The organism is Xenorhabdus sp. BG5 (assembly GCF_015163665.1).
In the GTDB taxonomy this organism is placed as follows: Bacteria; Pseudomonadota; Gammaproteobacteria; order Enterobacterales; family Enterobacteriaceae; genus Xenorhabdus.
Genome location: NZ_JADEUG010000028.1, coordinates 1 through 49441 on the forward strand (window position 1 = coordinate 1; position 49441 = coordinate 49441).

The following is a 49441-nucleotide window of genomic DNA, read 5'->3' on the forward strand; positions in this document are numbered from 1 at the left end:
AGGCCGTGCGGGTGAGAACGTGGGTGTTCTGCTGCGTGGTACTAAGCGTGATGACGTTGAGCGTGGTCAGGTTCTGGCGAAGCCAGGCTCTATCCACCCACACACTCAGTTCGAATCTGAAGTGTATATCCTGAGCAAAGATGAAGGTGGCCGTCATACTCCATTCTTCAAAGGTTACCGTCCACAGTTCTACTTCCGTACCACTGACGTAACCGGTACTATCGAACTGCCAGAAGGCGTAGAGATGGTAATGCCAGGTGACAACATCAACATGGTAGTTAACCTGATTGCCCCAATCGCAATGGACGAAGGTCTGCGTTTTGCAATCCGTGAAGGTGGCCGTACTGTAGGCGCTGGTGTTGTTGCTAAAGTGATCGCATAATTTTTTTAATGTGTTCATTTTGGAAGGGCATCGATAGATGCCCTTTTTATACGTTGTCTTAAGAAGAACCTATCTCATCAATAGTTGTTCATTGTTGGCCAATTAAGGCAGATAAATTGCTATTTGATTGCTATTCTTAATTATTGGTGAGATAGGCTCTGATACAACGGATAGGCTTAAATATCATTAAGATATAAAAGTCCTGCTGAATTAAGGTGCCGAGTCAGATACAATTACAATTATCTTTGGGTTCGGTCTGATTTGTTTTGCTCTTGCGAGGCAAGCTGGCTATCTATTTACATCATAGTTACTTACATATAGTTACAGGTTGGTTTATGAGTGCGAATAGCGATGCTCAAGAAAGCGGGCGTGGTCTTGATATAGCAAAATGGCTATTGGTGGCGGTGCTACTGGTGGTTGCTATTGTGGGTAATTACTATTACCGAGAGTATAACCTGCCTCTGCGCGCGATAGCCGTGGTTGCTATTGTTGCCCTTGCAGGAGCAGTTGCATTGTGGACTGTAAAAGGTAAAGCTGCATTAGCCTTTGCCCGTGAAGCCCGCATTGAAATGCGTAAAGTCATTTGGCCAACTCGCCAGGAAGCACTGCATACGACTTTGATTGTTGCAGCTGTGACGGCTGTCATGTCTCTTATTTTGTGGGGTCTTGATGGTATTCTGGTGCGTTTAGTTTCATTTATTACAGGCCTGAGGTTTTAAAAATGTCTGAATCCCCAAAAAAGCGTTGGTATGTCATCCAGGCATTTTCTGGGTTTGAAGGTCGCGTCGCTCAATCTCTGCGTGAACATATCAAATTACAAGAGATGGAAGATTTTTTTGGCGAAGTGATGGTGCCGACAGAAGAAGTTGTTGAGATCCGCAGTGGTCAGCGCCGTAAAAGCGAGCGTAAATTCTTCCCTGGCTATGTCCTGGTACAAATGGTAATGAACGATGCAACTTGGCATTTGGTTCGTAGTGTACCTCGCGTAATGGGTTTTATCGGTGGCACCTCTGACCGCCCGGCACCAATCAGCGATAAAGAAGTTGATGCGATCATGAATCGCCTTCAACAGGTTGGTGATAAACCACGGCCAAAAACTCTGTTCGAACCAGGCGAAATGGTTCGAGTCAGCGATGGTCCGTTTGCAGACTTCAATGGTGTGGTGGAAGAAGTCGATTACGAGAAGAGCCGTTTGAAAGTCTCGGTTTCTATCTTTGGTCGTGCTACACCCGTTGAGCTGGATTTCAGCCAGGTAGAGAAAGTCTAACTTGGTGATTAAGTAAGCGCTTATGCTTGCAAAGGGTGTGAAATTAGCATACAATTTCGCGCCTTTTGTTTTTTTATCCAGGCATCATTTTTAGATGATACTTAGATAACATTAGGTTAGTTAAAGTTTTTAATGACCTGGTCTTTAATAGACGGGGTTCAAATTGTCAGGGGAGCCTCATTTTGTTGAGGCGATAAGACCCGCATAGAGGAAAAAATAAATGGCTAAGAAAGTACAAGCCTACGTTAAGCTGCAAGTTGCAGCGGGTATGGCTAACCCAAGCCCACCAGTTGGTCCAGCTCTGGGTCAGCAAGGTGTTAACATCATGGAATTCTGTAAAGCGTTCAATGCTAAAACTGAAAGCATTGAGAAAGGCTTGCCAATTCCAGTTGTTATTACTGTTTACGCAGACCGTTCTTTCACTTTCGTTACCAAAACCCCACCAGCGGCTGTTCTGTTGAAAAAAGCAGCAGGCATCAAATCTGGTTCTGGCAAACCGAACAAAGATAAAGTTGGTAAAGTAACCAGCGCTCAGATTCGTGAAATTGCTGAAACTAAAGCTGCGGACATGACTGGTGCTGACGTTGACGCGATGATGCGTTCAATCGAAGGTACTGCTCGTTCCATGGGCCTGGTAGTGGAGGGTTAATCAATGGCTAAACTGACCAAGCGCATGCGCACTATCCGTGAAAAAGTTGATGCAACTAAACAATATGACATCAACGAAGCTGTTACTCTGCTGAAAGAACTGGCTACTGCTAAATTCGTAGAAAGCGTTGACGTAGCTGTTAATCTTGGCATCGATGCTCGTAAATCTGACCAGAACGTTCGTGGTGCAACTGTACTGCCACACGGTACTGGCCGTTCAGTACGTGTTGCTGTATTTACTCAGGGTGCAAACGCTGAAGCGGCTAAAGCTGCTGGCGCTGAACTGGTAGGTATGGAAGATCTGGCTGAACAGATTAAGAAAGGCGTGATGGACTTCGACGTTGTTATCGCATCTCCAGATGCAATGCGCGTTGTTGGCCAACTGGGTCAAATCTTGGGCCCACGTGGTCTGATGCCAAACCCGAAAGTAGGTACTGTAACTCCTAACGTTGCTGAAGCTGTACAGAATGCTAAAGCAGGTCAGGTTCGTTACCGTAACGACAAGAACGGTATCATCCACACCACTATCGGTAAAGTTGACTTCGACGCTGACAAACTGAAAGAAAACCTGGAAGCTCTGCTGGTTGCGCTGAAAAAAGCGAAACCATCTTCTGCTAAAGGCATTTACGTTAAGAAAGTTAGCCTGTCTACTACCATGGGTGCAGGTGTTGCGATCGACCAATCTAGTCTGAACGCATCAGCTTAATGATTTAAGCTGAGAATAACGCTTTACCTTAGCGTCAGATTTGTCTAAAATCTGACGCTTCAAATTTGCCTGATCAGTGTGTTTTATAACACACAGCCTTCGAAAAATAAGGCTGTATCGGCAAATAACAAGTTTTCGGTTGGAGCTTGGCCTAATCCAAGCCCCGTCCAAGACCGCAGGCGTAAGTAATTACTTAATATCCTGCGTAGACGGTGACAGAGCCAAATGAAATTTATTTTCTGGATTCTGCTCACCGTGTTTCAGCGCTCAGGCACATTTGGTGTTTTGAGTGAAGTGAGTCCCGGGTTTGCCCGGTTAATCCAGGAGCAAGAAGCTAATGGCACTAAATCTTCAAGACAAACAAGCGATTGTTGCTGAAGTCAGCGAAGTAGCCAAAGGCGCGCTGTCTGCGGTTGTTGCGGATTCTCGCGGCGTTACCGTAGATAAAATGACTGAACTGCGTAAAGCAGGTCGCGAAGCTGGCGTTTATATGCGTGTTGTTCGTAACACTCTGATGCGCCGTGCTGTTGAAGGTACTGAATTTGAGTGCCTGAAAGAAGCGTTTGTTGGTCCAACCTTGATTGCTTTTTCTAACGAACATCCGGGCGCAGCTGCTCGTCTGTTCAAAGATTTCGCGAAAGCGAACCCAGCATTCGAGATTAAAGCAGCAGCCTTTGAAGGTGAGTTTATCCCAGCGAGCAATATCGATCGTCTGGCAACACTCCCAACTTACGAAGAAGCAATCGCACGCCTGATGTCAACCATGAAAGAAGCCGCTGCAGGCAAACTGGTTCGTACTCTGGCTGCGCTACGCGATCAGAAAGAAGCTGCTTAATTGCTTATTTCCTTCGTTGCTTTTTAACGTATAAATTTTTTCTGAATTTTAGGAACACTTGTTATGTCTATCACTAAAGAACAAATTCTGGACGCAGTTGCAGAAATGTCTGTAATGGACGTTGTTGAACTGATCAGCATGATGGAAGAAAAATTCGGCGTTTCTGCTGCTGCAGCTGTAGCTGTAGTTGGTGGTGCTGCTGAAGCGGTTGAAGAAAAAACTGAATTCGACGTCATCCTGACTGGCGCTGGCGCTAACAAAGTTGCTGTAATCAAAGCAGTACGTGGCGCAACTGGCCTAGGTCTGAAAGAAGCGAAAGACCTGGTTGAAAGCGCACCAGCAGCTCTGAAAGAAGGCATCAGCAAAGAAGACGCTGAAGCTCTGAAAAAATCTCTGGAAGAAGCAGGTGCTTCTGTTGAGATCAAGTAAGATCTGTTTGAAGTTCGCAGCCTGATTTTTTAAGGCTGGCGGCTGGCGGTTTTTTAATCGCCAGCCTTTTTGCGCTGTAAGGGCATTGTCTGAAAACCAGATTTGCCTGAAAGGCATTAATAGGGAGTTAGTAGCATTTCACACTGTTTGGCTGCTAATAAACCCAAAATACTTCTTCCTATTGACGACTTAATATACTGCGTTCTCAGCTACGATCCACTCGAGTAGCTCGGTAGTAAAGGTAACGCAATGAAATGATTTAAGAGTAATAGTAATGGGTATTACGGAAAATATTCTGTTTTCTGTTCGAAAAAATAGTGTTGCAGAGTGCTGTCCTTAAGGGCGGACAGAGTGGGTCACTTATCAGCGAGCTGAGGAACCCTATGGTTTACTCCTATACCGAGAAAAAACGTATTCGTAAGGATTTTGGTAAACGTCCACAAGTTTTGGATGTTCCATACCTTCTTTCTATCCAACTTGACTCGTTCCAGAAGTTTATCGAGCAAGATCCTGAAGGCCAAAATGGACTGGAAGCGGCCTTCCGTTCAGTGTTCCCAATTCAGAGCTACAGCGGCAATTCAGAGCTGCAATATGTAAGCTACCGTCTTGGCGAACCTGTTTTTGATGTCAAAGAGTGTCAGATCCGTGGAGTGACTTTCTCCGCACCTCTGCGCGTTAAGTTGCGTCTGGTGATTTATGAGCGCGAAGCGCCAGAAGGCACAGTTAAGGACATCAAAGAACAAGAAGTCTACATGGGTGAAATTCCACTCATGACTGATAACGGAACTTTCGTTATCAACGGTACTGAGCGCGTTATCGTATCTCAGTTGCATCGTAGCCCAGGCGTTTTCTTTGACAGCGATAAGGGTAAAACCCATTCATCCGGTAAGGTACTGTATAATGCACGTATCATTCCTTACCGCGGTTCGTGGTTAGATTTCGAATTTGATCCAAAAGATAACCTGTTTGTGCGTATCGACCGCCGCCGTAAGTTGCCGGCTTCGATTATTCTACGCGCGATGGATTATTCCTCTGAAGACATCTTGAATCTGTTCTTCAAAAAAACCGTTTTCGAAATTCGCGACAATAAATTGCAGATGATGCTGGTTCCAGAGCGTCTGCGTGGCGAGACTGCTTCATTTGATATCGAAGCAAACGGCAAGGTTTATGTTGAAAAAGGCCGTCGTATCACAGCTCGTCATATCCGCCAGTTAGAAAAAGAGCAGGTAGACCGTATTGAGGTGCCTGTTGAATATATCGCGGGTAAAGTTGTAGCAAAAGATTACATTGACCAGAACACAGGTGAAATCATCTGTGCCGCTAACATGGAACTCTCTTTAGATCTGCTGGCCCGTTTAAGCCAGGCTGGTTACAAATCTATCGAGACCCTGTTTACCAATGATCTGGATCACGGTGCTTATATTTCCGAAACCCTGCGTGTTGACCCAACCAATGATCGCCTGAGCGCACTGGTTGAAATCTATCGCATGATGCGTCCGGGTGAACCACCAACACGTGAAGCCGCAGAAAACCTGTTTGAGAATCTGTTCTTCTCTGAAGATCGTTATGATCTGTCTGCGGTTGGTCGTATGAAGTTCAACCGTTCGCTGGATCGTGAAGAGGTTGAAGGTTCCGGTATCCTGAGCAAAGAAGACATCATTGACGTGATGAAGAAGCTCATTGATATCCGTAACGGTAAAGGTGAAGTCGACGATATCGACCACTTGGGCAACCGTCGTATCCGTTCTGTTGGTGAAATGGCTGAAAACCAGTTCCGCGTCGGCCTGGTTCGTGTAGAACGTGCAGTGAAAGAGCGTTTGTCTCTGGGCGATCTGGATACCCTGATGCCACAGGATATGATCAACGCCAAACCAATTTCTGCGGCGGTGAAAGAGTTCTTTGGTTCGAGCCAGTTATCTCAGTTCATGGACCAGAACAACCCACTGTCTGAAATCACCCATAAACGTCGTATTTCTGCGTTGGGTCCAGGCGGTCTGACCCGTGAACGCGCAGGCTTTGAAGTTCGAGACGTACACCCAACTCACTACGGCCGTGTATGTCCAATCGAAACTCCTGAAGGTCCAAACATCGGTTTGATTAACTCATTGTCCGTTTATGCGCGTACCAATGAGTATGGTTTCCTGGAAACACCTTACCGCTTAGTGCGTGATGGCGTAGTGACTGATGAAATCCACTACCTGTCTGCAATCGAAGAAGGTAACTACGTTATTGCTCAGGCGAACACCGTATTGGATGAAGAAGGCCATTTCGTTGAAGAATTGGTTACTTGCCGTCATTACGATGAATCCAGCTTGTTCAACCGTGATCAGGTTCAGTACATGGACGTTTCGACACAACAGATCGTGTCCGTCGGTGCTTCTCTGATCCCATTCCTTGAACACGATGACGCCAACCGTGCATTGATGGGTGCGAACATGCAACGTCAGGCGGTTCCAACACTGCGCGCTGATAAGCCGCTGGTCGGAACAGGTATGGAGCGTGCGGTAGCGGTTGACTCCGGTGTAACCTCTGTGGCTAAACGCGGCGGTGTGGTTCAGTACGTTGACGCATCCCGTATCGTTATCAAGGTTAACGAAGATGAAATGTACGCGGGTGAAGCGGGCATTGATATCTATAACCTGACCAAGTATACCCGTTCAAACCAAAACACCTGTATCAACCAGACACCATGTGTTTCTTTGGGTGAACTGGTTGAACGCGGTGACGTGCTGGCTGATGGTCCATCCACTGACTTGGGTGAACTGGCACTGGGTCAGAACATGCGTGTGGCGTTCATGCCGTGGAATGGTTATAACTTCGAGGACTCCATCCTCGTCTCTGAGCGTGTTGTTCAGGAAGACCGTTTCACCACTATTCACATTCAAGAACTGGCTTGTGTGTCTCGTGACACTAAACTGGGGCCTGAAGAGATTACGGCTGACATCCCTAACGTGGGTGAAGCAGCGCTGTCTAAACTGGACGAATCCGGTATCGTTTATATCGGTGCGGAAGTGAAAGGCGGCGACATTCTGGTTGGTAAAGTGACACCGAAAGGTGAAACTCAGCTGACTCCAGAAGAAAAACTGTTGCGTGCGATCTTCGGTGAGAAAGCGTCTGATGTGAAAGATTCCTCACTGCGCGTACCAAACGGTGTTTCTGGTACTGTTATCGACGTACAAGTCTTTACCCGTGATGGCGTAGAGAAAGACAAGCGTGCGTTGGAAATCGAAGAGATGCAGTTGCGTGAGGCTAAGAAAGACCTGACCGAAGAACTGCAAATTTTCGAAGCTGGCCTGTTTGCGCGTATCCACTCTGTATTGGTTGCCGGTGGTATTGAAGCGGAAAAACTCAGCAAACTTCCTCGTGCGCGTTGGTTGGAGCTGGGCCTGGCTGATGAAGAAAAACAAAATCAGCTGGAGCAGTTGGCAGAACAGTATGATGAACTGAAAGTAGAGTTCGAGAAAAAACTGGATGCTAAACGCCGTAAGATCACTCAGGGCGACGATCTGGCACCAGGCGTGCTGAAAATTGTCAAAGTGTATCTGGCTGTGAAACGTCAGATACAGCCTGGTGACAAGATGGCAGGTCGTCACGGTAACAAAGGTGTTATCTCCAAGATCAACCCGATCGAAGACATGCCTTACGATGAAAACGGCACACCAGTGGACATCGTCCTGAACCCGCTGGGTGTACCGTCACGTATGAACATCGGTCAGATTCTGGAAACTCACTTAGGCATGGCGGCGAAAGGCATTGGTGACAAGATCAATGCAATGCTGAAACAGCAGCAAGAAGTTGCCAAACTGCGTGAATTTATCCAGAAAGCTTATGATCTGGGTGATGATACCCGTCAGAAAGTTGACTTGAACACCTTCACCGATGAAGAAGTGATGCGCCTGGCAGAAAACTTGAAAAAAGGTATGCCGATCGCAACACCGGTCTTTGACGGTGCAAAAGAGACTGAAATCAAAGAGTTGTTGAAACTGGGTGGCTTGCCGACTTCTGGTCAGATCACGCTGTTCGACGGCCGTACAGGTGAACAATTCGAGCGTCAGGTAACCGTTGGTTACATGTACATGCTGAAATTGAACCACTTGGTTGATGACAAGATGCACGCCCGTTCTACCGGCTCTTACAGTCTGGTAACTCAGCAACCGCTGGGTGGTAAGGCACAGTTCGGTGGACAGCGTTTCGGTGAGATGGAAGTGTGGGCATTGGAAGCATACGGTGCGGCGTACACCCTGCAAGAAATGCTCACCGTTAAATCCGACGATGTTAACGGTCGAACCAAGATGTATAAAAACATCGTGGATGGTAACCACCAGATGGAACCTGGCATGCCGGAATCTTTCAACGTATTGCTGAAAGAAATCCGTTCGTTGGGTATCAACATCGAGCTGGAAGACGAATAAATCGTTTTCCCGCTGGTACTGCCCGATATAAGAATGTCGGGCGGCTTACCGGCCAGTGGTTATACTGGTTATAGAGGTGAGTGGCATGGGCCACTCACCTAACAGGTCTAACTCCGACAGGAGCCATTTCGTGAAAGACTTATTGAAGTTTCTGAAAGCGCAAACCAAGACCGAAGAGTTTGATGCGATCAAAATTGCTCTGGCCTCTCCAGATATGATCCGTTCGTGGTCATTCGGGGAAGTAAAAAAGCCGGAAACTATTAACTACCGTACGTTCAAGCCTGAGCGTGACGGTCTTTTCTGTGCGCGTATTTTCGGGCCAGTAAAAGATTACGAATGCTTGTGTGGTAAATACAAGCGTTTGAAACACCGTGGTGTGATTTGTGAAAAATGTGGCGTTGAAGTAACCCAGACTAAAGTTCGTCGTGATCGTATGGGTCACATTGAGCTGGCCTCTCCAACCGCTCACATCTGGTTCCTGAAATCTCTGCCATCCCGCATCGGTTTACTGCTGGATATGCCTCTGCGCGATATTGAACGCGTGCTGTACTTCGAATCCTATGTGGTTGTTGAAGGGGGTATGACCAGCCTTGAGCGTGGGCAAATCCTGACTGAAGAACAGTATCTGGATGCACTGGAAGAGTTCGGTGATGAATTTGACGCAAAAATGGGTGCAGAAGCCATCCAGGCTTTGCTGAAAAGCATCGATCTGGAAAACGAATGTGAAACCTTGCGCGAAGAGCTGAACGAAACCAACTCTGAAACCAAGCGTAAGAAGCTGACCAAGCGTATTAAACTGCTGGAAGCGTTCATTCAGTCTGGCAACAAACCAGAGTGGATGGTTCTGACCGTTCTGCCCGTTCTGCCACCGGATTTGCGTCCACTGGTTCCATTGGATGGTGGTCGTTTCGCAACTTCAGACCTGAACGATCTGTATCGTCGCGTTATTAACCGTAACAACCGTTTGAAACGCCTGTTGGATCTGGCTGCGCCAGATATCATCGTACGTAACGAAAAACGTATGTTGCAGGAAGCGGTTGATGCGCTGCTGGACAACGGCCGTCGCGGTCGTGCGATTACCGGTTCCAATAAGCGTCCTCTGAAATCCCTGGCAGACATGATCAAGGGTAAACAGGGTCGTTTCCGTCAGAACTTGCTGGGTAAACGTGTTGACTACTCAGGCCGTTCTGTTATTACCGTAGGTCCATACCTGCGTCTGCATCAGTGTGGTCTGCCTAAGAAAATGGCACTGGAGCTGTTTAAGCCATTTATTTACGGCAAACTGGAACTGCGTGGCTTGGCGACGACGATCAAAGCCGCCAAGAAAATGGTTGAGCGTGAAGAAGCTGTGGTATGGGATATCCTGGATGAAGTTATCCGTGAGCACCCAGTTTTGCTGAACCGTGCACCAACCCTCCACCGTTTGGGTATTCAGGCATTTGAACCCGTTCTGATCGAAGGTAAAGCTATTCAGTTGCACCCACTCGTGTGTGCGGCCTATAACGCCGACTTCGACGGTGACCAGATGGCTGTTCACGTACCGTTGACACTGGAAGCTCAGTTGGAAGCGCGTGCGTTGATGATGTCTACCAACAACATCCTGTCTCCAGCGAGCGGTGAACCCATCATCGTTCCATCTCAGGACGTTGTATTGGGTCTGTACTACATGACCCGTGACTGTGTTAACGCGAAAGGCGAAGGCATGGTTCTGACCGGTCCTAAAGAAGCAGAGCGCGTATACCGCGCAGGTCTGGCTTCTCTGCATGCCCGTGTCAAAGTTCGTATCACTGAAGAAGTGAAAGATGGTGAAGGTAATGTCACTATCAATACGGGATTGGTTGATACGACCATTGGTCGTGCCATCCTGTGGATGATTGTACCGCGTGGCTTGCCATACTCATTGATTAACCAGCCACTGGGTAAAAAAGCTATCTCCAAGATGCTAAATACCTGTTACCGCATACTGGGTTTGAAGCCAACCGTTATTTTGGCTGACCAGACCATGTATACCGGTTTTGCTTACGCTGCTCGTTCAGGGGTATCCGTAGGTATTGATGACATGGTTATTCCTGAGAAGAAAGAAGGCATCATCGCGGAAGCGGAAGCGGAAGTGGCCGAAATTCAGGAACAGTTCCAGTCAGGTCTGGTAACTGCTGGCGAACGTTATAACAAAGTTATCGATATCTGGGCTGCGGCGAACGAACGTGTTGCTAAGGCGATGATGGAAAACCTGTCTTCTGAAACAGTGATTAACCGTAACGGTGAAGAAGAACAACAGGTTTCTTTCAACAACATCTTTATGATGGCCGACTCCGGTGCGCGTGGTTCTGCGGCTCAGATCCGTCAGTTGGCGGGGATGCGTGGTCTGATGGCAACACCAGATGGTTCCATCATCGAAACCCCAATTACCGCGAACTTCCGTGAAGGTCTGAACGTACTCCAGTACTTCATCTCAACTCACGGTGCTCGTAAAGGTCTTGCGGATACCGCATTGAAAACGGCGAACTCCGGTTACCTGACCCGTCGTCTGGTTGACGTTGCCCAAGACTTGGTCGTAACTGAAGATGACTGTGGTACTCACGACGGTATCCTGATGACCCCAGTTATCGAAGGTGGAGATGTTAAAGAACCACTGCGTGAGCGTGTATTGGGACGTGTGGCGGCGGAAGACATCCTGAAGCCGGGCACAGCGGACATTCTGGTTCCACGTAACACGCTGCTGAACGAAAAATGGTGTGATCTGTTAGAAGAGAACTCTGTTGACAGCGTGAAAGTACGCTCCGTAGTAAGTTGTGAAACTGACTTTGGTGTTTGTGCGAACTGTTACGGCCGTGACCTTGCTCGTGGTCACCTGATCAACAAAGGTGAAGCGATCGGTGTTATCGCAGCACAGTCAATCGGTGAACCAGGTACACAGTTGACGATGCGTACGTTCCACATCGGTGGTGCGGCATCTCGTGCGGCAGCAGAATCCAGCATTCAGGTACGTAACAAAGGTCATCTGAAACTGTTCAATGCGAAATTCGTTACGAACTCCGCAAATAAACTGGTTATTACTTCTCGTAATACCGAATTGCGTCTGATCGACGATTTCGGTCGTACCAAAGAGAGCTATAAAGTCCCTTACGGCTCGGTATTGACGAAAGGCGATGGTGAGACAGTTGCTGGCGGTGAAACCGTTGCAAACTGGGACCCACACACCATGCCAATCGTGAGTGAAGTATCCGGTATTATCCAGTTCTACGACATGGTTGATGGTCAAACCATTACCCGTCAGACGGATGAGCTGACCGGCCTGTCTTCACTGGTGGTTCTGGATAGTGCAGAGCGTACCGGTAGTGGTAAAGACCTGCGTCCAGCACTGAAAATCGTAGACGCCCAGGGTAACGACGTTCTGATCCCAGGTACAGATATGCCTGCTCAGTACTTCCTGCCGGGTAAAGCGATTGTTCAGCTGGAAGATGGTATGTCCATCTCTGCGGGTGATACATTGGCGCGTATTCCTCAGGAATCTGGCGGTACTAAAGATATCACCGGGGGTCTGCCACGCGTTGCGGACCTGTTCGAAGCTCGTCGTCCGAAAGAGCCTGCTATCTTGGCAGAAATCAGCGGTATCGTTTCCTTCGGTAAAGAAACCAAAGGCAAGCGCCGTCTGGTCATTACTCCGCTGGATGGTGGTGAACCTTACGAAGAGATGATCCCTAAATGGCGTCAGCTCAACGTGTTCGAAGGTGAGGTTGTTGAACGTGGTGACGTGATCTCCGATGGCCCAGAATCTCCACATGACATTCTGCGCCTGCGTGGTGTTCATGCTGTTGCTCGTTATATCACTAACGAAGTACAGGAAGTTTACCGTTTGCAAGGCGTTAAGATTAACGATAAACACATTGAAGTTATCGTTCGTCAGATGCTGCGTAAAGCAACTATTGCGAATGCGGGTAGTTCCGAATTCCTTGAAGGCGAGCAGGTTGAATACGCACGCGTTAAGGTTTCGAACCGCAAACTGGAGCAGGATGGCAAAGTACCAGCTATCTTCCAGCGTGACCTGTTGGGTATCACCAAGGCATCATTGGCTACAGAATCCTTCATTTCTGCGGCGTCGTTCCAGGAAACAACCCGCGTTCTGACTGAGGCAGCTGTTGCAGGTAAACGTGATGAACTGCGTGGCTTGAAAGAGAACGTCATCGTTGGTCGCCTGATCCCGGCGGGTACAGGTTATGCTTACCACCAGGATCGCATCCGTCGTCGTCAAGCAAACGAAGTGATTGAAGCGCCACAATTTAGCGTTGACGAAGCCACTGCAAACCTTGCTGAATTGTTGAATGCAGGTTTTGGTGGCAGCAGCGATAACGAGTAATCGTGATGCGTAGCATACCCTATATAGTATAGCTAATCGTGAAATGCCCTCTCTTGGTAGAGGGCATTTTTTATTGGATGGAAAATTAAAATGAGACGAATTATTTATGTTATTACAATGGGTTTTTTAGCATTTTTGATATGTTTTTCGAATCCGGCTTTATCGCAATACCACGATTTTCCACATTATCATTACATGGAAGTGACTAAAGAGAGTGAAATCTATTCTTGGGTAGGTGAACATATCATTAAGGTTGGTTTATTCAAGAAAGGGCAAATCCTTAAAGTTGCTGAAGAAGAAGGGGAAGAAAGCGGTAACTATGCACTGCATTTCGGAAATGGGATAGGGTATATAGCCAAAGGAAATTTAAAAGAAATTCAGAAAACTGCGTTCCCCAGTGATCCCTTTAGCACCAATCCCCTTCACAAAAAAGCCGCCCAAAATTTGATGATAACTAAGGTGACTCAAATCTATAGCGCGCCTGATACGGATAGCCAACCAATTGCAATTTTGAGGGAAAATCTCCGCTATCCGGTTTTAGACAAATTACAAGATCCTTTCCACCAAACTTGGTACGAAATTAATTTGGGTGATCGATTAGGCTACATTAGTGATCGGAATGCTGAACTGGATAATGGCATTCCTTTGTTAACTTATCACCATGTTCTTAAAGACACTAAACATTTTCGACATACCTCAACGACGACGTCCTTGACTGCATTTTGTGAGCAGATGGCTTATTTGAAGCGAGCAGGTTATACCACAATTTCATTATATGAATTGGAAGGTTACCTAAGTGGCTCAATTAACTTGCCGGCAAAAGTGGTCGGTTTAACCTTTGATGATGGGCTGAAATCCGTTTATCGTTATGCTTATCCCATTTTGAAAGAAAATGGTCAGAAAGCTACACTCTTTATTATTTCATCCAGAATTAAACGCCACCCGCAGAAATGGGATCCAGATACCCTGCAATTCTTGAGTTTCCCAGAATTGTATGCCATGCAAGATGTATTTGATATTCAGTCTCATACCCATTTCTTGCATCGTTTTAGCAAGAAGAATCAACAACCCATACTATTAAGTCGGTCATATCATAATATCTTGTATGATTTCAAACGTTCCAGACAGGTATTATCGCAATTAAATCCCCATATGTTTTATCTCTCTTATCCTTTTGGTAGATATAATTTAAAGGCAATGAAAGCAGCTAAACAAGCTGGATTTCATTTGGCCGTTACCACGGTAAAGGGAAAAGTTAAATTGGGAGATAATCCCTTTTCTTTGAAACGGTTATATATATTGCGCACCGATCCGATTGAAAAAATGGCAAAAATGATTGCTAATAAATCTACTTAACGCCTTTACGATCGCTTAATAATTGAATATAGGATGTAAAATCATGTAATTGCTAAATAGCAAGAGAATATTTTAATATGATATTTTTCATTGAGGATAGAAGTGATGGATTTCTTGGGATTAATATTGGAAATTTTTTATAGGATCATAAAGTGCACTATTAAGTTTTTTGCATGGATATTTAAGATTACCATGAAGGAAAGAGTGGTTTCATTACTTTCCATAGGGATTTTATTTTGCATTATATTTTCATTCATAATACCTCGGTTTATTTTTGGTATTTTGCTGTTACTCATGTTTATCTATTTGGTTTATAAATTTCGTGGAAAAATAAATAATTATCTGAATAAGAAAGGGATTATGGGTTACTTTAAGTAAATATGATGTTGATAATACTATGTAATGAAAATTTATCCAATAAGGATAATAAATGTATCTTTTAAGAGCCTATTCCTTTAGGCTCTTAAGGTTAATATCTCGCTATAATGATTTGATGAATCAATTTATCTTTTGTTTTTTATCGCCTTGATAAAAGTTTCCCGTGCTGTTGAAGAACCAAGTCGTTCTGCTTCATCTAACAGTTTCAATGCCTTATCAACATCACCATTGTTAATGGCTCTTTTGATAGCGTCATTGAAATACTGTTCGGTATCGTTCAGTACAGGTTTAACTACTGGGGCATCAGCCGGGGTTGTTCTTATCGGCGATGCAGATACTGTTTGTGTGGAACCAACTGTGACGGGTTTAGGTGAAGGAGAAGAAAATACCTGGCCTATCAGGATATTGCCTGCATTGCTTTCTGATTGCACTTTCAGCGTCAGTATACCTGTTGCTGTATGGCGAGCGATCGGATCTGGAATATCCGGCACAGAATTACCGACACCTTTGGCATAAGCCTTAGCAGGATCAACCATTTGTGTTGAAGCTTGTACATCAGAACGAGTGGTGTAAATCAGCAAATAGATGCGTTGTTGTCCCAATGCCGGTGTCAGCTTTAACACACCTTCAAGCCTATCGGTGGACATAATACTGGGTTGTTGATAGCGGAAGTAGTGGCTTGGATAGAAAGCCGCAGGGTGGAGTTGTTCATCAAAGACTAAAACATTCGGTGAATATACCTGCTTATCTTTTATCAGACTGTTCAGAGTGATTTCCAATGAACCCTGATTGGCCGGTAAAGCAAATGTGGCTACCGCACCCTGAATATGACCATCATTGAGTTGCTGTGATGTGCTATCAAGAATAATAGTCTGTGTGCTATGAGTATTAATGGGCTGCCACTGTAATTTCTGCAAGGTTGGCAAAGACAGCGTTGGGGCAGAGTTGATTGTCTCTATGCCAGATTTAGCTGTGTCAGACAGTGCAGCATCTGATGTAGCATAACCCGCCGGAATTAAGTTGCAGAGCAAGGCACTGAGACAAAGTGAGAGTAATTGCTTTTTCATTACCACCAGGCCTCAAATTGGGCGCCAAATGTAAACTCATCGCTGTTCCCACGACTGAATTGACGTGCTGCTGTATCTTTGGCGGCAATGCCATCGTTATAACCCCATTTTTCATTCCATTTGGAGTAAGAAGTAAATAAACGGATAGCCGGACGTGACCAGATGCTATCACCCGCTTGCCACTGTTGAGCCAAAGTAATCTTGAACTGATCGTTATTTGCTTTGGTTCGTTGTGACTTCACATGGTCATAACCTACTTCCATTAAGGTACTCATTATTGGCGTCCACTTATACATTGGGCGGACACCCACGGTGTACCATGTGTTGCCATTGTTATTGTCGAGGTCAATGTTTTGATACATGGCAGCATACATGAGATCCCATTTCTTGCTGATACTAATAGCACCATGATTCAGAACGCGCAGCATATGCCCGTCATTATTCACATTAGCACCTTCGGCACGCCCATTACCGCTGGAAGTCATAGCGTCAGTTGCGTACTGTAAGACAAATTTGTTGAAACCACCTAACAAGCTTTGGGTATGTTCGGCAGTCAGCATCACACCATCTTTAGATGCTTGTTTTTCAATATGATATCCTTTACGTGTATTTGCACGCCCATAATCAATACCAAATTCTAGTGTACCACCAGCATTGACCGGTAAATTAGCTAACCGTATATCAAAAATATCATTTGAAGTATCTGAGGCATCCTTGCGTTTATTATCAATCCACCCATATGAACCGCCTTCTTCTGTATTACGGGTTACAGCGAAGGAAAGCTTACCAAAACCAAGGTCAATATTTTCCAATCCTGCGCCAGGACCGGAAATATCCCAGTAATAGAAGTCAATCATATGTACATCGTGACGCTGGTAGAAACGTTTACCCGCCCACAGTGTTGAACCAGGCAGCCAATCAATAATATTGGTTGCTTTCACGTTGACTTCACGAAAACCAGGTTTGGTATCTTCCCAGTCTTTTTGCTGACTGACGGAATAGGCTAAATTGGTATCAAAATAAAAACTTTTATTCCCTTCTTTCCATAACTCTTGCCCTAACTTAAGTTCGGCGTAGGTTTCACATTCGTTGCCGAGACGGTATTTACTTGGTGCTCCAGTGACTTTGGCACATTTCTGCTCACCACCATTACCAGTCCAGCCAATGCCTGAACGGGCATAGCCGTGGAAGTCAACAGCAATAGCTTGCGTGGATAATAAACCAGTCGTTAGCATAGCCAATGAGAGAGACAATATACGCATAATGATTCTCCTGTTATTTTTTTATGGCCGCGGATCTAGATTCCGGGTTCTTTATGTAAACGCTGACATGCAGTTCCATCTTCACGGAAAAGATGACATCGGTGGGGAGCGAGTCCGATAGAGAAATCTGCTCCTTCTTTAACGAGAACAATATCAGGTTGGCGGTAAACTAAATTTTGATGAATGGCAGGTATGCGGATGTGAATCTGAGTTTCGTTCCCCAGTTGTTCCACGATCTGTACTGTCCCCTCTAACGTAACATCGGCTATATCATTAGGCAAAAGATGTTCGGGGCGAATTCCCAAAGATACATTACTCCCGACAGTTAGCCCTTTGCTTTCAACTGGCAACCAAACTGGTTGACCGTTAGGCAGGATGATCTGTACCTGATCAACAGCAATCGCTGAGACTTTGACTGGCAGGAAATTCATTTTCGGTGAACCAATGAAACCTGCGACAAAGCGATTGGCAGGATAGTGATAAATTTCAAGTGGTTTACCAACCTGAGCAATATTGCCCCCATCCAGAACCACAATTTTATCTGCCAGAGTCATGGCTTCGGTTTGGTCATGAGTGACATAGACCATTGTACGTTGTAGTCGTTTGTGTAGACGTGAAATTTCAATTCTCATCTGTACACGCAAAGCCGCATCCAGATTGGAAAGTGGTTCATCCAGCAGAAAGATATTGGGTTCAGCAACGAGTGTTCTGCCAATGGCGACTCGCTGGCGTTGGCCGCCGGACAGTGCCTTAGGACGGCGTTCCAGTAGATGGGCAAGCTGGAGGGTTTCTGCAACTTGTTGCACTCGTTTGTGGATATCACTTTTTTTGATCCCCGCCAGCTTCATGCCGAATGACATATTGTCTGCAACAGAGAGATGGGGATATAGGGCATAAGATTGAAAAACCATGCCGACACTGCGTTTGGCGGGTGGAACATCATTCATTCGCTTTCCGTCTATCAGCAAATCACCGGATGTAATGTCTTCCAATCCCGCGATCATCCTTAGTAGTGTCGATTTCCCACATCCTGACGGACCGACAAAAACGACGAATTCCCCTTCCTGAATATCAAGATTAAGATCTTTGGAGATGACTGTTTCACCATATGATTTAGATACATTGCGGAATGTGATGCTAGACATTTGTTCCCTCCCTCGGATTTACCGCCTCAGTTTTCTGTTCGTTTCTTATGAGTCTTCGTTTTCTATGTTTTCTATTTATCGCAGCGATAAACTTAATGGAAAACTGATGGCTGGATTGTGTATAAAATACCAAGCGCGAAAATCCTCCATTCCATAATTTTTGATGGTGGAGGAGTCAGGAGGACGAGCTTAATGTGATTGAGAAAGAAAGAAGAAAATTGTCAAGTAAGATGTGATTTAAATCGCAAAAAAGGGCATTGTCTTGGTATTAAGGTTCTGATTTCAATTGTTTTTGTAAGCAAGTTCACACTCATACAGTATGAGGCGTAGAACAGGGGAGGATGAGTCTTTTTTACATTGATTGCACACTGGTGCCATTTTATCACGATGTAACAAAGATAATTATCTTGAACTAACAAATGAAAAAGGCGGAATGATGACCAAGAAAATTTTAAAAGTAGGGACTCGTACCCTGATGCTTTCCGTTCTAACAACATGTGTATTGTCTGCTTCAGCTTTTGCAAAGCCGGAAGAAGGAAAGTTGGTTATTTGGATCAATGGTGATAAAGGTTATAACGGACTGGCACAGGTTGGTGAGAAATTTGCAAAAGAAACGGGAATTTCTGTCACTGTCGAGCATCCTGACAAGCTGGAAGAGAAATATACCCAGATTGCAGCCAGTGGGGATGGGCCGGATATTATTTTCTGGGCACATGATCGCTTTGGTGGCTATGCCCAATCAGGATTGGTTGCTGAAATCACGCCTGATAAATCATTTATTGATAAGCTATTTCCCTTTACATGGGATGCCGTTCGTTATGACGGAAAATTGGTAGGATACCCTGTCGCAGTTGAAGCTCTTTCTCTTATCTACAATAAAGACTTGATTAAATCTCCGCCCAAAACATGGGAAGAAATCCCTGCCTTGGATAATGAGCTGAAAAAGCAAAATAAAAGCGCAATCATGTTCAATTTGCAGGAGCCGTATTTTACTTGGCCGCTGATTGCTGCTGATGGTGGATATGCCTACAAGGCAGAAAACGGGACTTATAATGTTAAAGACAGCGGAGTAAATAATGCGGGTTCTAAAGCGGGGCTGAAATTTCTGGTTGATTTAGTCAAAAATAAACATCTCAATGCCGATATCGATTATTCCATCGCCGAAGCTGCCTTTAATAAGGGCAAAGCAGCAATGACGATTAATGGTCCCTGGTCATGGGCGAATGTCGATAAAAGTAAGATCAATTACGGTGTTGCGCTATTACCAACTTTTAAAGGGAAGCCCTCTAAACCTTTTGTTGGCATTTTAACGGCGGGAATTAATGCGGCCAGTCCTAACAAAGAGTTAGCGAAAGAATTTTTGGAAAATTACCTACTTACCAATGAAGGGTTGGCAACGATGGATAAAGATAAACCGCTGGGAGCGGTGGCCTTGAAATCCTATCAGGAGATCCTGGCGAAAGATCCACGTATTGCTGCCACGATGGCAAATGCCCAAAACGGCGAAATTATGCCGAATATTTCCCAAATGAGTAGTTTCTGGTACGCAATGCGTAGTGCTGTTCTTAACACGGTCAGTGGGCGTCAGACAATAGATGCTGCCCTTAATGATGCTGAAGCGAGAATGACAAAATAAACGAATGACAGGCTCCTGAGTCTAGGAGCCTTAGCTCTTATTGTGATGGTGTTGGATAATCACAATTGTTGGTAACAGGAAGTGCAAGATGTCAGCGACATTAGAAAAAACAGTATGGTGGCAGCATCCTGCCCTGAAATGGTTTTCTGTAGGTATTTGCCTACTTTTTACAGGTTATCTGGTTGTGCTGATGTATGCACAGGGAGAGTACCTGTTTGCTATGGTGACACTGGTATTACTGGGAAGCGGCATCTATGTTTTTTCCAACCGGAAAGCATATGCTTGGCGCTATACCTACCCTGGAATTGCTGGAATAGGGATATTTATACTTTTTCCGCTTATCTGCACGATTGCTATTGCTTTTACAAATTATAGCAGTACCAACCAATTAACCTTTGAACGTGCTCAAACGGTATTAATGAGTCGTCATTACCAGACTGGGGAGCCGTTTAATTTCAAGCTTTATCCAGTATCTGAACAGTGGGTTTTGGCGTTGAGCGTCCCCGATAGCACTCATTCATTGATCTCTGAGCCTTTTTCTCTTGCGGGAACGGAAGAAATTATTCTGCCTCTCCATGAACAGGAACAAAAATTGGAAGGCAATGTTGCGACATTGCGTACTATTACTCAGTATCGGCAGGCATTGAACCAACTGGTCGTTGTTCTTCCTGACGGCAATAAACTGAGAATGAGTTCCTTACGTCAGTTCTCTGCTATAAATCCTCTTTATTCCCTTGATGAAGATGGAATTACACTGACCGATAAACAAACGGGTATACGATATCAGCCGAATATGGATACAGGGTTCTACCAATCCATTAATATTGAAGGAGAATGGACTAAGGAAACGTTAAGTCCTGGATTTACGGTTTCTATTGGTTGGAAAAATTTTCTACGGGTGATACAGGATGAGGGTATCCAAAAACCCTTTCTGTCCATTTTTGTCTGGACAGTAGTTTTCTCCCTGGTGACAGTAGCATTGACGGTTACCCTAGGGATGGTTCTCGCTTGTATTGTACAGTGGAAGGCGCTTAAGGGACGAGCGATTTACCGTGTACTGCTTATTTTACCTTATGCTGTTCCCTCGTTTATTTCCATTCTGATTTTCAAGGGATTATTTAACCAAAGTTTTGGTGAAATTAATCTGGTGCTAAATGGGTTGTTTGGTATTAAACCGGATTGGTTTACAGATCCGACACTAGCCCGAACCATGTTGATTATTGTAAATACGTGGTTGGGCTATCCCTATATGATGATTCTTTGCATGGGATTGCTGAAATCTATCCCTGATGACCTTTATGAGGCATCAGCACTTGATGGTGCAGGGCCATGGCGGAATTTCACCAAAATTACTTTTCCATTATTGATTAAGCCATTGACGCCGTTGATGATTGCCAGCTTTGCTTTTAATTTTAATAACTTTGTCCTGATTCAATTGCTAACCACTGGTAAACCTGATCATATTGGTACATCGACCCCAGCGGGTTATACCGATCTTTTGGTGAATTATACTTACCGTATCGCATTTGAAGGTGGTGGTGGACAGGATTTTGGTTTGGCCGCAGCAATTGCAACATTGATCTTCTTATTGGTGGGGGCATTAGCCATCATCAATTTGAAAACTGCCCGCATGAAATTTGATTAAGGAGGAAAGAAGATGGCGATGGTACAACCCAAATCGCAACGATGGCGGGTATGGGGAACACATCTATTAATGCTGGCTTTTATTGCCATGATTTTGTTCCCTCTGCTGATGGTCATTGCTATTTCTTTGCGTCCGGGGAATTTTGCTACGGGTAATCTGATTCCAGACACCGTTTCATGGGAACACTGGAAGCTGGCACTTGGTTATAAGGTGGAATCTGCTGATGGACACGTCATGCTTCCCCCATTTCCGGTCATGCAATGGCTTTGGAACTCTGTGAAGGTTGCCTTGATTACTGCTACTGGCATTGTGGCATTATCAACGACATGTGCTTATGCATTCGCACGGATGCGTTTTCGTGGAAAAAGCACCTTACTTAAGGCGATGTTAATTTTTCAAATGTTTCCGGCGGTACTTTCTTTGGTGGCACTATATGCCTTGTTTGATCGATTAGGAGAATATATTCCGTTCCTCGGTCTCAATACCCACGGTGGTGTGATTTTTGCCTACTTGGGTGGAATTGCTTTGCATGTATGGACGATAAAAGGTTATTTCGAAACGATAGATCGTTCTCTGGAAGAAGCCGCTATGTTGGATGGCGCGACATCGTGGCAAATTTTCCGTTTGATACTGTTGCCACTTTCTGTACCTATATTGGCGGTGGTATTTATTTTGTCGTTTATTGGCGTGATCACCGAAGTACCTGTTGCATCTCTGTTATTACGTGATGTGGATAATTACACGCTGGCAGTGGGAATGCAGCAATACCTTCACCCACAGAACTATCTCTGGGGGGATTTTGCTGCGGCGGCTGTGCTTTCTGCTATCCCTATCACGGCAGTTTTCTTACTTGCCCAACGTTGGTTAGTCGGTGGATTAACGTCGGGAGGCGTGAAAGGCTGATCCTCTCCCCGCTTCGCGGGGAGAAATCATACGCATACTGAAGTTAGATTGGTATATATATGATTGGGGGTGTTTCTTGCTACTTGGCTACATATAGCTGTGCGCTGAGTCAGTTATTAACCCTGTTTTCGGCACTCTCCAATTGTTTGTAACAAGTCATTGATATGAGCATCCGCAAACATCGTTTCCAACGTGGAGGTCAGTTTTCGTCGCCAGTTGGGATACTCCTCTGTTGTGCCAGGGATATTAACGGGACGTTCCATATCCAGCCAATCTTCAGGTTGTAATCCTAATAAAGCACAGGCGCTATGGGCTATATATCGGTGTATGCTTTGATTTATAGTATGTGACATCGGAAGTTCAGTTTGTGCCAGTGATACCGCTTCCTGAAATGATGAGAGAGTATCTGTCTTGAGCGATCCTTCTGATAAATAGCTGTGACGATTTAAACTGGTTAATAATGCTTGCTTACAGTGTTTGCGTTCTGAATATAAATCGGTAAGAAGAGCTTTATCAGGGTATAAACCGATGGCTTCACCTAAGGTGAGATCTGTATTTTGCCAGAATCCGCGCAAAGTAGGTAAGTCATGGGTAGTAATGGTTGCCATTGCCTGCACGGGATATTCATCGGGAGAACGGTATTCACCTTGTTCATTGCGTTCAAAATAAAATACCTTATAGGAATAAACACCTCTGTCCCGTAACTTATCGACAATTTCTGCCGGTACAATCCCCAAATCTTCGCCTATCACCAGGCAATGATTGCGCTGGCTTTCTAATGCCAATATTGCCAGTAGATCGTCAACTGGATAATGGACATAAACGCCTTTATCGGCAGTTTCTCCTTGTGGTATCCACCAGAGCCTGAGCAATGACATCACATGATCGATACGCAATGCACCGCAATGACGCATATTGCTACGCAATAATTCAATGAAAGGTTGATAGGCTTGCGCTTTTAATACATGGGGATTCATTGGTGGAAGTCCCCAATTTTGTCCCAGTGGCCCCAAAATATCGGGGGGCGCTCCTACGGATGCTTTAGTGCAATAGATGATTCGGTTACACCAGGTTTCTGAGCCCCCTTGGGCGACACCGACGGCAAGATCACGGTAAATGCCAATTGGCATGTGATGGGTTTGGCTGGTAGTGAAGCACTCGGCAAGCTGGATATCAGCCAGCCATTGCAGCCAAAGGAAAAACTCTATTTCCTGTGGATATGAATGGCAGAACGACTTAACCGCATCACTTTCCGGTTCACGGTATTCTTCCGGCCAGACAGGCCAGCCCCAATAGACATTATTTTCCCCATATAACTTATGGTGTAGGGCATCATAAGTAGCTTGATAATAAAGATTTTTACCTCCTTTGGTTACAAACTGTTGGAAAGCGATCTGTTGGGGATCATCGCCAGAACGGTGTTTAAATTGCGGATAAGTCAGGCGCAATGCAGCCATTTTTAAAAATATTACTGTGGTGTAATCAACCCATTCCGACTGGCGGGCTTGCTGGAGTTTGGATTGTGTTTCCGCTGAATGCCACCACTCTTGTGCCTTGATGCTATAACTAAAATCTTCTACTTGGTGCACGGCAATATAGATGATATTGAGCCAGTGGCGAGAAGATGGACTGTAAGGGCTGGCATTTTCCGGCATTGCGGGATATATGGCATGAAGAGGGTTCAGTCCAACAAAGGCACCACCACGCTGTGCCAGTTCTTGCAGCATATATCTTAGATCACCAAAATCACCAATTCCCCAGTTATTTTCCGATCGCAGGGTATAAAGCTGAACGCAAGCACCCCAAAGTTTTTCTCCACGTGTTATGGCATTGGGTTCATAACAACGTTCAGGGGCAACAATAAGTTGTATAACGTATTGCCGAGAGCCAGTTTCTGGTTTTTCCTCCAATATCAGGTTCAGCGTGTGGTATCCCAGGGGGAGATTATCAGGTAACGTGAGTTGATGTTGGCAGTGGCCATGAAATATCTCCCCTTGTTCAGTGTGTATTTGCCACTGGTAATTATTTGTATCTTCCAGAGGCAGGGTTATCCTTTGTGCCTGAATAACCACCTTAACATTAGGTAGGGGAGAAGCATGTAAATGAGAAACCGGCCTCCCGACCGGTATATCTGTACTCATGGCTTCCAATATTCGATGCCTGATTTCAGCGGGGATCGCCTGGGGTTTTCCATAGGCATTAATATATTCGCTGACAATGCCGGCCTCAGTTGCCAATTCATTGAGGCAGTTGTTTTCCATACTAAACCCTTATTTGGTTTGCCAGATACGTTGTTGATAATCCTGAATAGCGCGGTCAGAACTAAAGTTACCCATTCTGGCGGTATTGAGTACAGTACTGCGCGTCCAGCCTTGGGCATAGCGATATCGAGTGTCAATTTGCTTATGGGCGTGGCAATAAGAGGCAAAATCAGCCAGCACTAAATAAGGGTCACCACCGTCAGTCAGGCTATGTAACATAAGATCAAATGCGTGCGTATCTCCGTGGCTGAATTCACCCTTAGCAAGGGAATCTAGAATGTCTTTCAGATGCTGATCCTGTTGAAGTACATCTTGTGGATTGTAGCCACTGTTCAGTAAAGCCTTGGCCTCTTCTACGGTCTTGCCGAAAATAAAGATATGGTCGTTTCCGACTTGTTCTGCAATTTCGACATTCGCGCCGTCCAGTGTCCCAATGGTCAGTGCGCCGTTTAAGGCCAATTTCATATTGCCTGTACCGGAGGCTTCTTTGCCCGCTGTAGAGATTTGTTCTGATACATCGGCTGCCGGGATCATCAATTCCGCAGCGGAAACATTGTAATCGGGGATAAAGGCAATTTTGATGCGATCACGGACAAGCGGATCATGGTTGATTTTTTCGGCGGCATGATTGATGGCCGAGATAATATTTTTCGCCAGATAGTAACCGGGAGCCGCTTTGGCACCAAACAGGAAAACACGAGGATGGATATCCAAGGCCGGATTTTCCTGGATTTGTCGATAAAGTGACAAGATATGGAGCAGGTTCAGATGCTGACGTTTGTATTCATGCAGTCGTTTTATCTGTATATCGAAAATAGCATGGGGATCAATTTTCAGTCCCATGACCTTATTGACATAGTTGGACAGGCGAATTTTATTGTCTTGCTTAACGGCGCGATAGGTTTCACAGAAAGCAGAATCGTCGGCATAAGGTTCGAGTTGTTTTAAGGCGGCAAGATCATTTACCCACTCATGGCCTAATGTTTGATCAATTAATGAAGAGAGTGCAGGGTTACACTGTTTTATCCAACGACGTGGGGTTACCCCATTAGTCACATTGTGGAATTTAGTTGGCCACAATTGATGATATTCAGGGAACAGATCTGTCACGATCAGGGATGAATGCAGGGCTGCGACTCCGTTGACAGCAAAGCAGGCGACAACACACAGGTTAGCCATCCTGACTTGATTGTCATAGATAACGGCCAATTTTTCCCAGATTTGTTGGTTATCAGGCCAAGTTTGTTCCACGGTTGTTTTAAAGCGTCGGTTGATTTCCTGGATGATGCGATGATGGCGTGGCAAAAGCTCACTCATCAATTGTTCATCCCACCGCTCCAAGCCCTCTGGTAGCAAAGTATGGTTGGTATAGGCGAAAGTTTTTCTTGTGATTTCCCATGCTGTTTCCCAACTTAACTGGTATTCATCAAGCAGAAGACGCATCATTTCAGGGATTGCGATAGTGGGGTGGGTATCGTTAAGCTGGATAACTTCGTATTGTGCCAGCGCTTCTATTTTTCTCCCTGCCTGTTGGTGGCGGCGCAGAATATCTGCTACGGCACAAGCACACTGAAAATATTGTTGCATCAGGCGCAGTCGTTTACCTGCCTGATGATTATCATTCGGGTAGAGAACTTTGGTCAGGCTGGCGGCTTCAATGCCTTGCTGTTCGGCATGCAGGAACTGCCCATCATTGAAAAGTGACAGATCAAAGGGGTTATCGTATGTGGCCTGCCACAAACGAAGTGGTTGGGTTACACCATTGTTATACCCAATCACGGGTAGATCCCAGGCTTCACCAATGAAAGTAAATGCGGGGATCCACTTTTCATTGCCATCGGCCGTTGTCACGATTTCACCACCAAAGCTGACGCTAACTTTTAATTGCGTGTTATGGCGAAGCCACGGATAGGACTCGCGTTCCCAATCATCAGGTGTTTCAATTTGTTGCCCTTTTTTAAAGGATTGGCGGAAAAGACCATATTGATAATTGAGACCATACCCGATAGCAGGTTGATTGAGCGTCGCCATTGAATCAAGAAAACAGGCTGCTAATCTTCCTAATCCACCATTACCCAACGCTGGATCGGTTTCTTCTTCCAGCACGTCACTCAAAATGATGCCATCTTCTGCCAGATAAGACTGAATATCGTCATACCAACCAAGATTCAATAAATTGTTGGCTGTTAGTCGGCCTATCAGAAATTCCATCGAGATATAGTTCACGTGGCGTTGGTTGTCAGAGGATGGATTGGCATGGTTTCGCTGAGTGGATAGGGGGAGTAATTCAGATACGGCGGCACTAATAGCTTGCCACCACTGATGTGGTGTCATTTCCTGAGCTGAGTTGAGACCGAAATATTGCCACTGGCGTGTGAGCGCGGCTTGAAATGAGGCTTTATCGAGTTTCGGGTTTTTATCTAATGTGGGTTCTTGATTTAATGTAGATGTTTTCAATGTAGATAGTTGCATGGCGTTGCATCCTGTCACTAACTGAGGAAAGTTTGGCGAATTATTTACGGGGATATGCTGAAGGTTAGTGGCTTGGGAAACATCATCCCGTGAAAATATTCGCGGGGGAGGAGCGCAAGGGCGTAGCTATTTTTTTCGAGCTTTTTCGCAATTTCATAGAGAAATATTAAGGTTGCACCCAAAGAATGTGACAAGGTGCAATTTAACACAATGAAATTAATCAACTTGTTTGCAAAAGATGGGCGTTTCTCTACATTTGTTGGTCGTAAAGGAATGTTAATGTGTAAGTGACTTAATAGTGTCAAACAGAATTCAGGTATCAGTTTTATTCGTTGCTTTTATTCATTGCGTGTGAGGGGAGAAATTTAATGCTTATCCCATCGAAACTCAGTCGCCCCCTTCGACTCAATAATATGGTTATGCGGGAGCGCCTGTTGGAAAAGTTCAATGAAATTCAGGATCATCGACTGGTATTGATAACCAGTCCCGCAGGGTATGGCAAAACGACCTTGATGTCACAATGGGCGGCCGGACAGGAACATCTAGGGTGGTATTCTCTCGATGATAGTGACAACCAGCCAGAACGTTTCGCTAGCTATCTGATTGCAGCCATTCAGCAGGCAACGCAGGGACACTGTGTGAAAAGTGAGATATTGGCCCAGAAACATCAATATGCCAGTTTATCTGCACTGTTTGCGCAATTATTTATTGAACTTAGCGAATGGCAGCAACCGATTTTTCTGGTGATCGATGATTATCATCTGATCGTGAATGGGATTATTCATGAAGCAATGCGCTTTTTTCTCCGCCACCAACCCGAAAATTTAACATTAGTGGTGCTGTCACGCCATTTGCCCTCGTTGGGAATTGCCAACTTACGTGTGCGTGAACAGTTATTGGAGATTGATAGCCAACAGTTGGCTTTTGATTATCAGGAAACCCAGCAATTTTTTGCCAAGCGGTTAGTCAATCCATTGGCACCTGAACACTGCGAACAGTTATGTAATGACGTTGCTGGATGGGCAACGGCCTTACAACTGATTGCGCTTTCTGCCCGTCAATCCGGTAATACGACTGAAAGTTCAGCAAAGCGCCTTTCGGGGATTAATGCCAGCCATCTTGCTGATTACCTTGTGGATGAAGTTTTAAATCGAGTAGATCAGAAGACGCGGAATTTCTTGTTGCATAGTTCTATTCTGCGCTCCATGAATGATGGACTGATTAATTGCCTGACGGGAGAGGAAAACGGTCAGCAACGTCTGGAAGACATTGAACGGCAGGGGTTGTTTATTCAGCGAATGGATGATTCTGGTGAGTGGTTCTGTTTTCATCCTTTGTTTGCATCATTTTTGCGCCAACGTTGCCAATGGGAAATGGCGGCAAAATTGCCCGAATTACATAGAGCAGCCGTGCAAGGATGGCTGATGCAGGGATATCCCGGAGAGGCTATTCATCACGCCCTGGCAGCGGGAGATACTCTCTTGTTACGGGATATTTTGTTGCAACATGCCTGGGAGTTATTTAACCACAGTAAACTTTCCCTATTGGGAGAGTGTATGAATGCACTGCCGTATGAACAGTTACTGGAAAGCCCTCGCCTGGTACTGTTGCAAGCGTGGCTGGCACAAAGCCAGCATCGCTACTATGAGGTAAATGCATTATTGAATCAGGCAGAGCAATCACTAAAGCAGAAGCAAATAGCCATTGAACCGGAATTGCTGGCAGAGTTTGATGCCCTGAGAGCGCAAGTGGCGATGAATGATGGGCGACCCGCTGATGCCGATGTTTTGGCCGAAAAAGCGTTAGCGAATTTACTGCCAAATAATCAATATGGCCGTATTGTAGCGATGTCAGTAAAAGGGGAAGTATTGCATTGCCATGGTCAGTTGGTCAGTGCATTGGCATTAATGAAGCAAACGGAGCAGCTTGCCCGCCTTTGTCATGTTTATCACTATGCTTTATGGGCGTTATTGCAACAAAGTGAAATTTTACTGGCACAAGGTTATTTGCAAGCGGCTTATGATACCCAGTCCCATGCTTTTGATTTAATCCGTGAACAGCATCTGGAGCAGTTGCCGATGCATGAGTTTCTATTGAGGATACGTTCACAACTTTTGTGGTGTTGGGCCCGTATTGATGACTCAGAAGAGGCCGCGCGTCAAGGATTGGAAGTGTTGGACAATTACCAGCCACAGCAGCAATTACAATGTCTTACCCAACTGGCGAAATGTTCTTTGGTGAGAGGTGATATTGATAACGCTCGTCGTTACTTGACTCGCTGCGAAAATTTACTGAGTAATGGACAGTATCACCGCGATTGGCGAACGAATACTGACGAGTTACGTGTCATTATTTGGCAGACTTTGGAAGATAGCAATTCCTTGACTCAATGGTTGGTACAGGCAGAACGACCAGAGAGCTTTTGTAACCATTTTAATCAAAATCAATGGCGCAATATTGCACGGGCTAAAATCTTACTGGATCAGCATGAGGAAGCGGAATCTATTCTGGTGAAACTGAATGAATATGCCAGAAGATTGGCATTGGTCAGCGATTTGAATCGTAATCTTCTGTTGTGTAATTTGCTTTATTGGCAGCTTGGACGTAAGGCTGAGGCTCAGGATGTTTTGATGGAAGCCTTGAATTTGGCTAACTGCACAGGGTTCATCAGCCATTTTGTTATTGAAGGTGAGTTGATGGCTTTGCAATTGCGCCAGCTTATCCAACTGAATATCTTGCCTGAAATGGAACAGCATAGAGCTCAGCGTATTCTCCGGGAAATCAATCGACAACACCGGCATAAATTTGCCCATTTTGACGAAATGTTTGTAGAACAATTGCTCACTCATCCTGACGTGCCTGAGCTTATCCGTAATAGTCCACTCACTCAGCGTGAATGGCAGGTGCTGGGGTTAATTTATTCTGGTTACAGTAACGATCAAATTGCTACAGAACTGGATGTGGCAGCGACCACGATAAAAACTCATATACGTAATTTATACCAAAAAATGGGAATTGCTCATCGACAAGAGGCTATTCAGCAGGCCCAGAAATTAATGCGAATGATGGGATTGGGGGTTTAGTCATTAATTTCTAAATGTGATTTGCTCTGAATTTAATATAACTAATAGATATTAGTCAATAAGTATATGATTTTTTAAGTTTAAATTAAATTTTAAATTTGATTGATATTTTTTATGGCATTTTCGTGATCGAAATAAAATTTGGATGTGCTTAATCTAGTCTCATCACAGTAGGTATGGTTTTTCGTTGTTTTATATAACTAGTCGTTTAATGTAACTAATAGTGGTGAGTCATTATGGAAAATAAAAACCATCTTGAAAGCATGCTTTCTCGTTTTATCGGTCATGGCCCTTATTTGATCATTGATGGTGAAAAATATATCGATGCGGCATCGGGAACTTTTAATTTGCCGCTCGGCTATACAAATCATCGGATTGCAGAAAAACTCAAACAACAGATTGATAGATGTACACATTTGAGCTCGGCTTATACACGTGAAATGTCACAATATATTTTAAGTAAATTAATTAAATATACACCTGAAGGCGTCGATCGCATCTGGCTGCGAGATGTTTCTGGATCGGGGGCAGTTGAATGTGCTATCCGCATAGCGCAAAAATCAACGGGACGTTCAGGCGTTATTTCACTCTTCCTTGCTCACCATGGGCAATCTCTTGCGACAGCTCAAATTTCTGGCAATGCATTCAGAATTAAAGACTTCCATATAAGTATTGATGGTTCAATAAAAATTCCTACGCCAGCCAGTGTCCTGGCAGGACAGTCACAGCCGAGTGGAGAGCAATTTGTCGATTTAGAACAGTTTATTCAATTAGGTTCTAATGACAATATTGCATGTCTGATTATTGAACCGATTCAGGGGAATGGTGGCAACATGGTTTTTCCTGTGGCTTTCTATCGGAAGCTCAGAGAAATCTGTCACCAGCATGGCATCATCATTATCGCAGATGAAGTACAAACAGGTTTTGGTCGCACAGGTACGTTCTTCGCATCGACGGGTTATGCCAAAGAACTGGAGCCAGATATCATCGTTTTCGCCAAAGGAGCAGGGGGTATCGGTATTCCAACAGGGGGTGTATTGATGCGTCATTCACTGGATATCCTGGAATCATTCGAACATTCCAGTACCTCTGGCGCTAACCCGCTCTCTTTGGTCGCCCTCAACGAAATTATCGACATTATTGAAGATGATCACATTTTGGAAAATGTGCAACAAAATGAAGACTATCTGCGTGATGGTTTGTTGGAATTACAGGAGCGATATCCAGAGATCACGGGAGTGAGAGGTGTGGGATATATGTATGGTTTTGACACACCAAGCCCAGATTTTGCAGCGCAGGTGATCGCTACTGCTAACCGCCATCATTTGATCTTGCGTGGCTCCCGTTATGGTAAAGGCAAGGCAATCAAAGTTCGTCCACCACTGATTTGCACACAGGAACATTTGGCAGAAATTCTCCATAAACTGGAACTGACTTTCTCAGAATTAACCACTCTCGCACAGGTACATAAGGAGGCTGTATCATGTTAGCACTTAAATATCATCAAACCTGGGATGTTGAAGTCCAGCAAGTTGAACCTTTGTCTTGTATTGAACCCGATGATGTTGTTGTTGACATTGCCGTGTGTGGTATTTGTGGTACGGATGTGGGAATTATCACTGGTGCTTACCCTGTTGCTATTCCAGGGACCACTTTGGGGCATGAAACCACAGGCATGGTATCCCAAATTGGCAGCGGTGTTACTCAATTTCAGGTGGGTGATCGTGTTGTTGTTAACCCAACTTACTTTTGTGGGCATTGCCGGATGTGTCAGACAGGCAGTCCTAACCATTGTGAGAGAAAACTGGGAACAGAAGCCGGGGTTTCCTATGATGGCGCGTTCGCAGAGCAATATTTGGCAAAAGAAAATTTGCTTATTAAGCTGGATAATCATGTCAGTATGGAGGAAGCTTCACTGACTGAACCACTAAGCTGCACAATAACCGGCGTAGATAAGCTGGGGATCACTCACACTAATATTCGTGCGGCAGTGGCAGGTGCTGGTCCGATGGGGATACTGTACATTTGGGCGTTGCATGAGCGGGGCGTAAAAGCCTTTATGGTCGAAAAGAATGAGAACCGAATTCAGTTTGCAAGAAACAATTTGCCACCGGAATGCCAGTTGTATTCTGACTTTAATGAAGCATTAATGCAGGAATATGGTGATACGTCAGCCCTGATTGATTTATGTGTGGATACGACGGGGCAGTTGACTGAATATATTTTTGATCATCTGGCACCGGGTGGAAAATTATTAAATGTTGCCCTGAAAGATAAACATGCCAATTTGGACATTATGAGAATTGCAGATAAAAGTCTTTCAGTAATAGGTTCCATTGATTCCCTGAATAATAGTTTTGAACGTGCCTATGCCATGATCCGTGATGGTGTAATCCCTGTTAAGCGTTTTATCAGCCAGGTTTTTGATTTTAAAGATTACCAACAGGCTTTTCTGACTGTCGGCTGTGATATTGCATCGAAAACGCAAGTTCCTCTCAGTACACCAAACTGCAAGGTATTAATTCGTATTTCTGACCTAAAATAATGGATTATTTTGAAGGACGACTTCGATGAATAGATGCAATGTTATTTTTGATATCGACGGAGTTATTGTCGATAGTGAGCAACTGCATTTTGATGTATTGCTTGATGTATTAGGTAATAAGTTAGGTAATGAATTAGGAGAACAGACATCTACTCAAATAAGTAATATCCAACCTCAGCAATTAATTGGGTTAAGTTTGGCGGAAACCTTAGACAAGGTTGGAGTTTCTCCATCGATGCAACAAGATATTACCGAAAAAATTATTTCGCGTTACCAGGAAAAATTATCTATACATTATTTGCGTCCGGGAATTACTGATTTAATTGCTGCCTTGCAACAAAATGGCACTAACTTTGGATTTGTTTCCACTGCGCCGCGTAATGTGTGTTTGGCCAATCTTAGTTTATTGGATCTCCATGAACCACCTGCTTTGATTTCTGGCGATGATGTGGAAAAAACTAAACCCTTCCCTGATCCTTATTTGGCGATGCTGAAATTGAAAAAGATGGATGTTCAGCAAACTTTGGTGATTGAAGATACCGATTTGGGGATCGCGGCGGCAAAGCAGGCGGGTATTCCGCGGATATATGCTTGGCCTCATGCATTGTCGGTAGCAGAGCAGTATGAACAGGCTTCCTGTGTTATTGATAAGCTAACGGATATTCCTCAGTTTTCAGGAATAAATATAAAGTGATTTTTTATTGAAGACCACTATTTGGCGCTTTCCGCCAGAATTGGTGGAAAGCGTTGTTCAAAAGGTGTTGTTTTAAAAGATGTTGTTTTAAAGGGTATGGTTCGAAGGATATAGTTTGGAGGAGTCAAGTTGTCTGAAGAATATGCAGTCTCTTCAATAAAGCAGCCTATCATAGCAACGCGAATTTCGTTTTTTATTGCGGGATTCAGTATTGCGAGTTGGGCGCCGCTGATCCCATTGGTGAAGGAACGACTGGGTCTGGATGATGGTTCAATGGGGCTACTGATACTGGTGTTTGGTATTGGTTCTTTCATTATGATGCCAATAGCGGGAATGTTGGCAACTCGCTTTGGCTGCCGCAAGGTTTTTACCTTTTTTGCCTTGTTAGCCGTTTTGATATTACCGGGGCTAAGTGTGTTCTCAGCCCCGCTGACATTGGCTTGTGCTTTGTTTGTCTTTGGTATGGGTATTGGAGCGACAGATGTGGTTATCAATATCCATGCGGTCAATATTGAGAAAAGAGTACATCAACCGATTATGTCGGGTTTTCACGCATTATTCAGCTTAGGGGGAATTGCGGGAGCCGGTACTGTCAGCCTATTGCTGTTTTTGGGGATCTCACCATTTCAGGTCACCCTTGCCGTAGGGGTAATTGTTATCCTGTTATTGTTGCCAACATGGAATGGAATGCTGGATAACGCCGAAACGGAGGAAACGCCATTTTTTGCCTTGCCGCGTGGCATTGTTATCCTGATTGGCTCTCTCTGTTTTGTGGTTTACTTGATGGAAGGCTCCATGCTGGATTGGAGCGGGATCTTATTAAGTAGTGTGCATAACATGAGTAGTCATCAGGCAGGTTTTGGCTATACGCTATTTGCCATTACTATGACTGCGGGACGATTTTTGGGTGACAAGATCATTGCAACATGTGGATATCGGCGCGTATTTTTAGGCAGCGCGATTTTGGCGACGTCAGGTTTTGTTCTGATCTATCTGGCAACCAGCACGATTCAGTTGGGAATTTCTTTCCTGATGATTGGGGCAGGACTATCCAATTTGGCACCGATGTTTTTCACTGCTTCGGGCCAACAGAAAGTGATGCCTGATGCGTTGGCAGTTTCTGCCGTTTCTACGATGGGGTATTCAGGGATTTTGCTTGGGCCAGCAATTATTGGTGGTTTGGCACATCAGGTAACATTACATGGTGCTTTTGCCTGTATTGCGGTGCTTTCGCTTTCATTGTTAGCGGGATATGGTTTGGTTAATCCCACCAAGAAATAACAGGGTAAAATTGATGAATTTGCAGCAATGTCATTGGTTGAATGAACCTGCTTTATGGCGGTATCAAGATAATGAACTTCATGTCACGACAGACAATAAAACCGATTTCTGGCGTGATACATGGTATGGTTTTCAGCGTCATAGTGGTCATGTCTTTGGTGGCTATATTGATGATTTTAAATTTGAAGAAGGCTTTACCTTCCAGTTTTGTATCGAAGGCCAGTTTGAACAATTATATGATCAGGCTGGTGTTATGTTATTGGTGGATGAGCAACATTGGTTAAAAGCGGGCATTGAACATTCTGATGGACAGGCAACCATCGGCAGTGTATTGACAAATGGATGTTCTGATTGGGCCATGGGGATTTTCCCTGGTAATCCAAAGAAGTTTTGGTTAAGGCTGACTTACCATGATGGGGCTATCAGGTTGCAGTATTCCATAGATGGCGTGACATGGCCGTTACTGAGATTGTCTCCTTTTACCGTTGGCGATCAGCGGATTTTTGTCGGGGCGATGTGTTGCTCACCAGAACGTGAAGGATTGCAGGTGAGGTTTTCAGACTTTAGCCTAACGTCATCGTTGAAAAAGCACCTGCATGATTTAAGTTAGCTCTCTACTCATCATAACCATAATGTGCATTTTCCTGCACATTAATGGTTCTTTTGCCTATTATGGTTATATTTTTGCACCTTATAAGAAGGTATGCCGCGGTTGCAGCATACCCAAATAAAAACTGCCTACTTAAAAAATTATCGACCTAAGTAATTGTCCCAATCTTTCCAGACAGGCTGTAAACCCGATTTAATCAAAGCTTCAGCGACCTGAAAAACAGAACGATTGTCGTGGGGAGCGAATTGTTCCAACTCGTGGTGCTCATCGGCATAACCGCCTGGCTGGGTTTTTGAACCTGCACTGATATTGTTGATCGCGAGAGGAACAACGTGATCACGGAAAAAGGGTGATTCACGGGTGGACAGGGACAGCTCTACATCCGGTGCCAATAGGCGAAAAGCGCAAATCAGTTGTACCAGTTCAGCTTCATTCATTAAAGAAGCGGGTTCTATGCCACCTGCACAGGGGCGCAGACGTGGAAAAGAGATGGAATAACGGCTTTTCCAGAACTGTTTTTGCAGGAAAAAGAGGTGCTCAGCCACCATATAGCAGTCTGTGCGCCAATTGTGGGATAACCCAATCAAGGCACCTAGCCCAATCTTGTCTATTCCCGCTCGACCAAGGCGTTCCGGCGTTTCTAATCGCCAATGAAAATCCTGTTTTTTGCCTTTCAAATGATGCAGTTGATAACTGGGTTGATGATAGGTTTCCTGATAGACCATCACGCCATCCAATCCCAATGTTTTCAGTTCAGCATATTCCTCTTGCGCCAGTGGCTGGACCTCCATTGAGACAGAGCTGAAATGGCGGCGGATCAGGGGAAGATAGCGACGAAAATAATCCATACCAACTTTGTTTTGGTGTTCCCCTGTGACTAGCAGAATATGCTCAAATCCCCGTTTTTTCAGCGCGAGGCATTCCGTCTCAATCTCCTGTTCATTGAGTGTCTTGCGCTTAATGTGATTGCTCATAGAGAAACCACAATAAGTACAGTCGTTGGCACACAGATTGGAAAGGTAGAGTGGGATAAAAAATCCCACGGTATTACCAAAACGCTGGCGAGTCAGTTGTTGTGCACGTTGGGCGAGCGGTTCAAGATAAGGCAGTGCAGCCGGGGAGAGCAGGGCCATAAAGTCATCCAACGTCAAGCGCACATTGTTTAGTGCATCTTCAATGTCCTGTGATGTTTTACTGTTGATGCGTAAGGTGATGTCATCCCAATCCAGTTGTTGCCAGCGTTGGCTGAATGTTCGGTTTGTCATAGTACCCCCAGAAAATCGGTCAGTGGGCTGGAAGCCTCAGCATAGGATTTCTGGCTGGCAATGCCTGCCTGGTGTGAAAGTTCGCCGGCTTCAATGGCAGCTTTGAATGCCTGCGCCATCTTAACGGGATTGCGGGCAACAGCGATGGCGGTATTAACCAGTACAGCATCCGCCCCTATTTCGATAGCGGCCAGTGCATGGCTCGGTGCGCCGATCCCGGCATCCACAACCACGGGCACGTTAGCCTGTTCGATGATGATTTGTAAAAAATCGCGGGTCAGTAATCCCTTATTTGAGCCGATAGGGGCGCCCAATGGCATCACGGCAGCGCAGCCGACTTCTTCCAAGCGGCGGCACAGGACAGGATCAGCGCCGCAGTAGGGCAGAACGATAAATCCTTCTTTGACTAGCTGTTCCGCCCCCTTTAATGTCTCAACGGGATCGGGCAGCAGGTATTTTACATCGGGGTGGATTTCCAATTTTATCCAGTGAGTTCCCAATGCTTCCCGTGCCAGGCGAGCGGCGAAGATGGCTTCTTCCGCTGTTTTGGCGCCAGAGGTATTGGGTAGCAGTTTGACACCCAACTGTTGCAATGGGGCAAGAATGCCATCGTCATTATTGCCGTGGAGATCGAGGCGTTTCATTGCCATTGTGACCAGTTGGCTGCCAGAGGCGCGGATCGCGTCGATCATTAATCCTGCATTGGCAAACTTGCCTGTTCCGGTAAATAAACGGGATTGGAAGGTGGTATCTGCAATTTTTAACATAAATTAACCTCCGGCAATATCAGCCACCCGCAATGGCCTGAAAGAGCAATATAGTGTCCCCGTCATTAATTTGATGGGTTTGCCATTCTGAACGCGGAATAATGGTTTGATTGATAGCCAACGCAGTACCTGATTGCGGGAGTTCTATATGTTCCAGCAATTGATGTTCCAGAAATTGTTGCACCGTCATGGGCGCACTCAGTGTCACTGGTTGATCGTTGACGATAATGTTCATGCGACTTCTTTTCCTGACCGTTTTTTATCGGTTTGTCTGGTAGCGCCACAAATTGGGCACTGTGATGAACGGGTAAGCTGTAATGTGCTCCAGCTTTGCTGTTTGCCATCAAACAGTCGGAGTTTTCCGTTTAAGGGAGAAGAAAGGCCCGCCAGCATTTTTATGGCTTCCAGTGATTGCAAGGTGCCGATGACTCCAACGATAGGGCCTAAGATACCGGCTGTCCGACAATTTCGGTGGGGTTCTTCTTGGTTAGGATAGAGGCAGGCATAGCAACCGTGCTGGTAAGGGGGAGTCAATACCATTAATTGCCCACTAAAGCCGACGGCACTGCCGCTGATAAGTGGTTTGTTTTCTGCAATACAGGCGGCATTGATGGCATGGCGAGTTGCCATGTTGTCACAGCAATCTAATACCAGATCGACTTGACTGACAGCATTAACCAAAGATTCACGATCTTGCCGCTCAGTAAGTGCAGTGATATTGATTTGCGGGTTTAACTCAGCCAGTTTTTTTGCGGCTAATTGGGCTTTGTTGGCCGGAATATCTGCGGTGCGATAGATAATCTGGCGTTGCAGGTTTGAGATATGTAACTTGTCATCATCTGCCAGATAAAGGTTTCCCACCCCTGCTGCCGCGAGATAGAGCGCAGCCGGTGATCCTAATCCACCCAAACCGACAACCAACACTTTGCTGGCTTTTAATTGCTCTTGCCCTACAGGACCAATGTCTTCCAGCAGTAATTGACGGCTGTAACGCATAAATTCTTGATCGTTTAACATAAAAGCCTCCGATCTTGCCCTTCAACTAGATGAAGTAGCCTGACTGTTGCCTGTCGCCAATCTTTCGCTTTTGTAATGGCACTGACCAGTGCCACACCACCGACTCCCGTTGCCACCACATCAGGTACTCTTTCCAGAGAAATACCGCCAATGGCGACGGTAGGATATTCTGGGGTGATCTCGACCTGATGTTTGAGTGCGGCAAGCCCTTGTGGTAACGAGGGCATCTCTTTCGTGGTAGTGGGAAAAATATGCCCTAGTGCGATATAAGAGGGGCGCAGGGATTTTGCCCGCGCCAGTTCTTGTTGATCGTGGGTCGAAATGCCCAGACGCAACCCAGCGTGCTGGATGGCATTGAGATCGGCGATATCAAGGTCTTCCTGTCCCAAATGAACGCCATAGGCATGGTGCTTGATCGCCAGACGCCAGTAATCATTAATGAATAATCGGGCATTATATTGGCGACCGAGGGCAATGGCGGACTGAATAGCTTTCTCTACCTGTTCTTCCGGCTGATCTTTGATGCGCAATTGCAGGGTTTTGACTCCAGCTTCCAGTAACCGCTCAATCCACATGAGGGAATCCACTACCGGATAAAGCCCCAAGCGGTGCACTGTGGGGGCAAAGGGGGGTTGTGGCAGCGTTGAGATATCAGGCTGATTTTTCACGCGTCACCTCCTCAGCACTGTGATAGAGTTCGCTGCCACGCGAACGGAAGGCTTCTGACATCTGTTCCATACCGGCTTCCTGTTCCAGTTTTGCTGCATAGTCGCGCACATCTTGGGTGATTTTCATTGAGCAGAACTTTGGCCCACACATGGAACAGAAGTGGGCAACTTTGCCGGATTCCTGCGGTAAAGTTTCATCGTGATAGGCGCGGGCGGTGTCAGGATCAAGTGCCAGATTAAATTGATCTTCCCAGCGGAATTCAAACCGCGCCTTCGACATGGCATTGTCACGGATTTGTGCACCCGGATGGCCTTTGGCAAGATCTGCCGCATGGGCTGCGATTTTGTAAGTAATCAGGCCTTGTTTGACATCTTCTTTATTGGGCAGACCGAGGTGCTCTTTGGGGGTGACATAACACAGCATGGCACAGCCAAACCAGCCAATCATGGCGGCGCCAATGCCAGAGGTGAAATGGTCATAACCTGGGGCAATATCGGTCGTCAATGGCCCTAAGGTATAAAATGGGGCTTCGTGGCAATGTTCCAGCTCTTCCGTCATATTACGGCGGATCAGTTGCATTGGGATATGCCCAGGACCTTCAATCATGACCTGAACATCGTATTCCCATGCGATCTTGGTTAGTTCACCAAGGGTATGCAGTTCGGCAAATTGGGCTTCGTCATTGGCATCCTGAATTGAGCCAGGACGCAATCCATCCCCCAAAGAGAGGGAGACGTCATAGGCCGCGCAAATTTCACAGATTTCACGGAAGTGAGTGTAGAGGAAATTTTCTTGATGATGGGAAAGACACCATTTCGCCATAATTGAGCCGCCACGGGAGACAATACCAGTCAGACGTTTGGCGGTCATCGGTACATAACGCAGCAATACACCGGCATGGATAGTGAAATAATCCACGCCTTGTTCGGCCTGTTCCAGTAAAGTATCGCGGAACATTTCCCATGTCAGGTTTTCTGCGATGCCGTTGGCCTTTTCCAGTGCCTGATAAATCGGCACAGTACCAATGGGAACCGGGCTATTGCGCAAGATCCACTCGCGGGTTTCGTGAATGTAGCGTCCGGTGGAGAGATCCATCACGGTATCTGCGCCCCAGCGGGTAGACCAAATCAGTTTTTCCACCTCTTCTTCAATGGAGGATGTGACGGAGGAATTACCGATATTGGCATTGATTTTCACCAGGAAATTGCGACCAATAATCATTGGCTCAGATTCAGGATGATTAATATTGGCGGGAATAATCGCGCGGCCGGCAGCAACTTCCCGGCGGACGAATTCGGGTGTGATGTTTTCCGGTAAGTCGGCACCGAAACTTTGCCCTGCATGTTGCTGGCGCAAGACTTCACTACGAATGCGTTCGCGCCCCATATTTTCACGCAATGCGATAAATTCCATTTCTGGTGTCACGATCCCCTGGCGTGCATAGTGCAATTGGGTGACTCGCTTGCCATGCCTGGCTTTCAGTGGATGCGGGCGATGGTGAAAGCGCAGGTGATCCAATCCGGCATCGGCAAGGCGTTGTTGGGTAAAATCGGAACTGAGGACTGAAACAGGTTCGGTATCATTGCGTTCATCAATCCACGGTTGGCGGATCTTAGATAAACCCTTCCTGACATCCAGTATGGCAGTAGGATCGCCATAAGAGCCGGAAGTGTCATAAACGGGAACAGGTTCGTTTGCCTCAAATTGGGGATTTTCTTTCGTGCCACCAATAAATGTGGGAGAAAGTTGGATCTCACGCATAGGAACCTGAATATCTTGACGTGAGCCTTCAAGGTAAATGCGTTTTGAGTTGGGAAAAGTCACCCCTTGAACGGAATGGATAAACGCTTGTGCCGCATCTCGTTGAGCTTTACGTGGCCGTGCTGTATGGGCTGTAGGCGAAATATCAGCCGTTGGAATAACAGTATTCGAAATAACGATATCGTTGGACTTAGACATAGCAAGTTCCTGACTGTGTTATCGCCTGTCTCATGGTTGATCAGGCTTAAGTTGAGAAAATTGCTTGTCTGGAGCTCGCAGGGAGTAATGGTTGGTGCTGATTAATATCTGTACATGTGCATAGATGTACGATTGTTGGCAGCGGGGGATTACTCTTGTTCCCTTCGCGGGTATTAGCCCGATCAGGTTCTGCGGATCCCGAATTAACGGTCTCAGCCTGTGTCCATCGTGATATACGCTGAACGCTAGGCACTCCGACAAGAAAAAACACCCCAAAGTATAAAGGGGATTGTGAAAACTACAACCCCGTTTTTGGGAGCAGGTGTTTTGACATTACTGTGACTCCTATTTAAGAAGAGTATTCACCAGTGCGGTTAATATAACGAGATTGAAGACGTCATAAATCACATAACCCATGATGGAACAGATTATGCAACAAAAACTGACAGGTGGAGAACAAGGCTGGTGGATTGTCAGTCTTGAGAATCGCGTTTGGCTCCCACAAGGAGAGTTACCTTTAGGTACGGCCAGTCAATGGTCCTTGCAAGGCCATATGGCAAAACCGATTGGTGAGTGGTTGGGGAAAACGGTCTGGCTGGTTTGTCATAAAATGGCTTCAGATATGTCCTCTCCCCGTTTAATTGCTGATCGGGATGCTAAGTTATTTCAGTTGGTTGGGCGCGGTGTTCAACTGGCTGAATTTTATCGTTCGCATCATTATTGTGGTTACTGTGGTCATGAGATGCAGCATAGTCAGCATGAATGGGCCTGTTTGTGCAATCACTGCCATGAACATTACTATCCACAAATTGCGCCCAGCATCATTGTCGGTATTCGCCGTGATGACCATATCTTGCTGGCACAACACCAGCGTCACCGTAATGGGATCCATACCGTGCTGGCCGGGTTTGTTGAAGTGGGGGAAACTCTGGAGGAAGCTGTGCATCGTGAAGTGATGGAAGAGAGCGGAATTAAGATCCGTAACTTGCGTTATGTCGCCTCCCAGCCGTGGCCTTTTCCAAATTCATTGATGGTGGGTTTTCTGGCCGATTATGAGAGCGGTGAAATCAATATTGATCCCGTCGAACTTATCAGTGCCGATTGGCACCGTTATGATCACCTTCCCTTGATTCCTCCCCCCGATACGATTGCCCGCCGTTTAATTGAAGATACAGTTGCGTTATGCCGACATCAATAATCATCACGTTATCGGCGGTTATGCCAGAAGTTCAAATTCAGGCATGTTAAACTGCGCCAGTTTTCTCGTGTGTTTGTCGTGCATAAATTAATCAAGGGAGCTTGTCATGAATGAGTTGAAAAACGACCGCTATCTGCGTGCCTTATTGCGTCAGCCCGTCGATATCACACCGGTATGGATGATGCGTCAGGCTGGTCGATATTTACCTGAATATAAAGCTACGCGTCAGGCGGCGGGAGATTTCATCTCGTTATGTAAAAACACCGAATTGGCTTGTGAAGTCACTCTCCAGCCCTTACGTCGTTTTCCGCTGGATGCGGCTATCCTGTTTTCTGATATTTTGACTATTCCTGATGCGATGGGGTTAGGGCTGTATTTTGAAACCGGAGAGGGGCCTCGTTTTCATTCTCCGATTCAGAATCATGCGGATGTAGAAAAATTGCCTGTGCCTGATCCCGAACTGGAGTTAGGCTATGTTATGGATGCAGTGCGGGCTATTCGTAAGGCATTGGCAGGACAAGTTCCTTTGATCGGTTTTTCTGGTAGCCCGTGGACATTGGCCACTTATATGGTTGAAGGCGGCAGCAGCAAGGCTTTCACCAAAATTAAGGCCATGATGTATACGGAGCCTGCTACCTTGCATAGGTTACTGGATAAATTGGCAAACAGCGTTATTCTATATCTGAATGCGCAAATAAAAGCCGGTGCCCAATCTGTCATGATTTTCGATACCTGGGGTGGGGTTTTGTCCCATCGCGATTATCTGGCGTTTTCCCTGCAATATATGCATAAAATTGTTGATGGTTTGATCCGCGAACATGAAGGACGTCGTGTGCCTGTTACCCTGTTTACCAAAGGGGGAGGACAGTGGCTTGAAGCGATGGCGGCGACAGGATGTGATGCGCTGGGTTTGGATTGGACAACGAATATGGCTGATGCGCGTCGGCGCGTTGGAGATAAGGTCGCTTTGCAGGGTAATATGGACCCGTCCATGCTATATGCCCCGCCAGCGCGAATTGAAGAAGAAGTTTCGACAATTTTACAGGATTTTGGTGTAGGTAGTGGGCATGTTTTCAATTTGGGACACGGTATTCATCAGGATGTTCCGCCAGAGCACGCAGGTGCATTTGTCGAAGCTGTACATAGACTTTCAGTAAAATATCATCAATGATTTTATGATTGATACAAAGGCATTACGTCAAGAACAGAGAGAGAAAGCACAGCTGGTTATCCGCCATGATGCTTTTTCCGCATCTTTTACGCCAAGGTTCATTGCGGGTGCTGATGTTGGGTTTGAAAAAAGCGGTACGGTAACCCGTGCCGCTATTGCAGTATTGCAATATCCCTCACTAGAATTGGTCGAATACCAAATTGCCAGAATTGATACGGTACTTCCCTATATCCCCGGTTTACTCTCATTTCGTGAATATCCTGCACTGATAGCTGCATGGCAAAAATTAAGTTTGCAGCCCGATTTGGTGATGGTGGATGGTCAGGGCATTGCCCATCCTCGGCGTTTTGGTATCGCCAGCCATTTTGGGACATTAGTGGATATTCCTACTATTGGGGTGGCAAAAAGGCGTTTGTGTGGTGAACATACATTAGTAGGAGAGGTACAGGGAGACTGTCAGCCATTGATGGATCACGGTGAACAGATTGGTGTCGTATTGAGAAGTAAAAAAAGATGCAATCCGCTCTATATTTCTCTTGGACATAAGATCAGTGTTGATAGTGCGGTATTCTGGGTTGAGCAGTGTATAAGGGGATATAAACTGCCTGAACCCACCCGCTGGGCGGACGGGATTGCTTCAAATAGGGCGTTTTTTGAGCAAACAATGCAGAAAAATCTATAATTGTGGCGGAAAAGTGTGGATATTCTTGATTTTCAGGTAAACTTCGACGCAAATTAGGCATTATGAGTAACGACCAATGTTAAGAAACCCGATCCACCTGCGGTTGGAGAAACTCGAAAGTTGGCAACATTTGACTTTTATGGCTAGTCTATGTGAGCGGATGTATCCAAATTATCAGGCATTTTGTCTCCAAAGCGGATTTGCAGACCCTGTACAATATCGCCGCATTTTGGATCTTGTGTGGGAAATTTTGGTCGTTAAAGATGTAAAAGTGAATTTTGATAATCAGCTGGAAAAATTGGAAACCATTATCCCATCATCAGAAGATTATGATATTTATGGTGTGTATCCAGCGATTGATGCGTGCATTGCATTGAGTGAAGTCATTCATTCTCGTCTGAGTGGCTCGACGTTAGAGTATGCAATAGCCGTCAGTGAAACATCCATCCGTACTGTTGCGATGCTAGAAATGACGCAGGCCGGTAGGGAAATGACTGAGGATGAGTTAAAAGTATTACCTGCCATTGAGGAAGAGTGGGACATTCAATGGGAGATTTACCGTTTGTTGGCAAATTGCGAAGAACGGGACATCGAATTGATTAAAGGATTAAAGGCTGATCTCCGTGAAGCGGGGGTTAGCAATATCGGTATAAATTTGGCGCAATAACTTATAAAACGTGACTTAGTGCTTGATTTGCCGTATTTAAAGGCTTCACATTTGCCCTCACTCTGTTCTACATTGGGGGGCGAAAAGAAGTGGCTATCGGTGCGTGTATGCAGGGGTGCTGTCAAATCGGCATATCCGTCGCACTCGATGCTTTGCAAACGATAAACACACTGTAAGGATAATCTATGAATAAGACTGAATTAGTTGATGCAATTGCAGCAGGCGCAGACCTGACCAAAACTCAGGCTAAAGCTGCTCTGGAGTCAACTCTGAATGCAATCACTGAATCTCTGAAAAACGGTGATGCAGTGCAGCTGGTAGGCTTTGGTACTTTCAAAGTTAATCATCGTGCAGAGCGTACTGGTCGTAACCCACAGACTGGTAAAGAAATTAAAATCGCAGCAGCAAACGTGCCTGCTTTCTCCGCGGGTAAAGCACTGAAAGACGCAGTTAAGTAATCGAATTGCGGAAAAAAATAAGAGGGGGAAATAAACCCCTTTTGTTGATTCTACAGGGGCTGTTAGCATTAGGGTTCATCTCTTTGCTCAGCGCCTGTTCGATTCAGCCAACAACACCGCTTTTCAGCGCCAGTGGTTTTGTGACCCATAACGGCGTTATTCGTTTATGGCGTTTAAACGATCAAAACAGTAAACCTCAGGTTATCATGAGTGTTTACAGTCCCTACCACAATAAAGCTCCCCATAATAAAGATACGATTGTGACTTTCTACGAATATCGTCATGGCAGTTTGTGGCAAATCCGCCGCAATGTGTTTGATAATCCACTAATCGCAGAGACATTACGTATCTCCCCGGATAATTCTGTCATTTTTAAGCTACGGCAATTACAGAAACGTAATGAACCGTTGTCTGATGATGATGTGGCTCGTCTGAAATTTGATGCTAAGCAGATAGAAAAAATCAGTGACGCTTTAATTGCTGATAAGGTTAAGTTGCTGCAAGGGCATTGGCAGAATGGACGAGTGACCACCTGTTTAGGAAAACAATTATTCATTGAATTTGAGCCTCACGCGCAAAAATGGCTCGAAGAAAGGCAAAGCAATAGCTCCGGTTTACTGACTATTGCATGGTTGGATTCGCCTGAAGGCAAAAAGTTATTGTTGGTCGCCAATGATGATTTTTGTCGTTGGGAACCGACGAAAGATAAGCTGTAATTCTGTTACTTCCGTCGGTTGAGGTTGAGTTATTTCAAACGGGCAATGGCTCGGTAGCCAATATCTTTACGATAAAAGCACCCTTCCCAGTTAATTTGCTCGGCGCTCAGATAAGCTTTTTTCTGGGCATCTGCGATATCGTCACCTAAGGCAGTAACACATAAGACACGCCCGCCCGCGGTGATAATATTTTCATTCTTAAGAACTGTCCCTGCATGGAAGACTTTTTCATTGATGTCAGATTCATCGGCATCAGATTTCTTCTCTAGCCCACTGATAATGTCACCTTTGGAATAACTGGCCGGATAACCGCCCGCCGCCAGTACGACGCCTAAGGCTGGACGATCGTCCCATTCAGAGGTTTTTTCACCTAACTGACCTTTAGCTCCAGCAAGACACAGTTCGACCAAATCAGAACGTAGACGCATCATGATAGGCTGGGTTTCGGGATCACCAAATCGACAGTTAAATTCGATCACTTTCGGTTCACCTTGGTGATCAATCATCAATCCCGCATACAGAAAACCAACGTAGGTATGGCCTTCAGCCGCCATTCCTTCCACTGTGGGGTAAATGATTTTTTCCATCACTCGCTGGTGGATCTCATCTGTGACTACCGGCGCGGGGGAGTAAGCCCCCATTCCGCCGGTATTTGGCCCTGTATCACCGTCACCTACACGCTTGTGATCTTGACTGGTTGCCATCGGAACCACATTTTTGCCATCCACCATGACAATAAAACTGGCTTCTTCTCCTGCCAAAAATTCTTCAATGACAATACGATGCCCGGCATTACCAAATGCATTACCTGCCAGCATATCTTTGATTGCGCTTTGTGCTTCTTCCAGGGTTGTGGCAACGATTACACCTTTACCGGCAGCTAAACCATCGGCTTTGATAACGATTGGCGTGCCTACCTTTTCCAGATAAGCCAGTGCGGGTTCAATTTCGGTGAAATTTTGGTAGGCCGCTGTAGGTATATGATGGCGGGCAAGAAAATCTTTGGTAAAGGCTTTGGAACCTTCCAATTGCGCAGCCGCTTTTGTCGGGCCGAAAATAGTCAGCCCTGCCTGTTGGAAAGCATCAACTACACCGATAACCAGTGGCGCTTCAGGTCCAACAATGGTCAGGCCAATATCATGATCTTGGGCAAATGCCAGCAACCCTTCAATATCTGTCGCGGCAATATTCACATTTTCTAAATTAGCTTCCAACGCCGTGCCCGCATTACCTGGTGCGACATACACCTTGTTTGCCAGAGGTGATTGTGCTGCTTTCCAGGCTAATGCATGCTCTCTTCCGCCACTGCCAATAACCAATATGTTCATCTGAGTCTCCTATTAATAAGACATAAGCTGTTAATGGCGAAAATGGCGCATACCAGTGAAAATCATGGCGATACTGTGTTCATTGGCAGCGGCAATCACTTCATCATCACGAATGGAGCCACCGGGTTGGATAATACAGCTCACACCCACAGCGGCTGCGGCATCAATACCATCGCGGAAGGGGAAAAATGCATCTGAAGCCATGGCACAGCCCTGAACTTCCAATCCTTCATCTGCTGCCTTAATACCGGCGATTTTGGCAGAATAAACACGGCTCATTTGTCCGGCTCCAATACCAACGGTCATATTATCCTTGGCATAAACAATCGCATTGGATTTGACGAACTTAGCAACTTTCCAGCAAAACAGAGCATCCTGCATTTCTTGTTCCGTTGGCTGACGTTGGGAGACAACAACCAGATCATCGTTTGTCACCATACCTAAATCGCGATCTTGGACCAGTAAACCGCCGTTGACACGTTTGAAATCCAAGCCGGCAACCGGAGAATGCCATTCACCACACGCCAAAACGCGGACATTTTGTTTTGTTGCCAGAATTGGCAGTGCTGCTTCACTAACAGAAGGCGCAATGATGACCTCAACAAATTGACGTTCAATAATGGCCTGAGCGGTGTTGGTATCGAGTTCACGGTTAAAGGCAATAATGCCACCGAATGCGGAAGTAGGATCGGTTTTAAAGGCGCGGTCGTAAGCGGTATGGATATCAGATCCAATCGCAACGCCACAAGGATTGGCATGTTTGACAATAACACAGGCGGGTTCGGAAAAGCTTTTTACACATTCCAGTGCGGCATCGGTATCTGCGATATTGTTATAAGAAAGTGCCTTACCTTGTAACTGGGTTGCCGTAGCAATTGAAGCCTTTGCGATTTGGTCTTCTATATAGAAAGCGGCATCTTGGTGGCTGTTTTCACCATAACGCATATCCTGTTTTTTAATGAAGCTGAGATTCAGCGTGCGGGGGAAACGTCCTGATGGCTGATCAGTTTCGCCATAATATGGCGGAACCCATTTGCCAAAATAATTGGCAATCATGCTGTCATAAGCGGCGGTATGTTCAAACGCCTTGATGGCTAGATTAAAGCGAGTGGAGTGTGTCAGTGAATTTTGATTGTTGTCCATCTCCTCAATAATTTTGTCGTAATCCTGGCTATTGACAACAATCGCCACATCTTTGTGGTTTTTAGCCGCGGAGCGAACCATTGTTGGGCCGCCAATATCAATATTCTCTACTGCGTCTTCCAGAGAACAATCGGGTTTCGCTACGGTTTGGGCAAAGGGATAAAGGTTAACAACCACCATATCAATCTGTGAAATCTGGTGTTGTCCCATCACTTCATCATCCAATCCACGCCGACCCAAAATGCCGCCATGAATTTTAGGATGGAGTGTTTTGACACGCCCATCCATCATTTCGGGGAAGCCTGTATAGTCAGAAACCTCGGTGACATTCAATCCTGCTTCGGCCAGCAGACGAGCAGTGCCTCCCGTTGAAAGCAGTTCGACACTACGATTGGATAAAGCTTTGGCAAATTCAACAATCCCCGCTTTGTCAGAAACACTCAGCAGGGCACGGCGGATTGGACGAAGCTGTTGCATTGGTGTGATCCCTTGAATTTCATAAAACAAGAATGTGCTATTGGGGAAAATCCACTGATTGAGAGAAAAAAATGGTTTCTGCAATAACATTTCAAAACAATCTGAAAAAACACTTGGTGATTTTTCCTTCGCAGATTGTAACGAAAACGTTTGCGTGATGCTCGATAAATTTTATCAAAATATCACTTTGTGGATAAGTCTGTGCATATGCAGGTATAAAGCGGTGTTTTGCTGTGTGATTCATCAAACGATAATTATTTCAAAAAAAACTATTGCCAGCGCCGAAAAACTCCCTATAATGCGCCACCACTGACCGACGCTGCGCTGAAACAGGCCGCGAAGGCCGGTGAGCGAAAAGCGAAAATAATCGCTTGACTCTCAAGGCGAACAGCGTAAGATACGCAGCCTCGCAACCCGGAAGACGCTTCCGGTTGCCAATGCTCTTTAACAAGTTAATCAGACAATCTGTGTGGGCACTCGCAAGAGACTATCGATACGCCGAAAGGCGAGCAAGATTCAAGTCTTAAAGAGTGACTAAGCAGTTAATTCA

General features: G+C 45.5%; 37 protein-coding genes, 1 pseudogene and 1 riboswitch. Of the genes and pseudogenes, 25 read left to right on the forward strand and 13 right to left on the reverse strand.

Annotated elements, in window-relative coordinates; translation table 11 throughout:
* The 10 genes and pseudogenes from tuf to IQ209_RS13775 form a co-directional block, all read left to right on the forward strand.
* A pseudogene (gene tuf, locus IQ209_RS13730) lies at window positions 1–382 on the forward strand (elongation factor Tu); the annotation flags it as partial.
* A gap of 335 nt (window positions 383–717) precedes the next feature.
* The gene (secE, locus tag IQ209_RS13735; protein WP_074020841.1) at window positions 718–1101 is read left to right on the forward strand and encodes a preprotein translocase subunit SecE; all 384 of its coding nucleotides are present in this window, start codon (window positions 718–720) and stop codon (window positions 1099–1101) included.
* 2 nt (window positions 1102–1103) lie between these two features.
* The gene (gene nusG, locus IQ209_RS13740; RefSeq protein WP_189759071.1) at window positions 1104–1649 is read left to right on the forward strand and encodes a transcription termination/antitermination protein NusG; all 546 of its coding nucleotides are present in this window, start codon (window positions 1104–1106) and stop codon (window positions 1647–1649) included.
* A gap of 220 nt (window positions 1650–1869) precedes the next feature.
* Window positions 1870–2298: a 50S ribosomal protein L11 gene (gene rplK / locus IQ209_RS13745; protein ID WP_047684958.1), complete on the forward strand. Its 429-nt coding sequence runs from the start codon at window positions 1870–1872 to the stop codon at window positions 2296–2298.
* 3 nt (window positions 2299–2301) lie between these two features.
* Window positions 2302–3003 carry a 50S ribosomal protein L1 gene (gene rplA, locus IQ209_RS13750; RefSeq protein WP_193851833.1) on the forward strand — a complete coding sequence of 234 codons (702 nt, stop codon included), beginning with the start codon at window positions 2302–2304 and terminating at the stop codon, window positions 3001–3003.
* 337 nt (window positions 3004–3340) lie between these two features.
* Window positions 3341–3838, forward strand: coding sequence for a 50S ribosomal protein L10 (gene rplJ / locus IQ209_RS13755; protein ID WP_074020846.1), 498 nt, complete (start codon window positions 3341–3343; stop codon window positions 3836–3838).
* Between the two features lie 63 nt (window positions 3839–3901).
* The gene (gene rplL / locus IQ209_RS13760) at window positions 3902–4267 is read left to right on the forward strand and encodes a 50S ribosomal protein L7/L12 (protein ID WP_189759073.1); all 366 of its coding nucleotides are present in this window, start codon (window positions 3902–3904) and stop codon (window positions 4265–4267) included.
* Between the two features lie 383 nt (window positions 4268–4650).
* Window positions 4651–8679 carry a DNA-directed RNA polymerase subunit beta gene (rpoB, locus tag IQ209_RS13765; RefSeq protein WP_193851834.1) on the forward strand — a complete coding sequence of 1343 codons (4029 nt, stop codon included), beginning with the start codon at window positions 4651–4653 and terminating at the stop codon, window positions 8677–8679.
* A gap of 130 nt (window positions 8680–8809) precedes the next feature.
* Window positions 8810–13036, forward strand: coding sequence for a DNA-directed RNA polymerase subunit beta' (rpoC, locus tag IQ209_RS13770; RefSeq protein WP_193851835.1), 4227 nt, complete (start codon window positions 8810–8812; stop codon window positions 13034–13036).
* Between the two features lie 90 nt (window positions 13037–13126).
* The gene (locus IQ209_RS13775) at window positions 13127–14392 is read left to right on the forward strand and encodes a polysaccharide deacetylase family protein (protein ID WP_193851836.1); all 1266 of its coding nucleotides are present in this window, start codon (window positions 13127–13129) and stop codon (window positions 14390–14392) included.
* A gap of 503 nt (window positions 14393–14895) precedes the next feature.
* Here the strand turns inward: IQ209_RS13775 and malM are convergent.
* From malM to malK, 3 genes are read right to left on the reverse strand one after another with little or no spacing between them, the layout of a single operon-like run.
* Window positions 14896–15837 carry a maltose operon protein MalM gene (malM, locus tag IQ209_RS13780; protein WP_193851837.1) on the reverse strand — a complete coding sequence of 314 codons (942 nt, stop codon included), beginning with the start codon at window positions 15835–15837 and terminating at the stop codon, window positions 14896–14898.
* A complete protein-coding gene (locus IQ209_RS13785; protein ID WP_193851838.1) occupies window positions 15837–17099 on the reverse strand; it encodes a maltoporin in 1263 nt (420 codons plus the stop codon). The genes malM and IQ209_RS13785 overlap by 1 nt, the downstream gene beginning before the upstream one ends.
* A gap of 35 nt (window positions 17100–17134) precedes the next feature.
* Window positions 17135–18244, reverse strand: coding sequence for a maltose/maltodextrin ABC transporter ATP-binding protein MalK (gene malK / locus IQ209_RS13790; RefSeq protein ID WP_193851839.1), 1110 nt, complete (start codon window positions 18242–18244; stop codon window positions 17135–17137).
* A 436-nt stretch (window positions 18245–18680) separates the two neighbouring features.
* Between malK and malE the strand changes: the two genes are divergently transcribed.
* From malE to malG, 3 genes are all read left to right on the forward strand, one after another.
* Window positions 18681–19880, forward strand: a complete 1200-nt coding sequence (gene malE, locus IQ209_RS13795) for a maltose/maltodextrin ABC transporter substrate-binding protein MalE (RefSeq protein ID WP_193851840.1) — start codon at window positions 18681–18683, stop codon at window positions 19878–19880.
* A gap of 88 nt (window positions 19881–19968) precedes the next feature.
* Entirely contained in the window at window positions 19969–21525 is a 1557-nt protein-coding gene (gene malF / locus IQ209_RS13800) for a maltose ABC transporter permease MalF (protein ID WP_193851841.1), read from the forward strand.
* Window positions 21526–21537: 12 nt separating this feature from the next.
* A complete protein-coding gene (malG, locus tag IQ209_RS13805) occupies window positions 21538–22428 on the forward strand; it encodes a maltose ABC transporter permease MalG (RefSeq protein WP_193851842.1) in 891 nt (296 codons plus the stop codon).
* Between the two features lie 116 nt (window positions 22429–22544).
* Here malG and malQ read toward each other — a convergent pair whose 3' ends face one another.
* Both malQ and malP read right to left on the reverse strand, forming a co-directional pair.
* Entirely contained in the window at window positions 22545–24689 is a 2145-nt protein-coding gene (gene malQ, locus IQ209_RS13810; protein WP_193851843.1) for a 4-alpha-glucanotransferase, read from the reverse strand.
* A gap of 9 nt (window positions 24690–24698) precedes the next feature.
* Window positions 24699–27161 (reverse strand): maltodextrin phosphorylase, encoded by a 2463-nt coding sequence (malP, locus tag IQ209_RS13815; RefSeq protein WP_193851844.1) that lies wholly within the window; start codon window positions 27159–27161, stop codon window positions 24699–24701.
* Window positions 27162–27529: 368 nt separating this feature from the next.
* Here malP and malT point away from each other — a divergent pair, with 368 nt between their 5' ends.
* The 6 genes from malT to IQ209_RS13845 all read left to right on the forward strand — a co-directional run bounded on the left by malT (window position 27530) and on the right by IQ209_RS13845 (window position 35374).
* Window positions 27530–30244 (forward strand): HTH-type transcriptional regulator MalT, encoded by a 2715-nt coding sequence (gene malT, locus IQ209_RS13820; protein WP_193851845.1) that lies wholly within the window; start codon window positions 27530–27532, stop codon window positions 30242–30244.
* 236 nt (window positions 30245–30480) lie between these two features.
* Window positions 30481–31734: an aspartate aminotransferase family protein gene (locus IQ209_RS13825; RefSeq protein WP_193851846.1), complete on the forward strand. Its 1254-nt coding sequence runs from the start codon at window positions 30481–30483 to the stop codon at window positions 31732–31734.
* Window positions 31728–32789, forward strand: a complete 1062-nt coding sequence (locus tag IQ209_RS13830) for a zinc-binding dehydrogenase (protein ID WP_193851847.1) — start codon at window positions 31728–31730, stop codon at window positions 32787–32789. The genes IQ209_RS13825 and IQ209_RS13830 overlap by 7 nt, the downstream gene beginning before the upstream one ends.
* Window positions 32790–32814: 25 nt before the next feature.
* Window positions 32815–33483, forward strand: a complete 669-nt coding sequence (locus IQ209_RS13835; protein WP_193851848.1) for an HAD family phosphatase — start codon at window positions 32815–32817, stop codon at window positions 33481–33483.
* 129 nt (window positions 33484–33612) lie between these two features.
* Window positions 33613–34764: an MFS transporter gene (locus IQ209_RS13840; RefSeq protein WP_193851849.1), complete on the forward strand. Its 1152-nt coding sequence runs from the start codon at window positions 33613–33615 to the stop codon at window positions 34762–34764.
* 13 nt (window positions 34765–34777) lie between these two features.
* Window positions 34778–35374, forward strand: coding sequence for a DUF1349 domain-containing protein (locus tag IQ209_RS13845; RefSeq protein ID WP_193851850.1), 597 nt, complete (start codon window positions 34778–34780; stop codon window positions 35372–35374).
* A 140-nt stretch (window positions 35375–35514) separates the two neighbouring features.
* Here IQ209_RS13845 and thiH read toward each other — a convergent pair whose 3' ends face one another.
* From thiH to thiC, 6 genes are read right to left on the reverse strand one after another with little or no spacing between them, the layout of a single operon-like run.
* Window positions 35515–36639: a 2-iminoacetate synthase ThiH gene (thiH, locus tag IQ209_RS13850; RefSeq protein WP_193851851.1), complete on the reverse strand. Its 1125-nt coding sequence runs from the start codon at window positions 36637–36639 to the stop codon at window positions 35515–35517.
* Complete coding sequence (locus IQ209_RS13855) at window positions 36636–37406, reverse strand: thiazole synthase (protein WP_193851852.1); 771 nt, start codon at window positions 37404–37406, stop codon at window positions 36636–36638. Before IQ209_RS13855 ends, thiH begins: the two co-directional genes overlap by 4 nt.
* Before the next feature lie 19 nt (window positions 37407–37425).
* Window positions 37426–37641 (reverse strand): sulfur carrier protein ThiS, encoded by a 216-nt coding sequence (gene thiS, locus IQ209_RS13860; protein WP_193851853.1) that lies wholly within the window; start codon window positions 37639–37641, stop codon window positions 37426–37428.
* Entirely contained in the window at window positions 37638–38423 is a 786-nt protein-coding gene (locus tag IQ209_RS13865) for a HesA/MoeB/ThiF family protein (RefSeq protein WP_193851854.1), read from the reverse strand. The genes thiS and IQ209_RS13865 overlap by 4 nt, the downstream gene beginning before the upstream one ends.
* The gene (gene thiE, locus IQ209_RS13870) at window positions 38417–39091 is read right to left on the reverse strand and encodes a thiamine phosphate synthase (protein ID WP_339378884.1); all 675 of its coding nucleotides are present in this window, start codon (window positions 39089–39091) and stop codon (window positions 38417–38419) included. The genes IQ209_RS13865 and thiE overlap by 7 nt, the downstream gene beginning before the upstream one ends.
* Window positions 39075–41051: a phosphomethylpyrimidine synthase ThiC gene (gene thiC / locus IQ209_RS13875; RefSeq protein ID WP_193851855.1), complete on the reverse strand. Its 1977-nt coding sequence runs from the start codon at window positions 41049–41051 to the stop codon at window positions 39075–39077. The genes thiE and thiC overlap by 17 nt, the downstream gene beginning before the upstream one ends.
* 142 nt (window positions 41052–41193) lie before the next feature.
* A riboswitch (TPP riboswitch) is annotated at window positions 41194–41318 on the reverse strand.
* A gap of 163 nt (window positions 41319–41481) precedes the next feature.
* Between thiC and nudC the strand changes: the two genes are divergently transcribed.
* The 6 genes from nudC to IQ209_RS13905 all read left to right on the forward strand — a co-directional run bounded on the left by nudC (window position 41482) and on the right by IQ209_RS13905 (window position 45943).
* Window positions 41482–42249, forward strand: a complete 768-nt coding sequence (gene nudC, locus IQ209_RS13880) for an NAD(+) diphosphatase (protein ID WP_193851856.1) — start codon at window positions 41482–41484, stop codon at window positions 42247–42249.
* Window positions 42250–42355: 106 nt separating this feature from the next.
* Complete coding sequence (hemE, locus tag IQ209_RS13885; RefSeq protein ID WP_193851857.1) at window positions 42356–43420, forward strand: uroporphyrinogen decarboxylase; 1065 nt, start codon at window positions 42356–42358, stop codon at window positions 43418–43420.
* A gap of 4 nt (window positions 43421–43424) precedes the next feature.
* Complete coding sequence (gene nfi, locus IQ209_RS13890; RefSeq protein WP_193851858.1) at window positions 43425–44102, forward strand: deoxyribonuclease V; 678 nt, start codon at window positions 43425–43427, stop codon at window positions 44100–44102.
* A 76-nt stretch (window positions 44103–44178) separates the two neighbouring features.
* Complete coding sequence (locus IQ209_RS13895; RefSeq protein WP_193851859.1) at window positions 44179–44769, forward strand: YjaG family protein; 591 nt, start codon at window positions 44179–44181, stop codon at window positions 44767–44769.
* Window positions 44770–44954: 185 nt separating this feature from the next.
* The gene (hupA, locus tag IQ209_RS13900) at window positions 44955–45227 is read left to right on the forward strand and encodes a nucleoid-associated protein HU-alpha (RefSeq protein WP_010848914.1); all 273 of its coding nucleotides are present in this window, start codon (window positions 44955–44957) and stop codon (window positions 45225–45227) included.
* A gap of 41 nt (window positions 45228–45268) precedes the next feature.
* Window positions 45269–45943, forward strand: coding sequence for a DUF1481 domain-containing protein (locus tag IQ209_RS13905; RefSeq protein ID WP_228005890.1), 675 nt, complete (start codon window positions 45269–45271; stop codon window positions 45941–45943).
* Window positions 45944–45972: 29 nt separating this feature from the next.
* On the opposite strand, the gene purD is transcribed toward IQ209_RS13905, so the two are convergent.
* Both purD and purH read right to left on the reverse strand, forming a co-directional pair.
* Window positions 45973–47271: a phosphoribosylamine--glycine ligase gene (gene purD / locus IQ209_RS13910; protein ID WP_193851860.1), complete on the reverse strand. Its 1299-nt coding sequence runs from the start codon at window positions 47269–47271 to the stop codon at window positions 45973–45975.
* A gap of 30 nt (window positions 47272–47301) precedes the next feature.
* Window positions 47302–48891 carry a bifunctional phosphoribosylaminoimidazolecarboxamide formyltransferase/IMP cyclohydrolase gene (gene purH, locus IQ209_RS13915; protein WP_193851863.1) on the reverse strand — a complete coding sequence of 530 codons (1590 nt, stop codon included), beginning with the start codon at window positions 48889–48891 and terminating at the stop codon, window positions 47302–47304.
* Window positions 48892–49441: the final 550 nt, after the last annotated feature.

Excerpts from the sequence above, each read along its gene's own strand:
- IQ209_RS13865 (WP_193851854.1), bottom strand. The coding sequence starts at position 38,423 with ATGTTAAACGATCAAGAATTTATGCGTTACAGCCGTCAATTACTGCTG.
- IQ209_RS13895 (WP_193851859.1), top strand. The coding sequence starts at position 44,179 with ATGTTAAGAAACCCGATCCACCTGCGGTTGGAGAAACTCGAAAGTTGG.
- hemE (WP_193851857.1), top strand. The coding sequence starts at position 42,356 with ATGAATGAGTTGAAAAACGACCGCTATCTGCGTGCCTTATTGCGTCAG.
- nusG (WP_189759071.1), top strand. The coding sequence starts at position 1,104 with ATGTCTGAATCCCCAAAAAAGCGTTGGTATGTCATCCAGGCATTTTCT.
- nudC (WP_193851856.1), top strand. The coding sequence starts at position 41,482 with ATGCAACAAAAACTGACAGGTGGAGAACAAGGCTGGTGGATTGTCAGT.
- secE (WP_074020841.1), top strand. The coding sequence starts at position 718 with ATGAGTGCGAATAGCGATGCTCAAGAAAGCGGGCGTGGTCTTGATATA.
- malF (WP_193851841.1), top strand. The coding sequence starts at position 19,969 with ATGTCAGCGACATTAGAAAAAACAGTATGGTGGCAGCATCCTGCCCTG.
- thiC (WP_193851855.1), bottom strand. The coding sequence starts at position 41,051 with ATGTCTAAGTCCAACGATATCGTTATTTCGAATACTGTTATTCCAACG.
- IQ209_RS13785 (WP_193851838.1), bottom strand. The coding sequence starts at position 17,099 with ATGCGTATATTGTCTCTCTCATTGGCTATGCTAACGACTGGTTTATTA.
- malP (WP_193851844.1), bottom strand. The coding sequence starts at position 27,161 with ATGCAACTATCTACATTGAAAACATCTACATTAAATCAAGAACCCACA.
- rplA (WP_193851833.1), top strand. The coding sequence starts at position 2,302 with ATGGCTAAACTGACCAAGCGCATGCGCACTATCCGTGAAAAAGTTGAT.
- nfi (WP_193851858.1), top strand. The coding sequence starts at position 43,425 with ATGATTGATACAAAGGCATTACGTCAAGAACAGAGAGAGAAAGCACAG.
- hupA (WP_010848914.1), top strand. The coding sequence starts at position 44,955 with ATGAATAAGACTGAATTAGTTGATGCAATTGCAGCAGGCGCAGACCTG.
- malQ (WP_193851843.1), bottom strand. The coding sequence starts at position 24,689 with ATGGAAAACAACTGCCTCAATGAATTGGCAACTGAGGCCGGCATTGTC.
- IQ209_RS13825 (WP_193851846.1), top strand. The coding sequence starts at position 30,481 with ATGGAAAATAAAAACCATCTTGAAAGCATGCTTTCTCGTTTTATCGGT.
- IQ209_RS13835 (WP_193851848.1), top strand. The coding sequence starts at position 32,815 with ATGAATAGATGCAATGTTATTTTTGATATCGACGGAGTTATTGTCGAT.
- rplL (WP_189759073.1), top strand. The coding sequence starts at position 3,902 with ATGTCTATCACTAAAGAACAAATTCTGGACGCAGTTGCAGAAATGTCT.
- IQ209_RS13845 (WP_193851850.1), top strand. The coding sequence starts at position 34,778 with ATGAATTTGCAGCAATGTCATTGGTTGAATGAACCTGCTTTATGGCGG.
- rplK (WP_047684958.1), top strand. The coding sequence starts at position 1,870 with ATGGCTAAGAAAGTACAAGCCTACGTTAAGCTGCAAGTTGCAGCGGGT.
- IQ209_RS13775 (WP_193851836.1), top strand. The coding sequence starts at position 13,127 with ATGAGACGAATTATTTATGTTATTACAATGGGTTTTTTAGCATTTTTG.
- thiS (WP_193851853.1), bottom strand. The coding sequence starts at position 37,641 with ATGAACATTATCGTCAACGATCAACCAGTGACACTGAGTGCGCCCATG.
- malK (WP_193851839.1), bottom strand. The coding sequence starts at position 18,244 with ATGTCTAGCATCACATTCCGCAATGTATCTAAATCATATGGTGAAACA.
- malM (WP_193851837.1), bottom strand. The coding sequence starts at position 15,837 with ATGAAAAAGCAATTACTCTCACTTTGTCTCAGTGCCTTGCTCTGCAAC.
- purD (WP_193851860.1), bottom strand. The coding sequence starts at position 47,271 with ATGAACATATTGGTTATTGGCAGTGGCGGAAGAGAGCATGCATTAGCC.
- IQ209_RS13830 (WP_193851847.1), top strand. The coding sequence starts at position 31,728 with ATGTTAGCACTTAAATATCATCAAACCTGGGATGTTGAAGTCCAGCAA.
- thiH (WP_193851851.1), bottom strand. The coding sequence starts at position 36,639 with ATGACAAACCGAACATTCAGCCAACGCTGGCAACAACTGGATTGGGAT.
- rpoB (WP_193851834.1), top strand. The coding sequence starts at position 4,651 with ATGGTTTACTCCTATACCGAGAAAAAACGTATTCGTAAGGATTTTGGT.
- purH (WP_193851863.1), bottom strand. The coding sequence starts at position 48,891 with ATGCAACAGCTTCGTCCAATCCGCCGTGCCCTGCTGAGTGTTTCTGAC.
- malG (WP_193851842.1), top strand. The coding sequence starts at position 21,538 with ATGGCGATGGTACAACCCAAATCGCAACGATGGCGGGTATGGGGAACA.
- malT (WP_193851845.1), top strand. The coding sequence starts at position 27,530 with ATGCTTATCCCATCGAAACTCAGTCGCCCCCTTCGACTCAATAATATG.
- IQ209_RS13855 (WP_193851852.1), bottom strand. The coding sequence starts at position 37,406 with ATGTTAAAAATTGCAGATACCACCTTCCAATCCCGTTTATTTACCGGA.
- rplJ (WP_074020846.1), top strand. The coding sequence starts at position 3,341 with ATGGCACTAAATCTTCAAGACAAACAAGCGATTGTTGCTGAAGTCAGC.
- malE (WP_193851840.1), top strand. The coding sequence starts at position 18,681 with ATGACCAAGAAAATTTTAAAAGTAGGGACTCGTACCCTGATGCTTTCC.